The 55,898-nt window shown below is 71.4% G+C and carries 54 protein-coding genes (1 of these 54 running past the window's edge); 26 read left to right on the top strand and 28 right to left on the bottom strand.

The window, feature by feature from the left end; translation table 11 throughout:
- The first annotated feature begins 443 nt into the window (after window positions 1–443).
- The 7 genes from ABZ385_RS22895 (at window position 444) to ABZ385_RS22925 (ending at window position 8,231) form a co-directional block, all read left to right on the top strand.
- On the top strand, window positions 444–713 hold the full coding sequence (locus ABZ385_RS22895; RefSeq protein ID WP_358577814.1) for a hypothetical protein: 270 nt from the start codon (window positions 444–446) through the stop codon (window positions 711–713).
- 250 nt (window positions 714–963) lie between these two features.
- Window positions 964–1,497 carry a hypothetical protein gene (locus ABZ385_RS22900; protein WP_358577812.1) on the top strand — a complete coding sequence of 178 codons (534 nt, stop codon included), beginning with the start codon at window positions 964–966 and terminating at the stop codon, window positions 1,495–1,497.
- A complete protein-coding gene (locus tag ABZ385_RS22905; protein ID WP_358577810.1) occupies window positions 1,484–3,916 on the top strand; it encodes a phage/plasmid primase, P4 family in 2,433 nt (810 codons plus the stop codon). The genes ABZ385_RS22900 and ABZ385_RS22905 overlap by 14 nt, the downstream gene beginning before the upstream one ends.
- Window positions 3,917–3,985: 69 nt before the next feature.
- Window positions 3,986–5,839, top strand: coding sequence for a DNA polymerase (locus tag ABZ385_RS22910; protein WP_358912920.1), 1,854 nt, complete (start codon window positions 3,986–3,988; stop codon window positions 5,837–5,839).
- Between the two features lie 501 nt (window positions 5,840–6,340).
- Entirely contained in the window at window positions 6,341–7,150 is an 810-nt protein-coding gene (locus ABZ385_RS22915) for a sigma factor (protein WP_358577805.1), read from the top strand.
- Between the two features lie 449 nt (window positions 7,151–7,599).
- Window positions 7,600–7,983, top strand: coding sequence for a hypothetical protein (locus ABZ385_RS22920; RefSeq protein ID WP_358912922.1), 384 nt, complete (start codon window positions 7,600–7,602; stop codon window positions 7,981–7,983).
- Window positions 7,980–8,231 carry a hypothetical protein gene (locus ABZ385_RS22925; protein WP_358912924.1) on the top strand — a complete coding sequence of 84 codons (252 nt, stop codon included), beginning with the start codon at window positions 7,980–7,982 and terminating at the stop codon, window positions 8,229–8,231. Before ABZ385_RS22920 ends, ABZ385_RS22925 begins: the two co-directional genes overlap by 4 nt.
- 67 nt (window positions 8,232–8,298) lie before the next feature.
- Here the strand turns inward: ABZ385_RS22925 and ABZ385_RS22930 are convergent, their stop codons facing one another.
- On the bottom strand, window positions 8,299–8,508 hold the full coding sequence (locus ABZ385_RS22930) for a DUF397 domain-containing protein (RefSeq protein ID WP_358577801.1): 210 nt from the start codon (window positions 8,506–8,508) through the stop codon (window positions 8,299–8,301).
- The gene (locus ABZ385_RS22935) at window positions 8,505–9,332 is read right to left on the bottom strand and encodes a DUF5753 domain-containing protein (RefSeq protein ID WP_358577799.1); all 828 of its coding nucleotides are present in this window, start codon (window positions 9,330–9,332) and stop codon (window positions 8,505–8,507) included. The genes ABZ385_RS22930 and ABZ385_RS22935 overlap by 4 nt, the downstream gene beginning before the upstream one ends.
- Before the next feature lie 126 nt (window positions 9,333–9,458).
- Between ABZ385_RS22935 and ABZ385_RS22940 the strand changes: the two genes are divergently transcribed.
- The 5 genes from ABZ385_RS22940 (at window position 9,459) to ABZ385_RS22960 (ending at window position 13,640) form a co-directional block, all read left to right on the top strand.
- On the top strand, window positions 9,459–9,779 hold the full coding sequence (locus ABZ385_RS22940) for a hypothetical protein (protein WP_358577797.1): 321 nt from the start codon (window positions 9,459–9,461) through the stop codon (window positions 9,777–9,779).
- Window positions 9,780–10,542: 763 nt separating this feature from the next.
- Window positions 10,543–10,677, top strand: coding sequence for an albusnodin family lasso peptide (locus tag ABZ385_RS22945; protein WP_358577794.1), 135 nt, complete (start codon window positions 10,543–10,545; stop codon window positions 10,675–10,677).
- 76 nt (window positions 10,678–10,753) lie between these two features.
- On the top strand, window positions 10,754–12,457 hold the full coding sequence (locus tag ABZ385_RS22950; RefSeq protein ID WP_358577791.1) for an albusnodin/ikarugamycin family macrolactam cyclase: 1,704 nt from the start codon (window positions 10,754–10,756) through the stop codon (window positions 12,455–12,457).
- A gap of 104 nt (window positions 12,458–12,561) precedes the next feature.
- Window positions 12,562–13,077, top strand: coding sequence for a lasso peptide biosynthesis B2 protein (locus ABZ385_RS22955; protein WP_358577963.1), 516 nt, complete (start codon window positions 12,562–12,564; stop codon window positions 13,075–13,077).
- Complete coding sequence (locus ABZ385_RS22960) at window positions 13,074–13,640, top strand: GNAT family protein (RefSeq protein WP_358577789.1); 567 nt, start codon at window positions 13,074–13,076, stop codon at window positions 13,638–13,640. Before ABZ385_RS22955 ends, ABZ385_RS22960 begins: the two co-directional genes overlap by 4 nt.
- Window positions 13,641–14,517: 877 nt before the next feature.
- Here the strand turns inward: ABZ385_RS22960 and ABZ385_RS22965 are convergent.
- A complete protein-coding gene (locus tag ABZ385_RS22965; protein WP_358912926.1) occupies window positions 14,518–14,796 on the bottom strand; it encodes a winged helix-turn-helix domain-containing protein in 279 nt (92 codons plus the stop codon).
- A gap of 836 nt (window positions 14,797–15,632) precedes the next feature.
- On the opposite strand from ABZ385_RS22965, the gene ABZ385_RS22970 reads away from it, so the two are divergent.
- Complete coding sequence (locus ABZ385_RS22970; protein WP_358912928.1) at window positions 15,633–16,076, top strand: DUF732 domain-containing protein; 444 nt, start codon at window positions 15,633–15,635, stop codon at window positions 16,074–16,076.
- 70 nt (window positions 16,077–16,146) lie between these two features.
- Here the strand turns inward: ABZ385_RS22970 and ABZ385_RS22975 are convergent, their stop codons facing one another.
- Window positions 16,147–16,875, bottom strand: a complete 729-nt coding sequence (locus ABZ385_RS22975; protein WP_358912930.1) for a VOC family protein — start codon at window positions 16,873–16,875, stop codon at window positions 16,147–16,149.
- A gap of 199 nt (window positions 16,876–17,074) precedes the next feature.
- On the opposite strand from ABZ385_RS22975, the gene rox reads away from it, so the two are divergent.
- Together rox and ABZ385_RS22985 are read left to right on the top strand one after the other, a co-directional pair.
- Window positions 17,075–18,529 (top strand): rifampin monooxygenase, encoded by a 1,455-nt coding sequence (rox, locus tag ABZ385_RS22980; protein ID WP_358912994.1) that lies wholly within the window; start codon window positions 17,075–17,077, stop codon window positions 18,527–18,529.
- 238 nt (window positions 18,530–18,767) lie between these two features.
- Window positions 18,768–19,937 carry an alanine--tRNA ligase-related protein gene (locus tag ABZ385_RS22985; RefSeq protein ID WP_358577773.1) on the top strand — a complete coding sequence of 390 codons (1,170 nt, stop codon included), beginning with the start codon at window positions 18,768–18,770 and terminating at the stop codon, window positions 19,935–19,937.
- 16 nt (window positions 19,938–19,953) lie between these two features.
- Here the strand turns inward: ABZ385_RS22985 and ABZ385_RS22990 are convergent, their stop codons facing one another.
- Window positions 19,954–20,373, bottom strand: a complete 420-nt coding sequence (locus tag ABZ385_RS22990; protein ID WP_358577770.1) for a DUF5997 family protein — start codon at window positions 20,371–20,373, stop codon at window positions 19,954–19,956.
- A gap of 57 nt (window positions 20,374–20,430) precedes the next feature.
- Between ABZ385_RS22990 and ABZ385_RS22995 the strand changes: the two genes are divergently transcribed.
- Window positions 20,431–21,201, top strand: coding sequence for a LysR substrate-binding domain-containing protein (locus ABZ385_RS22995; protein WP_358577767.1), 771 nt, complete (start codon window positions 20,431–20,433; stop codon window positions 21,199–21,201).
- Window positions 21,202–21,306: 105 nt separating this feature from the next.
- Here the strand turns inward: ABZ385_RS22995 and ABZ385_RS23000 are convergent, their stop codons facing one another.
- Window positions 21,307–23,526, bottom strand: coding sequence for an NADP-dependent isocitrate dehydrogenase (locus ABZ385_RS23000; RefSeq protein WP_358577764.1), 2,220 nt, complete (start codon window positions 23,524–23,526; stop codon window positions 21,307–21,309).
- A gap of 129 nt (window positions 23,527–23,655) precedes the next feature.
- Between ABZ385_RS23000 and ABZ385_RS23005 the strand changes: the two genes are divergently transcribed.
- Window positions 23,656–24,252 (top strand): TetR/AcrR family transcriptional regulator, encoded by a 597-nt coding sequence (locus ABZ385_RS23005; protein WP_358577761.1) that lies wholly within the window; start codon window positions 23,656–23,658, stop codon window positions 24,250–24,252.
- On the top strand, window positions 24,249–25,721 hold the full coding sequence (locus tag ABZ385_RS23010) for an MFS transporter (RefSeq protein ID WP_358577758.1): 1,473 nt from the start codon (window positions 24,249–24,251) through the stop codon (window positions 25,719–25,721). Before ABZ385_RS23005 ends, ABZ385_RS23010 begins: the two co-directional genes overlap by 4 nt.
- Window positions 25,722–25,900: 179 nt before the next feature.
- Here ABZ385_RS23010 and ABZ385_RS23015 read toward each other — a convergent pair whose 3' ends face one another.
- Both ABZ385_RS23015 and ABZ385_RS23020 read right to left on the bottom strand, forming a co-directional pair.
- A complete protein-coding gene (locus ABZ385_RS23015) occupies window positions 25,901–27,160 on the bottom strand; it encodes a serine hydrolase domain-containing protein (protein WP_358577756.1) in 1,260 nt (419 codons plus the stop codon).
- A complete protein-coding gene (locus ABZ385_RS23020; RefSeq protein ID WP_358577753.1) occupies window positions 27,157–27,387 on the bottom strand; it encodes a hypothetical protein in 231 nt (76 codons plus the stop codon). Before ABZ385_RS23020 ends, ABZ385_RS23015 begins: the two co-directional genes overlap by 4 nt.
- A 223-nt stretch (window positions 27,388–27,610) precedes the next feature.
- On the opposite strand from ABZ385_RS23020, the gene ABZ385_RS23025 reads away from it, so the two are divergent.
- Together ABZ385_RS23025 and ABZ385_RS23030 are read left to right on the top strand one after the other, a co-directional pair.
- Complete coding sequence (locus ABZ385_RS23025) at window positions 27,611–28,600, top strand: aldo/keto reductase (protein WP_358577750.1); 990 nt, start codon at window positions 27,611–27,613, stop codon at window positions 28,598–28,600.
- Window positions 28,601–28,616: 16 nt separating this feature from the next.
- Entirely contained in the window at window positions 28,617–29,144 is a 528-nt protein-coding gene (locus tag ABZ385_RS23030; protein WP_358577747.1) for a DUF6314 family protein, read from the top strand.
- Here ABZ385_RS23030 and ABZ385_RS23035 read toward each other — a convergent pair.
- Both ABZ385_RS23035 and ABZ385_RS23040 read right to left on the bottom strand, forming a co-directional pair.
- The gene (locus ABZ385_RS23035; RefSeq protein ID WP_358577744.1) at window positions 29,095–29,532 is read right to left on the bottom strand and encodes a GNAT family N-acetyltransferase; all 438 of its coding nucleotides are present in this window, start codon (window positions 29,530–29,532) and stop codon (window positions 29,095–29,097) included. The genes ABZ385_RS23030 and ABZ385_RS23035 overlap by 50 nt on opposite strands.
- Window positions 29,533–29,602: 70 nt before the next feature.
- Entirely contained in the window at window positions 29,603–31,039 is a 1,437-nt protein-coding gene (locus ABZ385_RS23040) for a PLP-dependent aminotransferase family protein (RefSeq protein ID WP_358577742.1), read from the bottom strand.
- Here ABZ385_RS23040 and ABZ385_RS23045 point away from each other — a divergent pair.
- Together ABZ385_RS23045 and ABZ385_RS23050 are read left to right on the top strand one after the other, a co-directional pair.
- On the top strand, window positions 31,038–32,003 hold the full coding sequence (locus ABZ385_RS23045; RefSeq protein ID WP_358577740.1) for a DMT family transporter: 966 nt from the start codon (window positions 31,038–31,040) through the stop codon (window positions 32,001–32,003). The two genes, ABZ385_RS23040 and ABZ385_RS23045, sit on opposite strands and share 2 nt — an antisense overlap.
- A gap of 96 nt (window positions 32,004–32,099) precedes the next feature.
- The gene (locus ABZ385_RS23050; RefSeq protein ID WP_358577738.1) at window positions 32,100–32,294 is read left to right on the top strand and encodes a DUF1918 domain-containing protein; all 195 of its coding nucleotides are present in this window, start codon (window positions 32,100–32,102) and stop codon (window positions 32,292–32,294) included.
- Between the two features lie 67 nt (window positions 32,295–32,361).
- Here ABZ385_RS23050 and ABZ385_RS23055 read toward each other — a convergent pair whose 3' ends face one another.
- The gene (locus ABZ385_RS23055) at window positions 32,362–33,597 is read right to left on the bottom strand and encodes a family 10 glycosylhydrolase (RefSeq protein ID WP_358577735.1); all 1,236 of its coding nucleotides are present in this window, start codon (window positions 33,595–33,597) and stop codon (window positions 32,362–32,364) included.
- Window positions 33,598–33,785: 188 nt separating this feature from the next.
- Here ABZ385_RS23055 and ABZ385_RS23060 point away from each other — a divergent pair, with 188 nt between their 5' ends.
- Window positions 33,786–34,646 carry a 3-hydroxybutyryl-CoA dehydrogenase gene (locus ABZ385_RS23060; protein ID WP_358577733.1) on the top strand — a complete coding sequence of 287 codons (861 nt, stop codon included), beginning with the start codon at window positions 33,786–33,788 and terminating at the stop codon, window positions 34,644–34,646.
- A 190-nt stretch (window positions 34,647–34,836) separates the two neighbouring features.
- Window positions 34,837–35,094 (top strand): hypothetical protein, encoded by a 258-nt coding sequence (locus tag ABZ385_RS23065; protein WP_358577731.1) that lies wholly within the window; start codon window positions 34,837–34,839, stop codon window positions 35,092–35,094.
- On the opposite strand, the gene ABZ385_RS23070 is transcribed toward ABZ385_RS23065, so the two are convergent.
- The 10 genes from ABZ385_RS23070 to infC all read right to left on the bottom strand — a co-directional run bounded on the left by ABZ385_RS23070 (window position 35,091) and on the right by infC (window position 46,257).
- Window positions 35,091–35,687 carry an NUDIX hydrolase gene (locus ABZ385_RS23070; protein WP_358698759.1) on the bottom strand — a complete coding sequence of 199 codons (597 nt, stop codon included), beginning with the start codon at window positions 35,685–35,687 and terminating at the stop codon, window positions 35,091–35,093. The genes ABZ385_RS23065 and ABZ385_RS23070 overlap by 4 nt on opposite strands.
- 85 nt (window positions 35,688–35,772) lie before the next feature.
- A complete protein-coding gene (locus ABZ385_RS23075) occupies window positions 35,773–37,125 on the bottom strand; it encodes a transcriptional regulator (protein WP_358577726.1) in 1,353 nt (450 codons plus the stop codon).
- A 248-nt stretch (window positions 37,126–37,373) separates the two neighbouring features.
- The gene (locus ABZ385_RS23080) at window positions 37,374–38,408 is read right to left on the bottom strand and encodes a SpoIIE family protein phosphatase (RefSeq protein WP_358912932.1); all 1,035 of its coding nucleotides are present in this window, start codon (window positions 38,406–38,408) and stop codon (window positions 37,374–37,376) included.
- Window positions 38,409–38,794: 386 nt separating this feature from the next.
- Window positions 38,795–41,305 carry a phenylalanine--tRNA ligase subunit beta gene (gene pheT, locus ABZ385_RS23085; protein WP_358912934.1) on the bottom strand — a complete coding sequence of 837 codons (2,511 nt, stop codon included), beginning with the start codon at window positions 41,303–41,305 and terminating at the stop codon, window positions 38,795–38,797.
- The gene (pheS, locus tag ABZ385_RS23090; protein ID WP_358577719.1) at window positions 41,305–42,435 is read right to left on the bottom strand and encodes a phenylalanine--tRNA ligase subunit alpha; all 1,131 of its coding nucleotides are present in this window, start codon (window positions 42,433–42,435) and stop codon (window positions 41,305–41,307) included. Before pheS ends, pheT begins: the two co-directional genes overlap by 1 nt.
- A 182-nt stretch (window positions 42,436–42,617) precedes the next feature.
- Entirely contained in the window at window positions 42,618–43,760 is a 1,143-nt protein-coding gene (locus ABZ385_RS23095) for an ATP-binding protein (protein WP_358577717.1), read from the bottom strand.
- Between the two features lie 38 nt (window positions 43,761–43,798).
- Window positions 43,799–44,641, bottom strand: a complete 843-nt coding sequence (locus ABZ385_RS23100) for an RNA methyltransferase (RefSeq protein ID WP_358577714.1) — start codon at window positions 44,639–44,641, stop codon at window positions 43,799–43,801.
- A gap of 169 nt (window positions 44,642–44,810) precedes the next feature.
- Window positions 44,811–45,194 carry a 50S ribosomal protein L20 gene (rplT, locus tag ABZ385_RS23105; protein ID WP_358577712.1) on the bottom strand — a complete coding sequence of 128 codons (384 nt, stop codon included), beginning with the start codon at window positions 45,192–45,194 and terminating at the stop codon, window positions 44,811–44,813.
- Window positions 45,195–45,289: 95 nt separating this feature from the next.
- Window positions 45,290–45,484 (bottom strand): 50S ribosomal protein L35, encoded by a 195-nt coding sequence (gene rpmI, locus ABZ385_RS23110; protein ID WP_007829094.1) that lies wholly within the window; start codon window positions 45,482–45,484, stop codon window positions 45,290–45,292.
- A gap of 107 nt (window positions 45,485–45,591) precedes the next feature.
- Window positions 45,592–46,257, bottom strand: coding sequence for a translation initiation factor IF-3 (gene infC / locus ABZ385_RS23115; RefSeq protein WP_358577958.1), 666 nt, complete (start codon window positions 46,255–46,257; stop codon window positions 45,592–45,594).
- A gap of 390 nt (window positions 46,258–46,647) precedes the next feature.
- Here infC and ABZ385_RS23120 point away from each other — a divergent pair, with 390 nt between their 5' ends.
- Window positions 46,648–47,025 carry a DUF1844 domain-containing protein gene (locus ABZ385_RS23120; protein ID WP_358699297.1) on the top strand — a complete coding sequence of 126 codons (378 nt, stop codon included), beginning with the start codon at window positions 46,648–46,650 and terminating at the stop codon, window positions 47,023–47,025.
- 4 nt (window positions 47,026–47,029) lie between these two features.
- Here ABZ385_RS23120 and ABZ385_RS23125 read toward each other — a convergent pair whose 3' ends face one another.
- The 3 genes from ABZ385_RS23125 to ABZ385_RS23135 form a co-directional block, all read right to left on the bottom strand.
- Entirely contained in the window at window positions 47,030–47,764 is a 735-nt protein-coding gene (locus ABZ385_RS23125) for an SseB family protein (protein WP_358577707.1), read from the bottom strand.
- Between the two features lie 77 nt (window positions 47,765–47,841).
- Window positions 47,842–49,077, bottom strand: a complete 1,236-nt coding sequence (mycP, locus tag ABZ385_RS23130; protein ID WP_358577704.1) for a type VII secretion-associated serine protease mycosin — start codon at window positions 49,075–49,077, stop codon at window positions 47,842–47,844.
- Entirely contained in the window at window positions 49,074–50,540 is a 1,467-nt protein-coding gene (locus ABZ385_RS23135) for a hypothetical protein (protein ID WP_358912936.1), read from the bottom strand. The genes mycP and ABZ385_RS23135 overlap by 4 nt, the downstream gene beginning before the upstream one ends.
- A 172-nt stretch (window positions 50,541–50,712) precedes the next feature.
- Here ABZ385_RS23135 and ABZ385_RS23140 point away from each other — a divergent pair, with 172 nt between their 5' ends.
- On the top strand, window positions 50,713–51,915 hold the full coding sequence (locus tag ABZ385_RS23140; RefSeq protein ID WP_358588519.1) for an amino acid deaminase/aldolase: 1,203 nt from the start codon (window positions 50,713–50,715) through the stop codon (window positions 51,913–51,915).
- Window positions 51,916–51,979: 64 nt separating this feature from the next.
- On the opposite strand, the gene ABZ385_RS23145 is transcribed toward ABZ385_RS23140, so the two are convergent.
- The 4 genes from ABZ385_RS23145 to ABZ385_RS23160 all read right to left on the bottom strand — a co-directional run.
- Window positions 51,980–52,945: a DUF2510 domain-containing protein gene (locus ABZ385_RS23145; protein ID WP_358588517.1), complete on the bottom strand. Its 966-nt coding sequence runs from the start codon at window positions 52,943–52,945 to the stop codon at window positions 51,980–51,982.
- Between the two features lie 28 nt (window positions 52,946–52,973).
- On the bottom strand, window positions 52,974–54,272 hold the full coding sequence (locus ABZ385_RS23150) for a haloacid dehalogenase-like hydrolase (protein ID WP_358912938.1): 1,299 nt from the start codon (window positions 54,270–54,272) through the stop codon (window positions 52,974–52,976).
- Window positions 54,273–54,288: 16 nt separating this feature from the next.
- The gene (locus tag ABZ385_RS23155; protein ID WP_358912940.1) at window positions 54,289–55,611 is read right to left on the bottom strand and encodes an HAD family hydrolase; all 1,323 of its coding nucleotides are present in this window, start codon (window positions 55,609–55,611) and stop codon (window positions 54,289–54,291) included.
- A gap of 91 nt (window positions 55,612–55,702) precedes the next feature.
- Window positions 55,703–55,898 carry the 3' end of a 3-oxoacyl-ACP reductase gene (locus ABZ385_RS23160; RefSeq protein ID WP_358588510.1) on the bottom strand. It continues 584 nt past the right edge of the window, so the window shows 196 of its 780 coding nt (coding positions 585–780); the start codon falls outside the window, past its right edge; the stop codon is at window positions 55,703–55,705.

The raw sequence follows: 55,898 nt of genomic DNA on the forward strand, positions 1-55,898 counted from the left end.
GGGGAATAGCTGCCGTCCTCACGCCGCCACCCTCGCCGATGAAGCCTGCTACCTACTGCCCTACTCCAACCGCCTCCGACTCGACGGGGGGTCCGGGGAATTCCCCAAAGCGGACGGGTGGGATGAATCTGCGGACGTTCGTCATTCTCCTTCCGCATGGTGGGGAGACTTCCTGCCCGCAATCCGCCGGTGGGAAGAACTGACCGGCTGTCCTGCGCCGGCTCCGACCGAAAAGGGCCCCCGGGGCGGGGTCCGAGTCACCGCGCAATTCGCCGAGTGGCTTATGGGCATCCCGGGTTGGGTCACAGCTGTCCCGGGGCTCAACCGCCGTGAACAGCTCCGCGCCATCGGTAACGGAGTTTGCCCGCCGCAGGCTTACGCGGCATTTCGGCACCTGCTGACACACCGCGACATCCCGAGGGGGACTCATGGGGAAAAGGGGCGTGGTCACGGACTACGCGGGCGAGGAACTGTATCCGGGGGATCTCGTCGCCTACGCGGCGAGGCAGGGCAATCGGGTGCGGCTCGCCGATGCTCTGGTGAGACGGGTAACGGCACGCATCGAAGGCGGACGGCTCCGGCCGATGCTGCTCGTACGGCCGACCGGGATTGAGTCCGGATTCACTAAGCGCCGCTCTCTGCGGTCCGAATGGATCTCCGCCGAACACGTGCGGCTGATCATCCCGGACGCCACGGGCGAGCGCGACCAGTAGTAAGACGCACAACACAGAAAGGGCCGACTGTACCCGCGGGGGTGTGGTCGGCCCTTTCGCATGGGGGGATTCATGGAAATCACTATTTCGAAGCACCAGGCACCACCGCTCGGTGACGTGCGGGCCCTCGGCGAGGGCGACACCTTGCACCTGAACCCTGACTACACCACGCGGCCCGATTGGATTCGCTATCTCGCTGCCGCTGCCCACGCCATGGGACGCGGAGCCCGTATTCAGCGGGTGGGCGACGATGGCTAACCCGAACAAGGTCAAGGGGACGCAGTGGGAGAGCGCGGTACGCGACTACCTAAACGCGGCCCTCGGCTTGGTGGACGCGCACGGCAAGTTTCTCGACCCGATGAACGGGGCGAACGTGCGCCGCGCCGCGCAGGAAGGCGCGCGGGACGTGGGCGATATCCACGCGGCCCCGTTCGTGCTGGAAGCGAAGAACACCAAGACCCCCGCCGTGCCCACCTGGATTCGACAGGCGGAGATCGAGGCGAGGCACGCGGGATTCCCGTACGGAATCGTCGTACGTAAGGTGCGCGGTCACTCCGTCGCCATGGGCCGAGTGCATGTGTCGGTGCGGACGTGGACCCGAATACGGCTCGCCCTCGGGATGCCCACGCAAGAATTCGCGGCACTCTACGGCTGGTCGGTCTCCCTGCGCGGACTCGACACGGGCCGGTGGTACCTGACCACCACCGTGCGGGACTTCACCCACTTGGTCGGCGACTACCGCCGCAACGTCCCCTCGGGGGTGAGCGCGCGTGCTGTTCGCTGATCTGCTCGGGCGGTTCGAGTCGGTGTCCAGCGAGGCCGACGGCGGTTACTCGGCTCTCTGTCCAGCGCACTCCGATTCGCGGCCCTCGCTGCGCATCTGGCGGGGCGAGGACTTCAAGATCAGGCTTACGTGTCGGGCAGGGTGTGACACGGCCGACGTGATCGCCGCGGTACGGCTCGGGTGGGCCGACCTGTTCGACGCGACCGGCCCCGGGGCCGTGGTGGCGGCCGGACGCCCGCAACTCGTCCCCGTCGCGCACACTGCGGCCCTCGCCGCGTACGCGGACCGGTGCTCGCTCGCTCTCGGCTCCGCCGACGAGTGGCCCGAGCGGGCCCGGGACTACCTCGCCGCACGGTTCGGGCTCGACCTGGAGACCGCCGCGGAACTCGGGCTCGGCGTGGACGACGGGCACCAGGCCGAGAACTTCCCCTACCTCTCCCGCGGCTACCGCGCATTCGCAAGGCTGACCGTCCCCCTACTGGGGTTCGACGGGACGACCCGCGGATTGCAGGGACGAGACCTGACCGGCGACTGCCCCGGGCGGTGGCTGTCCCTGGTCAACCCTCGCGGGCACAGGTGGGCTCCCTACGGCGTGATGCGGGGGCAGGGCGGTTACGGCACGGTCCTGGTCACCGAGGGCCCCGGGGACGGCCTCACGGCCGTTGCGGTGGGCTACGACGCCGTGGTGGTCCGCGGTGCGTCCCTCGCCGGCTCGCCCGAGCTGGTTGCCGAACTCGCCGAGGGCCTGCGCGGACAGCTCGTCATCATCTGCGGCGACAACGACCGCGCGGGCTCGGGGTTCTCGCAGCGTCTCGCCGAGGGCCTGACCGCCCACGGGGTCACCGCGCACGTGCTCGACATTCCCCACCAGGGCGATGACCTGACCGACTGGCGTGCACGCGATCCGAGCGGGTTCCCCGCCGAGCTACACCGTGCCGTTAAGTCGGCTCACCCCGTACGTCAAAGCGCTGACGTACAGGCCGACGAGCGGTCCGCCGAGTTGGCGACGCGGACGGGGGCCGACTCGGTGTCCCGGGACCAGGGCAGCGAGGCCGCGCGCATCCTGTCCGACCTGGTGGGCCAGTACGGCGAGAGCGACGCCATGAACGCTCACGCCCTGGTCGCGTTCAACAACGGCACGATCCGTTACGCGGCGGGTCTCGGTTTCTATACCTGGAACGGCCGGATTTGGGTCCGCTCGGATATGCGGGTGAGGCAGGAAATCCACCGCATGGGGGCCGCCCTGGTGCTCGCAGGTCAAAATCAGTTGGCCCGTGGTTTCACCATGACTTCACGCATTGACGCGCTGCTGACCGAGCTTTGTTCGGTCCCCAACGTGTCCATCGGCGCCACCGATTTTGACGACCGGCACGACCTGCTGAACTTCCGCAACGGCACGGTCGATCTCCGCACGGGTCGGCTCCGCCCGCACGACCAGGCCGACCTACTCACGTACGCGCTCGACATCGACTACGACCCGAACGCGACGTGTCCGCGATGGGAGGCATTCCTAGAGGAAATCTTTCCCGGGATGCCCGACATGCCCGCCTACATTCAACGCATGGTCGGATACGGCATCACAGGCCACACCACGGAACAGGCATTCTCGGTTCTCTGGGGCAAGGGCGCCAACGGCAAAAGCGTGCTCGTGGACACGCTTACATCCGTGTTCCGGGAAATCTCCCGGACGACGCCGTTCGACACGTTCGAGGAACGTAAGAGCGGTGGTATCCCCAACGATATCGCGGCATTGCGTGGCGCCCGGCTTGTCATGGCCTCCGAGGGCGAATCCGGTAAGCCCATGTCGGAATCTATTCTCAAGCGCGTGACCGGTAAAGACATGATCTCGGCGCGGTTCTTGCGTCAAGAATTCTTTGAGTTCCGGCCGTCCTTTCTGCTGCTGCTGGCCACGAACCACAAGCCAAAATTCAAGTCGCAGGACGATGGTCTGTGGCGCCGGGTTAAATTGATTCCATTCAAGCGGTGGTTTGCCCCCGCCGAACGTGACCCCGCGCTAGATAGGAAGCTGCTCGCCGAGGCCGAGGGCATCGCCGCATGGGCGGTCCGCGGGGCGGTGTCCTGGTACCGCAACGGGCTGCAAGACCCGCAGGTCATCACGGGTGCCTCGCAGGAGTACCGGGAGACCTCGGACCCGCTCGCGGGTTTCCTTCCGGGCGTTCTGGAGTGGGCCGATGACTCCGAGTCCATGAGCGGAAACGACGCTTTCAATCGCTATTTGGAATGGTGCGAGGACGAGAACCTACCTGGCCGCGAACGCTGGACCCGGCAGGCTTTCTATTCCGCCATGGAGGAACGCGGAGCGACCAAGAGACGCACCAAGAGGGGTATCTCCCTCGGCTGTCTGCGCCTCGCCGAGGTAATGCCCGAACAGACCGGCCCGGGGATTTTCGGCAAGTAGCACCACCGCAGCGGGGCCGTTCACCTTGACCAGGTGGGCGGCCCCCTTTTTTTGTTTTCGGGGGGAAGCATGATCGAACTACGGCACGACGTAGCCGGCGAGCCGGTGACTGTTCACGTGCCCGAGACGACGGAAGACCTCGGCGAGTTCTGGAAGTGGCTTTACCGGGCGCGCGAGCGGGGCCCTATCGCCATAGACACCGAGACCACGGGTTTGGAGGTATTCAGCGCATCGTTTCGGCTGCGCACAGTGCAATTCGGGGATGAGCGCGACGCGTGGGTGATCCTGTACGAGCGGGGCGGCTATCACGAGTCGTACGCCCGTGACGCGCTCTTGCGTTGCCGGGAAATCATGATTCACAACGCTGCCTATGACTGGCTAGTCCTCGGACAGTGCGCAGGAATCCCGTTGGAAGACCTCACGCCGCGGACAACGGATACGCGCATCCTCGCGGCGCTCTGCGATCCTCGTCAACCATCCGAGGGTGGAGCAGGAACCGCACTCAAGCCCCTTTCGGCGAAGTGGATTGACCCTGCGGCTCCGGACACTCAGGGCGGTCTTACAAAGGTCTTCAACTCGCTCGGGTTCACCAAAGAGACCGGATGGGCGGGAATCCCGCTGACGCACCCTACGTACTTGCTCTATGCAGGTCTCGACGTGATCTTTACGGCGCGGCTCGCCCCCGCGCTGCGTCGGGAACTCGGCCGGCTCGGCGTGCGCCCCGAGCTGGTGACGTACGAGCACGAACTAGCGAGACTCTGCGCCACGATGCAGCGCACAGGGCTGTTGGTGGACCAGGACTACGCGGCCCCGCTCGCCCGCCGGCTCGCCGAAGAAGCCGAGAAGTACGGGGCCATCGCCGCGCGGTACGGCGTGACCTCGGTCGGCAGCCCCGCGCAGGTGGCGGAAGCCCTTGGAGCCATGGGCGAGACGCTGACCGAGCGGACCGACTCGGGCGCGCTCAAGGTGGACAAGCAAGTCCTGTTGCCCCTCGCAGACCTTGACCGGGACTGGCAGCGCATCGGAGCCCGCGAGCCAAACCCCCTCGCTTACGCGGTACTTCGGGCCAAGAGGGCGAGCAAGTGGGGCACGTCGTACGCCGAGCGGTTCATGACCAAGCTCGATGCGGCGGGGCGCATCCACCCGACGATAGCGCCGCTCGCGGCACGGACAGGACGTATGTCTGTGACGGACGGGTTGCACCAGCTACCGAGTTCGGACCACGTGATCCGCCGCGCGATCCTCGCCGAGCCTGGACACGTGATGGTCAGCACCGACTTTCAGGCAATTGAAATGCGGGTCCTCGCAGCCCTCGCCAACGTCCGGCGCATGAAAGAGGGATTCCTTAGCGGCGGCGAGAAGTTCGACATTCACGCCTATACCGCGCGCCTCATCAAGGGCGATGCCGCAACACCGAAGGATCGAAAGGTCTTCAAGGGTGCCGGTTTCGGAAAGGTGTACGGGGGCGGCATCCGAACGATTTCGAGACAGACCGGGGCGACGGAAGCGGAGATTGCGCAAGCGGTAGCCGCATACGACCGCGCCTTTCCGGAGATCAAGCGTGCGTCCTCGCGGTGGCAGCGTGAGGCTTATCAAAACGGCATGGTCTTTGTCTCGGCGACGGGTCGCAGGCTTCCGCTCGACCGGGACCGCAGTTACGCCGTGGTCAACTATGCCTGCCAAAGCGTCGCCCGCGATGTTCTCGGGCAAGCCATGCTGAATGTTGAGTCCGCCGGTTTGCTCGAATACTGCCGCTTGCCAATTCACGATGAGCTGTTGGCGTCGGTCCCCGCGAAGGAGGCCGAGGAGATTGCCCGCGAGTTCAAGCGCTGCATGACGTGGACGCTCTACGGGGTGCCCATCGAGGCGGACGCAGAGATCGGCGGGCGGTCGTGGGGAAGCCTGTACGGCGCCGATTTCTAGTGACACACAGTCGGCGTTACCGACGGTATCCCACCACGTTCCGTAGTTGAAAGACGCCCTAGTAAGACCGGTGAACGGCCCCCGCGGTTGCGCTCGTTCGGATCACGGATACGTATCCGCCGGGGCCTCTGCCTCATCCCTGAGAAGTAGCCGCGCCCCGCTTGTCTCGTCCTCGGGGATGACTTAGGCCCAGTTTTGCTACCCCGCGTGACCAGCACATTACGACTCGGGGCATGAACTCCGGGGTTCATTACATTACGTCCTTATATGTCTGTAGTAACACCTTTGCCGTACCCCTGCATTAAGGCGAAACCTTGAATGCAGCAGTGAAGCGGCAATGCGCAAGCCCCGTCCTGCACCACCCGGGACGGGGCTTTTCTATGCCCTTATCCATGCGCATTGGTTAAACGAGTTCGAGTTCCGTCATGGGCCCGTCCTCGCCGTTCCGGGAAACCCTCGGTCCCTACAGGGGCCATCAAATCCCACCCGGAACGGTGCCCCTTGACTCAGCTCACGCATACCCAAATTGCCGACGCCAAGCGCAACGACCTGGATGCCGTGTCGTCGGTAATCAGCGAGACGGAAGAACTCGTGATGGCACGGGCCCGCCGGTTCGCCACCACCGCCGGTCACACGGATACGGACTTGGTGGAAGACCTCGCACAGGTGGGGCGAATAGCCGTTTGGGAAGCCCTCGGCGACTTTGGCGGAGACGACCCCGCCCAATTCATGGCGCACATTGAGCGCAGCATCACCCGGGCCATGGCGGACGCGCGCAGGGAAGCGACTCGCCCCGGGGTCAGCATCTACACCGCAAAGCGTTTCGAGGCGGCGCTGTGCCGGGCAGCCGGCGACCCGTACGAGGCCGAGAAGATCGCAGCGTCCGACGAAATGGGAAGCGACAAGCTGTCCCCCGACCTTGCCCGTGCCGCGCGCCTTTCCTGGCTCGGCCTTGACTCGCTTGACCGGCCGTTCAACCAGGGCCGCCACGGTGAGAGCTTCACACTCGGGGACGTGATCGCTCAGGAAATGGGCGTCCCCGCGGACCTGGTGGACTCCGCCGACATCGCGAGCCACCGCCGCCGCGTGGTCCGCGAACAAGTCCACCGCGCCCTTGGGCTGTTGAGTGAGCGTCAGCGCCATGTACTCAAGGCCGACCACGGCATTGCGCCGGTCGGGCACTACGGCGACCAGCCTGACGCAGTGCTGGCGGACGACATGGGCGCGACCCCTTACCAGGTCAGGCAAGCGCGGGTGAAGGGGAAGAATCGTTTCTCCGAGCTGTACCGAGCTGGTGCACGCGCATGGTGACCACGATCCCTACCCGAGACGGCGGGACCGTCCAGATTTCGCGTCGCGGACCCCTGGTGGATATTCACGTTCGGAACGCCGAGGGGCGCACGGTCGCGACCGTCGTACGTCGAGCCGGCGAGGCTGAACGGCTGCTCTCAGGTAAGCATGCGACCACCGAGCGTCAATCGCCTTGCGGCGTACGGGAGTTCACCGAACCGCGGGAGTGAACCCCCGGTCAGTAACGCAACGTAACGGCCCTCCGCTTCGGCGGGGGGCCCTTCGTCATGCCGTTTAGCAAAACTGTTGAATCTTACAGATTTCGAGATCGTGCCCGACTTGTGCAACTAAGTGGCCGGTCGCGGCGTCGTACCCCCTGATAGTTGCGCTCTGGATCAGGCCAGACGGCGACGCGCACCACGCCGAAATATGCCCTTCCGCAAACCGAACGTGTGTACTAACGTCATCGCATGGTCACGCACCGCAAGGAGTTTCGGGTACAGACGAGAGTGATCGTGCCTTCGCACGAGCTGAACAACGGGGGTAACGAGGGTGTGTGGGGCGAGTGCCCCGAGCTGCCCGCAGTGCTGGGGGAAGTCCGGATTAGGTCGTGCGACGACCTGTCCGTTGCGCTTGACGCACACGGGGGTACGGTCGCGCGGCTGCTGCGCGCCGTGGCTCAACACAAATGGTTCCGGCTGCTCGCCCGAGACAGGGCCACGGAAGGACTCGCCGGCTCGGTCGAGTGGATCCGGAGCCCCGAGACGGGTCTATGGGTCCAGTGGGACGAGCCATGGACCGCGTGCGCCTACGGGCAGCACGAGCCCGCCGCAACCATGTTGCTGGCCGCGTGATGCGCGTGATGGCGGCCCGGACGTTCGTTCTCGGGCGCGATGACAGAGGCGACGCATGGGCGGAGACGCAACGGCTCGCGGCGGTGCTCGTCCGTCACCGGATCACCGAGCGGTACGGGGTCAGCGTGCACAAGGTGCCCGGACGCCACGGAAAGTGGGGGGTCTATCTGACCGACCGCACACCCGAGCTGGGGCCGCCCCCGCTGCTCGTGATCCGTGCGTTCCGTAGCTTCGGACTCGCCGCGTAGCACACACGCCAGCCCCGCCGCTCCCGGATGGAGGGGCGGGGCTGGCAGGGCTCGACCCGGGCGAGGGTCAGCCGCGGGACTTGGCAAAGGCGACCAAGCCCGCGAAGCCCTCGCGGGTCAACTTGAGCTGTGGTCCGTTGGGGTCCTTGCTGTCTCGGACCAGAAAGTCCCCGGTATCGTGTGCGTGCTCGGGAGCCCACTCGATGCACTGCCCACCGTCGCCGCTGCTGTAACTGGACTTGACCCAACGTACGGTCCGGCCCGCTGTGTTGCTCATCGTGCGTACTCCTTGATCGCGTCGCGTATTGCACGGAGAGTCTTCTCCGGGGACAGTGCATCGGCTTGCAGACGCTCATACCGCTCAGTACCGGTCGCCACGACGCCCGCCGAGTCGATGACGCGCCCCAACCCCTGTGCCTCTGAGTACAGCACTGGGCTTTGGTCGTCGTCCTCACCGAACGTGAGAAGCGTAAACGGTTCCGCGGCTGCTGGTGCACCCGAGTCGAAGGGGAGCACTTGAACCGTGACATCTGGCGTTTGCGCCACGGTTAACAAGTGCTCCATCTGCCCGCACATCACCGAGCGGTCCCCCACTTCCCGACGTAGGCACGATTCGTCAAGGATCACCCACAAGAGGGGCGGGGACGGGCGCTCTATCACTCCACGACGCTGGAGACGCAGGCCGACCTTCTCTTTGATCATGTCGTCCGTGTCCCGCGGGTGTGCTGCGCGGAACAGTGCCTCGGCGTATGCCGGAGTCTGGAATATGCCCATGATCAGGTACGCCGAGAAGTCGAGCACCCGGGCCGCTCGCTCCTCTAGCCGCAGGTAGGGCACGAACCACTCAGGGTGTCCGTACGACGCGATGCGGGCGAGTGTCCGCACGAAGTACCCCGAGGTGTTGAAGAACCGGTCACAGCCTTCGGCGAACTCGGGCGCCGCCAACGCTTGGCCGTTCTTGACCTTGCTCACGTACGGGGGCTTGTATCCGGTGAACGCGGCGAGTTCGGCCCCCTTCTTGCCCGAGTGCCTGAGAGCTTCCTCAAGCTCGTTGCCGAACCACTCCAACCCGTTGGCGGGTCCTGCTGGTCGCTCGGTCATTTGTTCAACTCCCACCATTTCCAACTGCTTTGGAAACACGTCAGACCTGTTGAGCGTACTGCCGGGGCGTCACTCTAGGTGTTGTACCGCTTGCAACTCCGAACCCTCCGGAACCGAGGTACCCCCATGCCCGCAGGCTTGTCCAACGCCGGGACGACCGGCAAACCCGCGCTTGAGCCGGTCCCGCGCGACGGCTGCCGCATCTGCACCGCCGCTACCCGTGGTCGCTCGGCAGCGCGCATCAATGGGAACTCGGGCGGGGTGAAGCAGTACAGCGCGATTATCGAGGCGCACCCCCACCGCGGGGACCAGGCCGAGGACGAGCGCCAGGGCGACGACGACCAGACCGACACGGGCGAGGAGTCCCCGTTGATGGCCACGCTTCGGGAGCGCGTCACCGAGGAAAACGGTCTGCGCCGAGAGTTCCGGGCCCGGGTCGGCCCGTGAGCCTCACCCTGCCGTCCGGCATCCTGCACCCCGACGTGACGGGCGTCCCCGAGCCGGCGAGCACCGATGACGGGAACGGCTGGACGTGGGGCCCGTGTTGGGGCTGGTGCGACCAGGTGCGAGCACGGGTGCTGTGGCTCGGTCCCGCGCAGACGACCGGACACGTTGTCGCCGATCTCTACTACTGCGGACCGTGCATCGCTCGTCTTCACGACCGCATCGTTGCCCACGCCCGTGGAGCCGTACCCGCTCGGACCGTCACGGCCGAGGTGCTGCCGCAGCGAAGGGCGGGCCCCCGGCACAAGGCCCCCCGAGCGGGACTGTTCCGGTAGCCCCACGAAACCCCCGCCCTGGTCGCGTTTCGGTTCCCCCCCGCCGACCAGGGCGGGCCCCAACGCTAACGATTTAGAGCACTGGAGTAACCCAAATGCACAAGCGTTCCCGCGCCGAACTCGCGGAGACCCGAGCACAGTTCGTAGCCGCTCGCGCCGAAGTGACCGAGCGCTACCAAGGCGGAGAGTCCGCCGCGTCCCTGTCTCGTTTCTTCGGGAACGTGGGGGAAAGGTGGCTCGCCGAACGGCTCGATGAGTGGGAGATTCCCCGCCGGGACCGGAGCGTTCCGGCGGTCACGCGTGGCCCCGAGGTGCCTCCGCTGCCGCAGGACGCGAGGCACTGACCAGACTCCCCCCTGTCCCGCAGAGTGGGCGTCCCTACTCGGCAGGGGGAACCGTGCACCCGTCTCATGTGGAGAGGAGGAACGCATATGGACCAGGAAGTCACCCCCGGCACGTCCGAGGAGAGCGACGTTCCGACGGTCGTCGTACTCGGCGACGCTGCCGCGCTGACGCGTGGTAACTCGTCGTCGTCGGTCGAAGGGAAACAGACGCCGTATAGCTAGTCCGACACCAGGGCGGCCCCCGCGGGAGAGATCCCAACGGGGCCGTTCCCAGTCAAGCGGTGGGAGAGGTGACGAGATGGAAGACCGCAAAGCGCGGTGGTACGGCGGACGTGCACCAGGAAACCGACCCGCCGCAACACCAACAGGCGCACGGCTGCTCTGGCACGACCCCGCGTTGTGGGTCTGCGGAGACTGGCAGCCCGAACACGTCCGGAGCGTGGAACTCGGTTCCGCACGAATCGCCGTGCTTGGCCCGTGCTCGGCCACCGACTACGACATTGCCCGCGCTCTCGCGGCCCCGGACCTTGCGACGGTCGCGCGGTCGTGGGCGGGCTCACATACCGTTGTCCGCCTGACCGAACGGGGACGCGTGGAAGTCCTTGCCGACGCGGGGGCAGCCTCGCCCCTCTACACGGTCAGCACGCCGGACGGGCCGGTCTGGGGATCAAGTTCCCTCGCCCTGTCCCCCCTCGCCGGCGGGCGCATCGATACCGGGTGGCTCGCCGCGTACCTGCGGGACAAACACAGCCCCGCCGCGGACCGTAGCGCGTGGGCGGGCGTGGCCCCTGTCCCCGCGGGGCATCTGCTAACGCTCGACGCCGAGGGCGGTCCGTCGTGCATGCGCTGGTGGTCGCCGAGAAGGCGCACACCGCGGGGTGCGTCGGAAGCACTACGGCAAGCGCTAAGCGAGGGGGTCCGGGTACGGGTCGAGGGAGTGACAGCGACCAGCGATCTGGCGGGCATGGACTCAACGACCGTGACGTTGCTCGCTGCGCAGTACGGATCGATTACGGGTGTGACCGCGCATCCTGCGGGCGTCACCAGCGGCGGGGACATGCGATACGCGCAAGCCCTGAACGTCCCTGGCCTGACCCGGGCCCCGTTCCCGCTCAGTGCTCGGCATCTGCCGTTCACGACCGCCGACGTGCCGTTGCCCGCCACGGACGAGCCGGCTCCGTCAACGGCGGTTTGGGCGCTGCTCTCGGACCAGTTCGCCGCCATGGCTGCCGTGGGCTCCGTCTGCCACCTGACCGGAGACGGCGGGGACAACCTGTTCCTGTCCACCCCCGCGCACCTTGCAAGCCTCGCCCGTAGCGGGCAATGGGTGCGCATGTTCGGGGACGCGCGGGACTGGGCTCGGCTGCGTCGCCAAAGTCCCCGCCCTTTGATCGCCGCCGCATTGCGAGGCAACGCGTACTGGATCGGTCGAGCGGATTTCGGGCGTCCGCAGTGGCTCACCGCGCCGGTACCGAGGGTGACCACCACCACGGGCCCCAACGCAAACACGGCGCTGGTCGCCGAGCTGCGCACGGTGGCACGCTCGGCGTACTCGGAACTCCAACTCGCGGACTCGCTCGGCCTCGCACTGGGCAACCCCTACTTTGACGGCGCGGTCCTGGACGCCGTGGTCTCGGCACCCGTCGAACAGCGGTACTCGGCTCGGCGGTACAAGCCGATGCTTGCCGACACGTTCGCTGATCTACTGCCCGATGACCACCGCACCAGGGCCGCCAAGGGGCTCATGGTTGGCGACTTCCACCTAGGGCTACGCAGGAACAGGGCTCGCGTGCTCGGCCTTGCGGACGGTCGTCTGGCGGCCCTCGGACTCATCAAGCCCGAACCACTGCGGACTACGGTTCACGCGGCTGCCCTCGGCGCGGAAACCATCTGGCCCCCGCTGCTGTCCGCCCTCGCGGCCGAAGCGTGGTTAGAGGCAGTCGAGCGCTCGCCCGACACCGAGTGGACGCACGCCGCACCGACCCCGGCCGGTGCACTGTGAGTCGAGCCAACACCGTGGTCGTCCGTGCCTCTCACGCGTCCGTCGTGCTCGACTACGACACGGGCAGCACCGAGCTACGCCCCACGTCCGACGCGGTAACCGCGATGGGTGCGCACGTCGTTGCTGTTCCGGACACCGTGCTGACGTGGGGGACCGTCGAACAGTCGGCAACCCTGCCCGAGCCGGCTCCGGTCCCGCTGCGGTGGCGGGTCCGTGCCGTGCCGGTCGTCCTCGCCACCGCCGCAGTGCGGGCCGCCGGTCGTCGTCGGAACCGATTCTCGCGGCTCGTCCGCCTCGCGTGCTTGGGGCGCGATTTGCCCCCGGCCACGGTGATACAGGCTCGCTACGCTGTCCGCGCCGTTCGCTGGGCCGCACAGCTCTTGCCGATGCGCTGGGCGTGCCTGGAGGACGCGACGGCTGCCGCACTCATGCTGACGGTCGCTCGACGCCGCGCCGAGTGGCGACACGGGGTAGCGATTGACCCCGTACGGCTGCACGCGTGGATAGCAGGCCCGGACGGGTCTCCGGTCGAGGAGCCGGCGGACACCGCTCTCTACACCCCCACCTACACACCAGATGGGCCCGGATCGGCTCGGGCCACCAGGAAGGTACGACCGTGAGTGAACCGCACATCCTGTTGACCGGCGAAACCCTCGCCCTCGCCATGCCCCGCGCGGACATGCTGCCCGAGTACCACAAGTGGGAGAACGACCCCGCGACCATCACGGGGTACGGAAACCAGTGGGCGCAGGCGTGGGAGGTTCGCGCTGCCGGGTACGAGCGGCAGCGCGGGAACGAGCGCTTCCAACAGTTCGAGGTGGTCCGGGTGGACGACGGGTCGCCCGTCGGAATGACGATTCTGGAAGTCAACACCTACGTGCGAACTGCTGAGTTCGTGATGGTCCTCGCCCCCGAGGAACGCGGGAAGGGCCACGCCACGGCAGCGACCCGCCTAACGCTGGACTGGGCGTTCCACCTTGCCCACCTACGCGCGGTGTGGCTCAAGGTGCTTGAGCCCAACTCGGCTGGAGCCAAGGCATACGCAAAGGCAGGCTTTCGGCCCGCTGGTCGGCTCCGCCGCTCAGGGTTCTGGCTCGGCAAGCCCGTGGACGAGCTGATCATGGACGCCGTCCCCGAGGACTTCCCCGGACCGTCCGCCGTGGCTGCCGCTCTCGGTAGCTGACTCCCTGCCCCCTCGCGGCCCCGCTCGTCCATCTGCGGGCGGGGCCCCCATTCCTCTGCCAAGGAACACCCCGACGTGTTGCAGTGCACCGCTTACACCGAGATACCCGAGATAGACGCATTCGTTGCACTGACCGCCATGGAAGGAGGCCCCGACTACCCCCCGGATGTCCTCGCCGTTGGCGAATTCCTGTTGTGCGAACTCGGCGAGCACGATGACCACACCGAGCACGCCGCACAGCTCTGGACTGCTGACACACCCGCTATACGAGATCTCTGGCTGTTCTGGAGTGGGGCGGGAGCCCTACGGAGATGCGGGTTCGCCGGGCTGCCTCCGTGCCCCGCGAGCACCTGCCCCAAGTCCGTGAGGCACGGGCAGATGTGCATGTTCTACGTCGGGCATCCCGCGCCCCATTCGTGGGAGGTGACGGACCCGCTCGGGAGCATGTTGGACCAGCTAGCCCGCAGCGCAGTACGACAGAAGCTCTGGGACGACCAGGACGACGGCGCATGAGCCGAACGACCGTGACCCGATGCGCTGCCGTTGCCCCGCTGGTGATCGAGAATCGCTATGGGGAGCTTGGCAGCTGTGACAGCCCCGACGATTCCCGCTGTGAACTCAGCGAGGCGCACCAAGACGACCACGCACGCTTGCTCTGGTACCACGACCCGCACGGGGCGGTATGGCTCCGGTGGAACGAGAACGGCGGACTGCTGTCGCCGCGATTGTCCTGGTGTTCAGAGCACCAGCCCGGGGCCGACGACAACGCGTGCGTACTGTTCGCCGGGCACCCCGCCCCGCACTCGTGGGACGTAGTGGACCCGCTCATGCACGCCCGAGCGGCCAAGGTAGCGGCACAGCTCGGGTTGCCGTTCGACTAGTCGCCCTGGTGCTCGCCCTCGGTCGCCTCGCCGGCTACGTACGTTCCCCGCTGCGGGACGACGAACAGCACCCCATCGGCGACCAGGGCCGCAATGGAACGGCGGACGGTCGGGCGTGACAGCTCGTATTCCTCGCCCAACCGTGTCTCGGACGGGAGGGGGCGGCGGGGCTTCCAGTCACCCCGACCGATGCGCGCCCGCAAGATGCCCGCGAGCTGTTCAAACGGGGGCTCGGGAGCGTCGCGAACGATCTTCGCATCGGGGCTGTAATCCATGGGAGGAACGCTAGCGGGTGCCGCACGACAGCACACTTACAGCCACGTACATGCACGTGCCTTTACGTACCTTTACGTCTCTTGACGTATGGGGCTAAGGTCGAAAACGAAAGCGCCCCGACAGACCGCTTAGGACCGGTCCGCCGGGGCTAGCCGAGACAGCTAGCAGAGAGCTGAAACGACCATGCGCGAGCTTATCGCCCGCACCCTCGCTTGGGTGCTCTCCGTCCTCGCCCCTCGCCGGCCGGGACGCCACACTGCGGAATACCTCTCCGCGAGCAAGCCCGCACCCGCCCCCGTCTCGCCCTGGTCCCGCCCGTGGACCGCCCCGTCCTCACAGGAAGTGCGAGCGATCTTCAAAAACCAGCACACACAAGAGCTGCCCGCCGTGAAACGCGAACGGGTGTGGGCTGCCGAGTTCGCCGCACTCGGTGTGGACTACGACTTCCCAACCGTGGCGCTCGGCAGCCTTGTGCGGCGAGAGCGGGTGTCGGCATGACCCGCGAAGGACTCACCAGCGGGCCCATAGAACCCGTCCGATGCATCTGCGGGTGCATCACGCTCGCCCCCATCATCGTGGGACACGTCCAGAGCGTCAGCGGTGGAACCGGGTACACCCACTACGTGTGCCCGGACCACGTCCACAACTACCCGCAGCGCAACCAATGGGATGAACTACCCGCATACCGCTGGGACCCCCCGCGACGCTGACCAGCTCTGAACCTGCCCCGTCCGGCCACGTGCCGGGCGGGGCTTTCCCATGTCCGAAGCACGCACCCGCCGTGGGCGACCCGTGATAGGCATTAGCGATCTTGCATGTGATCCGGGGAGGGGTCTTGAAAGCGAAAACACGCAACTGGCTGGTGGGGGGCGCAGCGGTGCTCGCCCTCGGTGGGGTGCTGAGTCTGTTCGAGGACGACAAGAGCGGCGAGGCGGAAGCCAAGCCCCGCCCGTCCGCCACGGAGTCCACCAAGACCGACAAGGTGCCCGACGAGAAGCCGTCCAAGCCCGCGGCGAGCAGTGGCATCCCCTCGCCGGACCCTGCGCAGACCGCACGGCTGATACGCGCGCTCCGGGCCGTAGAGCCGGGACTGGTCGTCAAGGAGAGTCGCGCCGTAGACCGTGCGCGGAACGTCTGCTCAGACCTCAAGAGCGGTAAGGACGCGGCGACGGTCCAGAAGAACGCCAAACTCCGCTATGAGGGGGGCACGGTGCCGAGCCTCACGGACGGCCAGGCCGCGGACATCGTCACGGCCGTGAAGTCGTCGTTCTGCGACTGACCGCAGCAAAACGCCCCGTGCGGCCCAAGTGCCGTGCGGGGCTTCTGTGTTCTGGGACGTGCACGTATGCTCAGAACTGGTAGTTACGTGTGTTGGGGTCGGTGAGGCACGTCCACGGGACATCGCCCTGGCCGAGATCGAGGTCGGTGGCGCCGAGGGCCCGCAGCCGGGCCACCTCCGCCGCCTTGTCGTCGCCGGGGTAGGGCAGCAGGTCGAGGTGGACGCGGTCCGGCACCGTCCCGGCGCCGGGCGTGCGCAGGAACTCCAGGTACGGGCCGCTCCCCTTGGCGGAGCGCAACACCGCCTGGTCGTCGCCCACTTCGAGCACGGTCCAGTCCATGGCCTCGCCCCAGAACCGCGCCATGGCCCGCGGATCGGCGCAGTCGACCACGATCGCGGCGATCGGCCCGGTGTCCCGGTACACCTCCCGGGGTTCCAGTACGCACAATTCGTTGCCCTCGGGGTCGGCGAGGACCGCCCACGGCACATCGCCCTGCCCCACGTCCACGGGTGTGGCGCCGAGGGCACACAGGCGGGCGACCAACTCCGCCTGGTGGTCCGGGGAGGTGGTGGCGAGGTCGAGGTGCAGGCGGTTCTTGGCCGCCGTCTTCGGTTCCGGGACGGGCACGACGTCGACGCAGACGGCATCGGGGTCCGGCCAGACCAGGCCGCCGGCGGGCCCGACATAGGTGGTCACGCCGGGGCTGTAGGCCTGCCAGCCGAGCGCCCGCGCCCAGAACCGGCCGACGGCCAAGGCGTCGAGGGCCTTGATGTTCACCTGTACGGGTCGCAGTGCCATGCGGGCGATCCTATGCGCGGCCCGAGGGGCCGGAAAAAGAAGAAGGGCGGGAAGCTTGCACGCTTCTCGCCACTGTCAACTTATAGCGCGCCAGGGGGCTTGCCGCAAGGCCCCGTTCGTCCCGCAGAATGCTCCCTCAAGCTCATGACCTGCGGAAAAGACGGGCTCGCGCAGCCTCGTCGGATGGATGTCATTGATGATGGACGCGATGGACGTGATCGTGGTGGGCGGCGGGCCGACCGGTCTGATGCTGGCCGCCGAGCTGCGGTTGCACGGGGTGCGCGTGGTCGTGCTGGAGCGACTGACCGAGCCGACCAAGGAGTCCCGGGGGCAGGGCCTGCACGTCCGCAGCGTCGAGGTGATGGACCAGCGCGGCCTGCTCGACCGGTTTCTCGCCACCAGCCAGAAGTTCCAGGCCGGCGGGTTGTTCGGCGGCATGATGAAGCCGTGGCCGGAGCAGCTGGACACGGCGCACCCCTACGGCATCGCCGCCCCGCAACCGGTCACCGAGCGGCTGCTCCACGAGCGCGCACGCGAACTGGGCACGGACCTACGGCGCGGCTGCGAGGTCGTCGGGCTGAGCCAGGACGCGGACGGGGTGAGCGTCGAGCTGGCGGACGGCACCCGGCTGCGCTCCCGCTATGTCGTCGGCTGCGACGGCGGGCGCAGCGTGGTGCGCAAGCTGATCGGGGTCGACTTCCCCGGCGAGCCCGCCACCGTCGAGACGATGCTCGGCGACATGGAGATGACCGAGGACCCGGCGAAGGTCGCCGCCGTCGTCGCGGAGGTCCGCAAGACCCAGCTGCGGTTCGGTGTCGCGCCCGGTGAGGACGGCGTGTGCCGCGTCGTCGTGCCCGCCGACGGGGTGAGCGAGGACCGGGCGGCGCCGACCCTGGAGGAGTTCAAGCGGCAGCTGCGGGCGACGGCGGGCACCGACTTCGGTGTGCACTCGCCGCGCTGGCTCTCCCGGTTCGGCGACGCCACCCGGCAGGCCGAGCGCTACCGCGTCGGCCGGGTGCTGCTGGCCGGCGACGCCGCGCACATCCACCCGCCGACCGGTGGACAGGGCCTCAACCTCGGGGTGCAGGACGCGTTCAACCTCGGCTGGAAGCTGGCCGCCGCGGTCGCCGGCTGGGCCCCGGAGGGGCTGCTCGACACCTACCACGCCGAACGGCACCCGGTGGGCGCCGCCGTGCTGGCCAACACGCGGGCCCAGATCACGCTGCTCGGCACCTCCCCCGGCGCGACCGCGCTGCGGGAGCTGTTCGGGAAGCTGCTCGACTTCGAGGAGGTGAACCGGTACGTCACCGGGCTCATCACCGCGGTCGACATCCGCTACGACTTCGGCGGGCCGGCGGCGGATCACGACCTGGTCGGCCGGCGGATGCGGGACGTGCACCTGAAGGAGGGCCGCCTCTACGAACTGATGCGCGGCGGCCGCGGTCTGCTGCTCGACCGGACCGGCCGGCTGTCGGTGGAGGGCTGGGCGGACCGGGTCGACCACGTCGTGGACGCGTGCGAGGAAGTGGACACGTGGGGGGAAGGGGACGTGCCCGCGCTGCTGCTGCGGCCCGACGGCCACGTGGCGTGGGTCGGCGGGGAGCAGGAGGAGCTGCTGCGCCACCTGCCCAGGTGGTTCGGCGCCGCCCGGTAAATCGTGTGCCCCGGCACACCTCGGCGCGTTATCTTCGGCGGCATGAACGTCACCGGCACCAGCCGCACCGCGACCGCGCGAGCGACCAGCTCGCCGGTTGCCGCCGCCTGACGTACTCCTCTCCCACCGGCGACCGGAAACGGCCCGCCGGTGTCCCGTGGTCCTCCCGTCCCGGTTCCGGTGCAGCAGCGGGCCGTCGCCCGGCGCCTCTCCGCAGCGACGCGAAGGAACCACCGCCATGGACACCGAACGAATCGTCCGTACGTTCGTCGAGTACTACGAGGAGCGCGGGCACCGCCGGATCACCGGCTCGACCCTGCTGCCACCGCCCGGGGACCCCGTCCTGTTCACCACCTCGGGCATGCATCCGCTGATCCCGTATCTGGAGGGACGCCCGCATCCGCTGGGCCGCCGGCTGGTCGACGTACAGCGGTGTCTGCGCACCACGGACCTGGAGGAGGTCGGCGATCCCACGCATCTGACCGTCTTCGAGATGCTCGGCACCTGGTCCCTCGGGGACTACGACGGCCGGCAGAGCCTCGAATGGGGGTACGGGCTGCTCACCGAGGGGTTCGGGGTCGACCCGGGGCTGCTGCACGCCACCGCCTTCGGCGGGGACGAGCGGAGCGGGCCCGACACCGACTCACTGGAGCTGTGGCACTCGCGCGGGGTGCCGGTGGAGCTGACCGTCGAGGACAACTGGTGGCCCGGCGACTCACCCGGCCCGTGCGGGCCCGACTCGGAGATCTTCCTGTGGACCGGCGACGGCCCGCCCGAGTCGACGCCCACGCGCGACGCCCGCTGGGTCGAGGTGTGGAACCACGTGATGATGAGCCACCGCCGGCTGCCCGACGGCTCCCTCGTGCCGCTGCGCCGGCGCAACGTGGACACCGGCCTCGGCCTGGAGCGGCTGGCCGCCCTGCTCCAGGGCCGGACGTCGGTCTTCGAGTGCGACGTCTTCGAGCCGTGGCGGCGGCTCGTGCCGGGCCTGTGGCCGGTGGACGAGCCGTCGCTGCGGGTGGTCTGCGACCATCTGCGCTCGGCCGTGGTGGTGATCGGCGACGGGGTGCGCCCGGCCGCCACCGGACGCGGCTACGTGCTGCGCCGGCTGGTGCGGCGGGTGCTGACCGTGCTGTGGCGGGACGATCCCTCGCGCGGTCTCGGCGATCTGCCCGACGAGCTGGTCCGGCACACCCTGGACCGGTTCCGGCAGGAGGCCGGTCCGGGCGAGGTGCGCCGGGTGCTCCTGGACGAGGAGCGCCGCTTTGGGCGGCTCCTGGAGCGCGGGCGGCAGGTGCTGGCCCGGCCGCGGTTCCGGGGCCCGCTGGACGAGGAGGACTTCCGCTGCCTCCACGACACCCATGGGCTGCCCCGCGATCTGGTGACGGCCCTGCGGCCGACCGGTTGAGGGCCTGGCGACGGGACTAGGAGCGGGCGTCCTCGTCGGCGCGTGCGGCGCGCTTGGCCGCCTGCTCCTCCCGCTTCTCCTTGATCCGCACCGCTTCCTTGCGGACCTCGGCCTGCGTGGCGCGCTCCTCGCGCAGCCAGCCGGGCATCTCGTCCTTCAGCGCGTCGATCTGCTCGGTGGTGAGGGGCTCGGTGATCCCGCCGCGGGCGAGGCCCGCGATGGAGACGCCGAGCTTGGCGGCGACCACGGGTCGGGGGTGCGGGCCGGTGCGCCGCAGTTCCTGGAGCCACTCGGGCGGGTCGGCCTGCAGCGCGTTCAGCTCGCTGCGCGAGACGACACCCTCCTGGAACTCGGCGGGCGTGGCCTGGAGGTACACACCCAGCTTCTTCGCCGCGGTCGCGGGCTTCATGGTCTGGGTGGTCTGGTGCGACGTCATGGGTCAAGGGTATCGAGCATGTGCGCTACTCCCGACCACGCCGGGTAGCCTGGCGAGGTGACAGGCTCGGAAGTAACCCCTTCGTTCCGGCTCGCCTACGTCCCGGGGGTGACACCCGCCAAGTGGGTGCGTATCTGGAACGAGCGGCTGCCCGACGTCCCGCTGACCCTTCTCCAGGTCTCCGCCGCCGAAGCACCTGACGTGCTGCGCACGGGCGGCGCCGACGCCGGATTCGTCCGGCTGCCGATCGACCGTACGGATCTCAGCGCCATCCCCCTCTACACCGAGACGACGGTCGTCGTGGTCCCCAAGGACCACGTGGTGACGGCCGTGGAAGAGGTGTCCCGCGAGGATCTGGCCGGGGAGGTCGTGCTGCACCCGCTCGACGAGACGCTGGAGTGGGAGCGGCGCCCGGGGCTGCCCGCCCTGGAGCGCCCGGCCACCACCGAGGACGCGATCGAGCTGGTCGCCGCGGGCATCGGCGTCCTCCTGGTGCCCCAGTCCCTGGCCCGGCTGCACCACCGCAAGGACCTCACCTACCGGCCCGTGACGGACGCCCCCGAGTCCCGCGTCGCCCTGTCGTGGCCGGAGGCGGAGACGACGGACCTGGTGGAGGACTTCATCGGGATCGTCCGCGGCCGCACGGTGAACAGTTCGCGGGGCCGCACGCAGACCTCCGCCAAGGACAAGCCGCAGGCCAAGGCCGCGCCCATGGCCGGCGCGGCCAAGGCGAAGGCGGGCGACAAGGGCCGCCGCGGGGCGCCCGCCCGGCCGTCGAAGGGCGCCAAGCCGGCCGCCAAGCGCGGCAAGCCCCGCCGCCGATCGTAGTCGGCGGCGGTCGTAGTCGGCGGCGGGCACGGGAAAGACGGCGAGCACGCGAAAAGGGCCTCCCGCCACTGGGCGGGAGGCCCTTTCACGACTGCGTGCCGGGCGTCAGCCCAGGATCGCCAGCGCCTGGTTGAGCGTCTCGGACGGGCGCATGACCGCGGCGGCCTTGGCGGCGTCCGGCTGGTAGTAGCCGCCGATGTCGGCCGGCGAGCCCTGCACCGCGATCAGCTCGTCGACGATGGTCCGCTCCTGCTCGGCCAGCGTCTTGGCCAGCGCCGCGAACGCCTCGGCGAGCTGCGCGTCCTCGGTCTGCTTGGCCAGCTCCTGCGCCCAGTACAGGGCGAGGTAGAAGTGGCTGCCGCGGTTGTCGATGCCACCGAGGCGGCGGCTCGGCGACTTGTCGTTCTCCAGGAACGTGGCCGTGGCGCGGTCCAGGGTGTCGGCGAGGATCTGCGCGCGGGCGTTGCCCGTGGTGGTGGCCAGGTGCTCGAAGCTGACCGCGAGGGCGAGGAACTCGCCCAGGCTGTCCCAGCGCAGGTAGTTCTCCTTGACGAGCTGCTGGACGTGCTTGGGGGCGGAGCCGCCGGCGCCGGTCTCGAAGAGGCCGCCGCCGTTCATCAGCGGGACGACCGAGAGCATCTTGGCGCTGGTGCCCAGCTCCAGGATCGGGAACAGGTCGGTGAGGTAGTCGCGCAGGACGTTGCCGGTGACGGAGATGGTGTCCTCGCCGCGGCGGATGCGCTCCAGGGAGAACGCGGTGGCCTCGACCGGCGACATGATCCGGATGTCCAGGCCCGCGGTGTCGTGGTCGGCGAGGTACTGGCGGACCTTGCCGATGAGCACGGCGTCGTGGGCGCGGGTCTCGTCCAGCCAGAACACGGCGGGGCTGCCGGTGGCGCGGGCGCGGGTGACGGCGAGCTTGACCCAGTCCTGGATCGGGGCGTCCTTGGTCTGGCACATGCGGAAGATGTCGCCGGCGGAGACGGCCTGCTCCAGGACGACCTTGCCGGCGCCGTCGAGGACGCGCACGGTGCCGGTGGTCTGCACCTCGAACGTCTTGTCGTGGCTGCCGTACTCCTCGGCCTTCTGCGCCATCAGACCGACGTTCGGGACGGAGCCCATGGTCGCGGGGTCGAAGGCGCCGTTGGCGCGGCAGTCGTCGATGACGACCTGGTAGATGCCGGCGTAGCTGCTGTCGGGCAGCACGGCGAGGGTGTCCTGCTCCTCGCCGTCCGGGCCCCACATGTGGCCGGAGGTGCGGATCATCGCCGGCATGGAGGCGTCGACGATGACGTCGCTCGGGACGTGCAGGTTGGTGATGCCCTTGTCGGAGTCGACCATGGCCAGCTCCGGGCCCTCGGCCAGCTCGGCCTCGAAGGACGCCTTGATCTTGTCGCCCTCGGGGAGGGACTCCAGGCCCTTGAAGATGCCGCCCAGGCCGTCGTTCGGGGTCAGACCGGCGGCGGCCAGGGTCTCGCCGTACGCGGCGAAGGTCTTCGGGAAGAAGGCGCGGACCACGTGGCCGAAGACGATCGGGTCGGAGACCTTCATCATCGTCGCCTTGAGGTGCACGGAGAACAGGACGCCCTGGGACTTGGCGCGGGCGACCTGCTGCTTGAGGAACTCGCGCAGCGCGGCGACGCGCATGACGGAGGCGTCGACGACCTCGCCCGGCAGGACCGGTACGGACTCGCGCAGGACGGTGGTGGAGCCGTCGTCGCCGGTCAGCTCGATGCGCAGCGCGCCGGCCTCGGTGATCACCGCGGACTTCTCGGTGGAGCGGAAGTCGTTCTCGCCCATGGTGGCGACGTTCGTCTTCGACTCGGACGACCAGGCGCCCATGCGGTGCGGGTGGGCCTTGGCGTAGTTCTTGACCGACGCGGGGGCGCGGCGGTCGGAGTTGCCCTCGCGCAGGACCGGGTTGACGGCGCTGCCCTTGACCTTGTCGTAACGGGCGCGGATGTCGCGCTCCTCGTCGGTCTTCGGGTCGTCCGGGTAGTCGGGGAGCGCGTAGCCCTGGCCCTGCAGCTCGGCGATCGCGGCCTTCAGCTGCGGGATCGAGGCCGAGATGTTGGGCAGCTTGATGATGTTCGCCCCGGGCGTCTTGGCGAGCTCGCCGAGCTCGGCAAGGGCGTCGTTGATGCGCTGGCCCTCCTCCAGACGCTCGGGGAAGCTCGCGATGATCCGGCCCGCGAGCGAGATGTCGCGGGTCTCCACGCTGACGCCCGCGGTCGAGGCGTAGGCCTGGACGACCGGCAAGAAGGAATGGGTCGCCAGGGCCGGGGCCTCGTCAGTGTGGGTGTAGATGATGGTCGAGTCAGTCACCGGGTGCTCCGCTCCGCGTCTGCAACATTTCTCGACATCAAGATACCTCGTACCTCCCCCGCGAAGGACAGGGCCCTGGGCATCCCGCAACACGTAGACAGTGTCTACGGAATGTAGTAGACACTGTCTATGAGCGAGAGAGCGCCTACGGGCGAGCAGGACGCCGGGCTGCGCGCCCGGCTGGTGGACGCCGGCGTCGGACTTCTGGCGGCGGAGGGGGTGCAGGCGCTGACCCTGCGGGAGATCGCCCGCAGGGCGGGGGTCTCGCACGGCGCTCCCCGGCGCCACTTCCCCACGCATGTGGCGCTGCTGTCCGCCATCGCGCGGCGGGGCTACGCCGAGCTGGCCGAGCGCGTGGCCGGAGCCGCCGCCGAGGGGGGCGCCCGTACGCGGCTGACGGCGTTGAGCCGCGCCTACCTCGGCTTCGCGGCGGAGCACCCCGGCATGTTCGAGCTGATGTTCCGCCACGACCTGCTGGAGAGCGATGGGCTCGGGCTGCGCGAGACCAGCCTGCCGCTCTTCGACGTGCTGGTCGGACTGGTCGCCGAGGCCGGTCCGGCGTCCGGCGCGGGGGCCCGGGTCGTCGCGGGCGCGCTGTGGGCGAACCTGCACGGCATCGCGCAGCTGTGGGGATGGGGCAGCCTGCGGCTCGCCACGGGGGCGGCGGACGTGGAGCCCCTGATCGCGGCCGCGCTCGACGCGCACCTCGGTCCGGGGCCGGCATGAGCGCGGGCCCCGGGGTGCAGCGGAACCTGACCCTCGCGTGCAGTGTGCTCGGCGCGATGCTCGTCGCCCTGGACGGCACGGTGCTGACCGTCGTCCAGCCCGCCCTCCAGCGCGATCTGGGCGCCTCCTTCGCCCAGGTGCAGTGGACGAGCACCGGGTATCTGATCGCCGTCGCGAGTCTGCTGGTCTTCGCGGGGCGCCTCGGCGACCGGTACGGGCACCGGCGGGTCTTCGCCGTCGGGACCCTCGGCTTCGCGCTCGCGTCGGCGGGGATCGGCCTCGCGTCCGGCGTCGGCTGGGTGATCGGGCTGCGTGTGGCCCAGGGCGTCTGCGGCGCGCTGCTCCAGCCCGCCACGCTCGGGATGCTGCGGGCGGCGTACCCGCCGGAGCGGCTCGGGATGCCGATCGCGGTGCGCACGAGCGCCATCGGGTTCGCGGCGGCGGCCGGACCGGTGCTGGGCGGGGCGCTGGCCACGCGGCTGGGCTGGCGCTCGGTGTTCTTCCTCGGCGTCGTGCCGGCGCTGGTCATCGGCGTACTGGCCTGGGCGGTACGGGTGCCCGCGCCGCCCCGCGAGGGGCCCGCACCGCGCCTCGACGTGCCCGGCGCCGCGCTGCTCGCGGTGACGCTGGCCTGCCTCGTGCACACGCTGGTCGGCGTCCCGGGGACCGGCTGGACGACGGCGACCGCGCTGGGCTGCGGCGGGGCGGCGGTCACCGGGGCCGCGTTCCTGCGGCACGAGCGCCGGGCAGCGAGCCCGCTGGTGCCGCCCCGCCTTGTCGCGTCGGCCGCGGTCGGGCCCGCCCTGGGGATTCTGGTGGCGGCCTCGGCGGCGATGTTCGGGGCGCTGTTCGTGGCGACGTACTTCCTTCAGGACGTGCTGGCGCTGACTCCGCTGCACAGCGCGCTGCGGGCGCTGCCGCTCGCGCTGATGATGGTGGTGAGCGCGCCGCTCGCGGCGGTACTGCTGCGGCGGTACGGGCCGCGGCGCACGATCACGGCCGCGATGGCGCTGCTCGCCCTCGGTGTCCTCGCCCTGTCCCGCCTGGACCAGGCGTCGGGCCCGCCGGCGACCGGTGGCGCCTTCCTGCTGGTCGGCGCGGGGTTCGGCACGGTGATGGTCGCCGCGACGGCCGTCGTCGTACGGCACGCCCCGGTCGCCGAGGCGGGGGTGGCGGGCGGTCTCCAGCAGACCGCGATGAACATCGGCCCCACGCTGGGCATCGCCGCGGCGACCACGCTGATGACCGCCCTCGCCGCCCCGACCGCGCACCCCGCGGGCAGGGGGCCGCACTGGACGGACGGCGCCTTCCTCTCCGCGATGGGCCCGACCCTGACGGTCCTCGCGGCCGTCGCGGCGCTCGGCGCGGTGGCGGCGACGAGGCTGCCGCGGCGGGCCGCCCCACGGGCCGGTGTCTCCCCGGAGGCAGCCCCACTCCCCCGGCCGACGGCGGACGCCCCCTCGCGGTGACGGCGGCCACTGCCTGTGTCCGGCCACTGCCTCGGTCTGCGGCGCCGAAGGACCTGGAGGTGACACCCTCTCGCGGGGCGCGGCCACTCCCGGCCGGGTGCCGGTCAAGCCGACGCGTCTCGGCAGGCGGGCCGGCGCGTACGGGCCGCGCTGTGGGGCGAACCGGCACCGGCCCCTCCTCATCGGCCCGCGTTCGTCGCGTCCCGCAGCGCCGCGTCCACCATGCGCAATGTCGCCTTTGCCTGCGTCTGGTGGCTCTCCTCGCTGTCCAGCCGCAGCGTGAAGGCGGCGCTGGTGACGGCCGTGGCGCCGTCCGGGGTCACGCCGCCCTCGGAGACGCAGCCCAGGCTGGTCCCGCCGTGGAACCAGATGCCGTCCCGCAGGCCGGCCACCGGCCGCCAGGCCACGCCGAGGCCGTAGCGGACGCCGTCGGCCGGTATCCAGTCCCGCACGGGCACCGTCCGCTTCATCGCCGCGAGCTGCGCGGGTCGCAGCAGCCGCCCGCCGAACAGGGCGCGCAGGAACGTTCCGTGGTCGCGGACCGTGGAGATGAGGCAGCCGTCCGCCCCGCCGCCGAAGCCGAGGGTGGTGTCGATCGGTCCGGTGCCGTGGGGGAAGTACGTGTAGCCGGTGGCCGTCGGGCCGGGCACGTACGGCGAGGTCCCGGGGGCGAGGGTGTGGCGCAGGCCCAGCGGTTCGATGATCCGCTCGTGGATCTCCTGGGCCCAGGGGTGTCCGGTGACGGCCTCGATGAGCAGTCCGGCGACGACGTAGTTCGTGTTGGAGTACCCCCAGCGCCGCTCCCCCGCCGGGTCGTCGGCGTCGGGAAGCCAGCGCGGCGGCTCGCCGAGGGCCGCCGTCACCTGCTCCTCGGGGGTCTGCGAGTGGAAGCGGTGGGCGCGGTAGGCCTCCGGGGTGAGGTCGCCCGGGTCGGCCCCGAGGGCGATGTAGTCGTTCAGGCCGCTGGTCTGGCGCAGCAGGTTGGTGACGGTGATGCGGCGCCCGTCGTTGCCGTGGCCGCGGATCAACCCGGGCAGCCGGTGCTCGACGGTGTCGGTGAGCTTGAGCCGTCCCTCGCCGACGAGTTGCAGGACGACGGCGGCCGTGTACGTCTTGGTGTCGCTGCCGATGCGGTAGTACGCGTTCCAGGGCACGGGGTCCTTCGCCGCGAGGTCGGCGACGCCCGCGCGGGCGGCCGTGCGGCCGTGGGGGCCCCGTACCTCGGCGAGGACACCGCTCACGCCGGTGGCGAGGACGGCGTCGACGCCGCGCTGGAGGTCGTGCCCGCGCCGGGGCGCGGCGGTGGATGCGGAGGCGGCCGGGGCCACCGCCCCCGTGAGCAGTGCTGCCGCGGCGGCCGTGAGTCCGGTGCGCCGGCTGATACGCGTTCCGGTGTGCCTGCTGAGCTCAGTTTCGGTGTGCCTGCTGATCTCGGTCATGAGCGTGTCTCCGGCTTCGGGCAGGTGAGGTCCGCGGCGGGCGGCTTCCCGTCGCGCAGGTAGGTGTTGACGGTCCGGTCGGCGCAGGGGACGGGCGTGAGGCCGTCGTCCCAACTCGGCGTGTCGCGGACCTTCTCGGGTGGTGACGGGGTGGCGGTTGCGGCCACTGCGCTCGCGAGGAGACCGGCGAGGCCCAGGCCCGCGGTGGCTGCTGACGCGAGGCGCATCGTGCTCCTTGGTTCGGTGTCCGTCGCTGCGGACGGGGGCCGGAGGGGTGATCACCACGGTAGAAATCCCAGCGCCGCCCCACCATCGGGCCAGCAGGACGATCTTTCCTGGGGCCAGCACCAGGACGGGCCGGTGGTTCTCCCGACACCGCCGCTTGACCTGGAGTCCGCTCCAACTCCTAAGGTCGAGCCGACCACCGAGCACCAGCCAGGAGGTACCACCATGACCGGCCTTCCCACCCGCCGCCTCGGCGCGCTGACCGTCTCGGCCCAGGGACTGGGGTGCATGGGGATGAGCCACGCCTACGGCGCCGCGGACGACACCCAGTCGATCGCGACGATCCACCGCGCCCTCGACCTCGGCGTCACCCTGCTCGACACCTCCGACTTCTACGGCAGCGGCCACAACGAGGAGCTGATCGGCCGCGCCCTCGCCGGCCCGCGCCGCGAACAGGCCGTCCTCGCCACGAAGTTCGGCTTCGCCAACCGCCTCGGCGACCCGCTGCGGATACGGGGCGACGCCGCCTACGTGCGCGAGGCCTGTGACGCCTCGCTGCGCCGCCTCGGCGTCGACCACATCGACCTGTACTACGTGCACCGGGTGGACAAGACCGTGCCGATCGAGGAGACCGTCGGCGCGCTCGCCGAGCTGGTCGAGGCGGGCAAGGTGCGCCACATCGGGCTCTCCGAGGCCGGCGCGCGCACGATCCGCCGGGCGCACGCCGTGCATCCGATCGCCGCGCTGCAGAGCGAGTGGTCGCTGTGGACCCGGGACCTGGAGGCGGAGATCGCACCGGTCTGCCGGGAGCTGGGCATCGGCCTCGTGCCGTTCTCCCCGCTCGGCCGCGGCTTCCTCACCGGCCGCTACACCTCGCTCGACGCGCTCCCCGAGGACGATCTGCGGCGCAGCCAGCCCCGCTTCGCCGACGGCAACCTGGAGCGGAACCTGGCCATCGTCGACGCCCTGAACGCGCTCGCCGCCGAGAAGGGCGTCACCGCCGGGCAGCTCGCGCTCGCCTGGGTGCAGCACCGCGGCGACGACGTGGTGCCGATCCCGGGCACGCGGCGCGAGAAGTACCTGGAGGAGAACGTCGCGGCCGCCACGATCGAGCTGTCCGCCGAGGACCTCGCGGCGATCGACGCGGCGGTGCCCGAGGGCAGGGTCGCGGGCACCCGGTACGACGAGCGCAGCATGTCGGTCGTCGACAAGTAGCGGCTAACCTGCCGGTATGGCCCTCCACCACCCCGTCCCCGAGGCGCTGGCCCATCTCGCGGGCGAGTGGCGGGTGACCCGCGCGGTCCGTGATCTCGCCGCCGGGTCCGAGGGCCGCTTCACCGGTACGACGCGCTTCACGCCGCTGCCCGCCCCGGACGGCGGCGGGCTGCTGCACCACGAGTCGGGCGTCTTCACCTGGCGCGGCACCGCGCGCCCCGCCGAGCGCACCCTGCGCTTCCTGCCCGGCGAGGTCCCGGGCACGGCCCGGGTGGAGTTCGCCGACGGGCGCTTCTTCCACGACCTGGACCTGCGCTCGGGCCACCACATCGCGGACCATCCGTGCGCCGCGGATCTCTACCGCGGCGTGTTCGAGGTGTACGACGCGGACCACTGGCGCACCCGGTGGTGGGTGGGCGGCCCCGCCAAGGACCTGCTGCTCGTCACGGACTACGTACGCGTCCGGGCGGGCGCCGAGGCGGATCCGCGCCGGATCACTGCTCGCCCAGCGCCATCCACTTCCGGGGAGTCTCCAGCGCCTTGAAGCCCACCTTCTCGTAGACCCCGTGCGCGTCGGCCGTGGCGAGGAGCACCCGGCGCAGGCCGAAGGGCTCCAGGTGCGCACGGACCGCGTCGACGAGCGCGGTGCCGAGGCCCTTGCCGCGCGCGGCCGGGGAGACGTACACGTCGCAGAGCCAGGCGAAGGTGGCCCGGTCGGTCACCACCCGGGCGTACGCGGCCTGCTCGCCGGTGACCGCGTCGTACGCACCGAAGTTCAGCGACCCCGCCATCGCCGCGTCCTGCTTGGCGCGGGTGCGGCCGAGGGCCCAGTACGCGTCCGTGGACAGCCACGCGTGGACGCGGGCCGCGTCGACGCGGGCGGGATCGGCCGAGATCTCGTACTCCCCGTGGAGCGTGACACTGTCGTTCATCCCCCGACCCTGACAGCAGCGCCCGCGCGCAGTCGAGCGTGTTTCGCCTGGTGGGACGGGGGGTGCCCGGTCAGCCCCACACTTCGTCGCAGGCCTCGCGGAGCCGGCGCACCCCCTCGCCGATATCCCCCACCCCCGCGACCGCCGCGAAGCTCAGCCGGACGTACGCCGCCGGGGGCTCCGCCGCGAAGTACGGGCGGCCGGGGGCCACGGCGACGCCCGCGCGCAGGGCGGCGGCGGCCAGCGCCGCCTCGTCCGTGCCGTCGGGCAGCCGCACCCACAGGTTGTAGCCGCCCGCGGGGATGTGCGGCATGGCGACCTCGGGCAGCCGCAGCCGCAGCGCCGCGGCCAGCGCGTCCCTGCGCACCTTCAACTCGCCCGAGACGGCCCGCAGATGGCGCGGCCAGGCCGGGGAGCCGACCAGTTCGAGCGCGGCCTCCTGGAGCGGCCTCGGCACGAAGAAGTGGTCGACGACCTGGATGGCGCGGAGCCGTTCGAGGACCGGTCCGCGCGCCGCGAGGGCGCTCACGCGAAAGCTCGGCGAGGTGGCCTTGGTGAGCGAGCAGACGTGGACGACCACGCCGTCCTGGTCGTCGGCGCACAGCGGGCGCGGCAGCGGCCCGGCGTCCTCGTGGACGAGGCGGCGCACGAAGTCGTCCTCGATGACGAAGGCCCCCGCCTCGCGGGCTATCCGCAGCACCTCGGGGCGGCGCTCGGCGGACAGCACCGCTCCGGTGGGGTTCTGGAACAGCGGCTGGCAGACGAAGACCCGGGCGCCCGTGGCGCGGAACGCCGCCTGGAGGAGCTGGGGGCGCACCCCGTCCGTGTCGACGGGGACGGGCACGGGCCGCATGCCCGCGGCGCGGGCGATGGCCAGCATGCCGGGGTAGGTGGGCGACTCGACGAGCACCGGCGCCCCCGGCGGGGCGAGCGCCCGCAGCGCCGTCGTCAGCGCGCTCTGCCCGCCGGCCGTGATCAGCACCTCGGCGGCCGTCAGCGCCCCGCCCAGTCCGCGCGCGAACCACTCCCGCAGTTCCGGCAGGCCGTCGACCGGGGGCCGCCCCCACGCGCCGGGGCGGCGCCCCGCCCGGGCGAGCGCCGCCGCCATCGCGCGTTCGGGCTGCAGCGCGGGGTCGAGGTAGCCGCCGTTGAACTCGATAACGCCCGGCGGCGGCGCGGCGAGCGTGGCGAGGACGCCGGACGCGTCGACCGCGCGCGGCACCGGTTCGGCCGCCGCGTCGGCGCTCAGGGACACCTCCTGCCACGAGGTGTCCCCGGCGGGCGCGGCGGGCACCGGGAGCTCGGCGCGGAAGACGCCGGCGCCGGGGCGGGTGACGACGAGCCCTTCGGCGGCCAGCTGCGCCAGGGCGCGCGACACGGTCACCGGGCTGACCCGGAACCGCTCGATGAGCGCCCGGCTCGACGGCAGCTTTCCTCCTGGTGAGTAGCGGTCAAGCTCGCCCCGCAGCTGTTTCGCCAATTCGCCGACACTGCTACCGTCATGCATGACAGCACAGGATAGCGCTACTCGCCCGAGGCGGATAGCGGTCGCCGAAAGCCCCACGGCCCCAGCGACCCCCACGACGACAGGCACTCCGCACGGCGCCCACGGCTCCCGCCGCCTCGGTACCGTGCTGGCCGCCCTCGGCGTCACCGCCTTCTCGCTCACCTTCCCCGCCACCGCCTGGGGCCTGGAGGGCTTCGGCCCCTGGAGCCTGGTGACGCTGCGCGGCGCGCTCAGCGCCCTCATCGCGGGCGGCTGCCTGCTCGCGCTGCGCGTACCGGTGCCGCACCGCCGGCACTGGGCGGGGCTCGCGGTGGTCGGCGCCGGTGTCGTCGTCGGCTTCCCGTTGCTGACCACGCTCGCCCTGCAGACCTCCACCACCGCGCACGCGGCCGTGGTCGTCGGCCTGCTCCCGCTGACCACCGCCGTCCTGTCGGCGCTGCGCACCGGGGCGCGCCCCTCGCGCGCGTTCTGGACGGCGGCGCTCGCCGGGGCCGCCGCGGTCATCGCGTTCACCGTGCAGCAGAGCGGCGGCGCGCTGTCCGCCGCCGACCTCTACCTCTTCGGCGCGCTGCTGATCTGCGCGGCCGGCTACACCGAGGGCGGCCGGCTGGCCCGCGAGATGCCGGGCTGGCAGGTCATCGGCTGGGGTCTGGTGCTGTGCCTGCCGCTCAACGCCGTGGGCGCGGCGGTCGCCCTCCAGCACGAGTCGTTCCAGCTCACCGGGCACAGCACGGCGGGCCTGCTCTACTCCGCGATCGGCTCGCAGTTCCTCGGTCTGGTCGTCTGGTACCGGGGGATGGCGGCCATCGGCGTCCCCAAGGCGAGCCAGCTCCAGCTCGCCCAGCCGCTGCTGACCCTGGTCTGGTCGGTGTTCCTGCTCGGCGAGCACCTGCCCGTCGCCGCCCCGCTGACCGCGGCGGCGGTGCTCGTGTGCATCGCGGTCACCCAACGGGCGCGCGGCTGATCCCCGGCCCGCCCGCCCCGGCGCCATCGGCGGCCACGCGTCGTAGACTGACGGCCACGGAACGCGACCGTCGAGAGGGACGAGGGAGCACTCCAGATGCGCGCAACCGCAGGTGACAAGCTGGTGCTGCACGGCAGGGTCGTCGGGCAGAACGACCGGATCGCGGAGGTCGTCGAGGTCCTGGGCGCGGACGGCGGCCCGCCGTACCGGGTCCGGTTCGAGGACGGGCACGAGACGCTGGTCTCGCCGGGCCCCGACACCGTCGTACGGCACCAGGACCCGTCGAGCTAGGGCCTCTCTTTCGGATCAGGCCGCGAGCCCGGCAAGATCCGGAAGAGAGGCCCTACCGGTACGGGTCTCAGCGCGGTGGCTTCGCCGGCTCCTGGTAGTGGTCGGCGACCACCCGGGCCATCGCGCCGATCCGGTCGGCGCCGACCTCCTTCGCCGAGAAGTAGACGTGCCCGCGCACCTCGTCGAAGCCCTCGGCGTACGTGAGGTGGCGGGACAGCTCCGCGGGGTCCTGCCAGGCCGCGGGCTGCGCCGGGTCGCCCGCCTTGTAGAGGGCCTCGCCGATGTACAGGCGTACGCCCGTGCCGCGGACCACGTCGTTCCACCACGGGACCAGTTTGGCGTAGTCCGCCGCGGGGAAGCCGATGTTCCAGTACACCTGCGGCACGATGTAGTCGAGCCAGCCCTTCTTCACCCAGCCGCGGGTGTCCGCGTACAGATCGTCGTACGTCTGGACGCCCGCCCGGGTGTCCGAGCCGGTCGGGTCGGTCGCGAGGTTGCGCCAGACGGCGAACGGGCTGACCCCGAACTGGGTGCGCCCCCGGGTCTTCTTGATCCGGCCGGACATCTCCCGCACCAGCCGGTCGATGTTGTCGCGCCGCCAGGAGGCGCGGTCGGGGAAGCCGCCGCCGTGGCGGGCGAAGGCCGCGTCGTCGTCGAAGGTCTGGCCCGCGACGGGGTACGGGTAGAAGTAGTCGTCCCAGTGCACCGCGTCCAGCGGATAGCGGCGCACGGCGTCGAGCATCGCGTCCTGCACGAAGCGCCGCACCTCGGGCAGGCCCGGGTTGTAGTAGAGCTTCCCGCCGTAGGGCACCACCCAGTCGGGGTGCACGCGCGCGGGGTGCGAGGCGATGAGGCGCGAGGGGTCGGTGTGGTTGGCGATCCGGAACGGGTTGAACCACGCGTGCAGCTCCAGGCCCCGCTGGTGCGCCTCCCGCACCGCGGTGCCCAGCGGGTCCCAGCCCGGGTCCTTGCCCTGCGTGCCGGTGAGGTACTCCGACCACGGCTCGTACGGCGAGGGCCACAGCGCGTCGGCGGTGGGCCGCACCTGGAAGACCACCGCGTTCAGTCTGCGGTTCACCGCGGTGTCGAGGTGGGCCAGCAGCTCGGCGCGCTGCTGCTGCGCGGGCAGGCCCGGCTTGGAGGGCCAGTCGCGGTTGACCACGGTCGCCAGCCACATCGCCCGCAGCTCGCGCTCCTTCTTGCGGCGCCGGCCGGGGGCCGCAGCCGCCTGTCCGGCCGTCGCCAGGCCCGCGATCGCCGCCGCGGCCGCCACCGAGAAACCCCGGCGTGACATACGCCTCATCTGTACGCCCCTCAGCTCGCTGTGTCCGGCCCCTTTCGCCGGGTTGCGGACAGCATGCCCGACCCGGCACGCCATGGACCCCTCATCGCGGAGTAACGTTCACGGCCGAGGCAGGCACCGCATCCATATGGGGGACGGGGGACCTGCCGGCCCCGTTGATCAGCGAAAGGCACGAGGTGACCGACTCCATGACCGATATCGCACGCGTCGGAGTGGTGGGCTGTGGCCAGATGGGCGCCGGAATCGCAGAGGTCTGCGCCCGCTCCGGACTGGATGTGAAGGTCGCGGAGACCACCGGCGAGGCCCTGGAGATCGGCCGTACCCGGCTGTACAACTCACTCTCCAAGGCGGCCGAGCGCGGCAAGATCTCCGACGAGGAGCGCGACGCGGCGCTGGAGCGCCTAAGCTTCACCACGGACCTCGGCGAGTTCGCCGACCGTGACCTCGTCATCGAGGCCGTGGTGGAGAACGAGCAGGTCAAGACCGAGATCTTCCAGGTGCTGGACCAGGTGGTGACCCGGCAGGACGCGATCCTCGCCTCCAACACCTCCTCCATCCCGCTGGTGAAGCTGGCCGTCGCGACCTCGCGGCCGGACCAGGTCATCGGCATCCACTTCTTCAACCCGGCGCCGGTGCAGCAGCTCGTGGAGCTGATCCCGGCGCTGACCACGTCCGAGGGCACCATCAGCCGGGCCCAGGTCATGGTCGAGAAGGTCCTCGGCAAGCACGCGATCCGCGCCCAGGACCGCTCGGGCTTCGTGGTGAACGCGCTGCTCATCCCGTATCTGCTCTCCGCGATCCGGATGTTCGAGTCGGGCATCGCGAGCCGCGAGGACATCGACAACGGCATGGAGATGGGCTGCGCCCACCCGATGGGCCCGCTCAAGCTCAGCGACCTGATCGGCCTGGACACGGTCGCCTCGGTCGCCGACTCGATGTACATGGAGTACAAGGAACCGCTGTACGCCGCTCCCCCGCTGCTCCAGCGGATGGTCGACGCGGGCCGCCTCGGCCGGAAGACCGGCTCGGGCTTCTACACCTACGGCTGACACCCGGTGTGAATTCCCGCGCGCCGACGGGCCCGGCACTCCTTCGAGTGCCGGGCCCGCGGCGTTCACACACCGTGTGCGCGGTGGGCTCGCATATGCCCGTCGCACACGCTCCCGCCCGCTCCACCAGGCGAGTTGACTGCCCGTGCGGATGAAGGGGGGACGCGCCACTACAGAGAGGAGTGCCCTCGTGACCATCGACGGCGAGAGTGCCGTGGTCCCGGAAGAACTCGCCGAGCTGCGCCGCAGCCTGGACGTGGGCCTGGCCCGCGTCGACGGACGGCTGGCGTTGCTCACTCAGCACGACGAGCAGACCGCCAAGAACGTGGCGGCCCTGGAGGCCAGGGTCACCGCACTGGAGCACACGCGCTGGCCGCTGCCCACGATCGTCGCCCTCGCGTCGGTCGCGGCGTTCGCCGTCGCGTTCTGGCAGGCCATGGGCCGCTAGCCGGGGCCCTGGCCGGCGTGCGTGTCCTGGCCGAGGCGCGTGTCCTGGCCGGCGTGCGTGTCCTGGCCGAGACGCAGATGGTGCAGGAGGAGCAGCGCCGCGGCCATGTTGGCGGCCGGGACCTCGCCGCGGGCCACCATGTCGGGGACGAGCTTGAGAGGGACCCACTCACGGCGGTCCGACTCGAAGTCGTCCTCGGGATGGCCTACGTAGGTCCCCTCGTCGGACCAGTAGATGTGGTGCCGGGCGTCGGTGAGCCCGTTGGAGGGCTCGACGCTCATGAGGTGCCGCAGCGGGCCCGGCCGCCAGCCGGTCTCCTCCTCCATCTCTCGTGCCGCCGCGTACGCGATGTCCTCGCCGTCCTCGACGACGCCTGCCGCGAGCTCCCAGCCCCAGCTGTCGGTGATGAAGCGGTGCCGCCACAGGAGCAGCACCTCGTTGGCGTCGTTGACGACGGTGGCCACGGCCACGGGCCGCATCCGGATGAGGAAGTGGTCCAGGTGCCGGCCGTCGGGCAGCTCCACGTCTGCCAGATTGACCGTGAACCATCGATTTCCATACACAGTTTGTTCGCTCTGCTTCGTCCACTGCACGGTTCTGCCACCTTCCGCCGAGTAGATGGCAATATCGCAGCAGGGGAAGACCACGGAGCAGGGTGCGCGGCGGAGCGTCAGGGGGTCACAGCGGCACGCGCAGCGCCCCGTCGATGAGGGCGGCCGCCTCGGCGGTGCCGGCGCAGTCGCTGCGGACGAGGTGCTCGCGCACGGCGCGCAGCCGGTCGCGCAGCCGCTGCGACTCCATGCCGCGCGCCTGCTCCGCCATCTGCACGGCGGTGGCCACCGCCTCGTCGGTGTTCCCCTGCCGCAGCTCGATCTGGCTGAGCATGGCCAGCCGGTGGACCCTGCCCCGGTCGTGCGCCGGCGTGTCCACGGCGGCCGCGGCGTGTTCATGGGCGCCGGCCAGGTCGCCGAGGCTCAGCAGGGCCTCCGCCACTTGTACGTTGACCAGTCCGGGCTGGACATAACCGGTCTCGTCCGGCTCGCGGCCCCGCAGGATGCGGTCGGCGGCGGCCTCCGCACGCCGGATGCACGACAGCGCGCTCCTGCCGTCGCCCAGGTGTGCGTACGCCTTGGCCTGCATCGCGTACAGGTCGGAGGCGAGGGCCGGGGTCAGGTCGCGGCCCGCGGCCCGCAGCGCCGCCTCGGCGAACGCCACGGCCTGGCGGTACTCGCGCATGAACAGCGACTGGTTGACCAGCAGCGCGATGACGTACGCCCCAAGTCCCCGGTCGCCGCTGGCCTTTGCCAGCCGCAGGGCCTGGTGGAAGTAGCGCTGGGCGAGGCCGTGGGCGTCGGAGTCGTAGGCGCAGATGCCCGCTATGGCCACCAACCCGCCCGTCGAGCGGTGCAGTTGGCGTCCCAACTCGTCGGTGTAGCTGCCGCGCAGGAGGGGCGCCGCCTCCGCGTTCAGGAAGCCGACGATACGGGTGCGGGTCGCGATGCCGCCGGTCTTGCGGTACATCTGCTCGTAGTGGGCGCGGGCGGCGCGCATCATGTCGATGTCGGCGGTGCTGACGGGGTGGTGCCCGCCCCGCGACACGTCGACGTCCTCGGGCGGGTTCTCCCACTCCCAGACCGGCATCACCGCGGGGGTGCCGGTGACCGCGGGCGCGCCGAGCAGGTGGGGCCGCTGCTGTTCGTCCGAGCGCCACAGGGCGGTGGCCCGCTCCACGAAGCCGGAGAGCGTGGAGGACGGCGTGCCGGTGCGGGCGGTGGCGGGTGTGCCGGGCAGGCCGAGGCCGATGTCGTCGAGGGTGACGGGCCGCCGCAACCGGGCGGCGAGCACCTCGCAGATCAGGTCAGGGACCTGGCCGCGTGGGCGCTGGCCCTTCAACCACCGGGAGACGGCGGTGTGTTCGTAGCGCAGCGCGAGTCCTCTGGACTTCCCGGCCTGGTTCACATGTGCGGCGAGTCCCGCGTGCGAGATGCCGGCTTCGTCGAGGATCGCGTCGAGCAGGGTGTTGGGCTGCATGAATGCCCTCCGGTGGCTCGGTGCTTCACAGCGTAGTGGAGGTGCCTTCACACGGGGTGTGAACGGAGTGCCCGGGTCCGGGGGGTGTGCGCTCTGCCGCGCGCCGTGTGGGCTCGCTTGACTTGGCGTGCCTCGTTCAGGAGAAGAGGCCGGTGGGCCGCCGGCTCCCCCCTCACGCAGTGCGGCGGCCCGCCCCGGCGCCGCCCGTCCCCGCCGTCTGCCCGACACCATGGCGGGACGGGCGGCGTTCAGCTCATCGTGCGGGCCCGGCACTCCGGCTCCGGGTGCGGGGCGCGGGCCCGGGTGCGGTCGTTGCGTACGACCAGCAGGGTCGCGTCGTCGGAGGGCAACCGCCCGGTGTGCCGCAGCAGTTCGGCCTGGACCGAGTGGATGAGGCACTGCGGGGAGAGGGCGGGGGCGCGGGCGGCCTCGGTGAGCGCGGCCTGGAGCGGGAAGAACTCCCCGGCCGCGTCGCGGGCGTCCTCCATGCCGTCCGTGTACAGGACGAGGGCCTCGCCCGGCAGCAGCCGGCCGCAGGACCGCATGGGCAGGTCGGCGGGGAGCGGGAAGGGGCCGAGCGGGGGCAGCGGGTCGGCGGCGGTGAGCGGCCGGGCGTGACCGCTCAGCAGAAAGGGCCAGGGGTGGCCGCAGTTGAGCGCGGAGACCTCCCCGTCCGCGCCGATCTCCAGGAGCAGGACGGTGACGAACTCCTCGGCCGGCGGGGCGTCCGGCACGACGCCGCCGACGGGGTACTCGGCAGAGGCCCGCTCGTGCAGGTGCCGTGCCAGGGTCCGCTCCAACCGGCGCAGGACAAGCGGCAGTTCGGGCTCGTCGTGGGCCGCCTCGCGGAAGCTGCCGAGAAGGGCGGCGACGGTCGCCATGGCGCCGATGCCGTGCCCCCGGACGTCGCCCATGACGACGCGTACGCCGTGTTCGCCGGCGACCACCTCGTACAGGTCGCCCCCGACGGAGGCGCCCCGTGCGGCCGAGAACCGTCCGGCGGCCAGGGCGAGGCCTTCGAGGCGGGGTGGCAGGGGGCGCAGCAGGGCGTTCTGCGCGGCCCCGGCGACCTCGCGGACCTGCCGCAACTCCCGCAGCAGCGCCCGGCGGACGTGCACGACCAGCCCGGACCCGACGGCGAAGAAGACCGCGCTGCTGACGATCCGCGCCCCCATGCCGTTCTGCTGGGCGAGCGGGCAGAGCAGCTTGTACGTGACGGCGACGGCGCCCCAGACGGTCGGCAGCCCCAGCGTGAGAGGGCGGCGGAACCGCCTGCGCCCCACCCGGGGAGGCAGCCGGGACGCGGCCCGGGGTCTGCCGATGCGCAGGACCGCGCTCCGGTCGCGGTCCCGGGGGCCTCGGCGTCCCGCGCCCGCCCTCGTCCTCACCCCGGACCTCGCCCCGGTCCTCACCCTGGTCCTCGCCCAGGACATCGAACGGCGGGGAGCCCCAGCCCTGATACGGATCATCATCATGCCGTCGGTCCCCCTAAGGCCCCGTCCAGCGCGCAGGCCGACCCCTACGGCCGCACTGATTCTGTCGACCGAGTGACCCGATCAGGCCAGGGTGAAGCCTGTTGTCACTCCAACGAGTGAGGGTCTCATCCGATGATCCGGATGAGACCCTCTGTGCGCCTCAGGGTGCGCCTGTCGGCAGGGACAGAACGCGGTTACGCTCCGCGCAGCACCGCGCCCGTGCGCTCGGCCGCCAGGGCGACGGCCGCGTCACGGGCCGCCGACGCCTCGTCGACGGTCAGCGTGCGGTCGGCCGCGCGGAAGCGCAGCGCGTACGCCAGGGACTTCTTGCCCTCGCCGATCTGTGACCCAACAAATACATCGAACAGCCGAATGGACTCCAGGAGTTCACCCGCGCCGCCGGTCAGGTAGTACTCGACCACGGCGGCCGGCACCTCCTTGTCGACGATCAGCGCGACGTCCTGCGTGGCCACCGGGAAGGTAGAGATCCGCGGTGCGCGCGGGGTGCCCTCGCCGGCCTGCGCCAGGCGGTCCAGGTCCAGCTCCATCGCGCAGGTGCGCACGGGCAGGTGCAGCGCCTTGACGACCCGCGGGTGCAGCTCGCCGGCGTGGCCGACGGTGACGATGTCGCCGTCGACGACGACCTTCAGCTCCGCGCAGCGGCCCGGGTGCCAGGGGCCGTACTGCCCCTGGTCGACGATGAGTTCGGCACCGGCCTCGCGGGCCAGGGTGCGCGCCGCCTCGACGGCGTCCGCCCAGTCGGCCGGGCGGCCCTTGCCCCACCAGCCGGCCTGCTCACGGGCGCCCGCGAGGACGACGGCGGCGTGCCGGGGCTGGACGGGCAGCGCCTCGGTGAGGGAGGCGATCTCCTCGTCGGTGGGCCGCCGGTCGACGGGCAGCCGCACCGCGACCTTCAGCTCGTCCTGCGGGTGGAAGACCAGGCCCGTCTCGAAGAGCGCCAGGTCGTGGCTGCCGCGTCCGTCGTTGCGGCGGAGCGCCGCGAGCAGCCCCGGCAGCAGCGTCGTGCGGAGGGCGGGCTCCTCGTCGGAGAGCGGGTTGACGAGCTTGACCACGCGGCGATTCGGGTCGTCCGCCGCCAGGCCGAGCTGGTCGAAGACGCTCTCCCCGATGAAGGGGTAGCTCAGCGCCTCCACGAACCCGGCGCCGGCCAGGGCGCGCCCGACCCGGCGGTGCAGGCGCTGGCGCTCGGTCAGGCCCCGGCCCGCGGGGGGCTTGGGCAGGGTCGAGGGGAGGTTCTCGTACCCCTCCAGGCGGATGACCTCTTCGGCGAGGTCGTTCGGCTCCGCGAGGTCGGGGCGCCAGGACGGCACGGTGACCGTCAGGTCGTCCTGGCCGTACACGTCGCAGCCGACCTGCTGGAGGCGGCGTACGACGGTCTCACGGCCGTAGGTCACACCGGCGACCCTGTCGGGGTGGTCGGCGGGCATGGTGATCGTGCGCGGCGCGGTGGGCGCGATGACCTCCGTGACGCCGGCCTCGGCGGTGCCGCCCGCGAGCAGCACCAGCAGGTCGACGGTCCGCTGGGCGGCGGCCGAGGCGGCCTGCGGGTCGACGCCGCGCTCGAAGCGCTTGGCGGCCTCGGAGCCCAGCTTGTGGCGGCGCGCGGTGCGGGCGATGGAGAGCGCGTCGAAGTGCGCGGCCTCGATGACGACATCGGTGGTGCCGCTCTCGGCAGCGTGGTCGGCGATCTCCGTGTTGGCGCCGCCCATGACGCCCGCGAGGCCGATGGGCCCGCGGTCGTCGGTGATGACCAGGTCCTCGGCGTCGAGGACACGCTGGGCGCCGTCGAGCGTGGTGAACTTCTCGCCCTGCTCGGCCCGGCGCACGCCGATCGTCCCCTGGATGCGGGAGCGGTCGTAGGCGTGCAGGGGCTGGCCCAGCTCCAGCATCACGTAGTTCGTGACGTCGACGGCGAGCGAGATGGGGCGCATCCCGGCCTTCTGCAGGCGCCGCTTGAGCCAGAGCGGCGAGCGGGCCTCGGGCTGCAGGCCGGTGACGGTGCGGGCGGTGAAGCGGTCGCAGCCGAGCGGGTCGCTGATCTTGACGGGGTGGCCGAAGGAGTTCGGCGCGGGCACGTCGAGCAGCGCCGGGTCGCGCAGCGGCAGGCCGTAGGCGATGGCGGTCTCGCGGGCGACGCCGCGCATCGACAGGGCGTAGCCGCGGTCGGGCGTGACGGCGATGTCCAGGACCTCGTCGACCAGTTCGAGCAGCTCGATGGCGTCGGTGCCGACCTCGTGCTCGGGCGGCAGCACGATGATGCCCCCGGAGCCGTCGTCGCCCATGCCCAGCTCGTCGCCGGAGCAGATCATGCCGTGCGAGGTCCTGCCGTACGTCTTGCGGGCGGCGATGGCGAAGTCGCCGGGCAGGACGGCGCCGGGCAGCACCACGACGACCTTGTCGCCGACGGCGAAGTTCCGGGCGCCGCAGACGATCTCCTGCGGTTCACCGGTGCCGTTGGCGGTGCCGACGTCGACGGTGCAGAAACGGATGGGCTTCTTGAAGCCCTCCAGCTCCTCGATGGTGAGGACCTTGCCCACGACGAGCGGGCCCTTGAGGCCGCCGCCGAGCTGCTCGACGGTCTCGACCTCCAGGCCGACCTCGATGAGCTTGGCCTGCACGTCACGGCCGGTCTCGGTGGCGGGGAGGTCGACGTACTCCCGCAGCCAGGAAAGCGGGACCCGCATCAGATCTCCATCCCGAACGGCCGGGTGAACCGGATGTCACCCTCGACCATGTCTCGCATGTCTTCGACGTTGTGGCGGAACATCAGCATCCGTTCGATGCCGAACCCGAAGGCGAATCCGCTGTACTTCCGGGGGTCGACGCCGCAGGCGGTCAGCACCTTGGGGTTGACCATGCCGCAGCCGCCCAGCTCGATCCAGCCCTCGCTGCCGCAGGTGCGGCAGGGGCGGTCGGGGTTGCCGACGGACTCGCCGCGGCAGACGTAGCACACCATGTCCATCTCGGCGGACGGCTCGGTGAACGGGAAGTAGTTCGGCCGCAGCCGCGTCTTCATGTCCGGGCCGAAGAGCGCCTGGACCATGTGGTCGAGGGTGCCCTTGAGGTCGGCCATGGTCAGGCCCTCGTCGACGGCGAGCAGCTCGATCTGGTGGAAGACCGGGGTGTGCGTCGCGTCCAGCTCGTCCGTGCGGTACACGCGGCCGGGGCAGACGATGTAGACGGGCGGCTCGCGCCGTTCGAGCAGGGCGCGGGCCTGCACCGGGGAGGTGTGCGTCCGCAGCACGACACCGGACTCGTCGCCGGAGGCGCCCTTGGGGCCCTGCACGAAGAACGTGTCCTGCATCTGCCGGGCCGGGTGGTCGGGCGTGAAGTTGAGGGCGTCGAAGTTGAACCACTCCGCCTCGACCTCGGGGCCCTCGGCGACCTCGTAGCCCATGGCGACGAAGACGTCCGAGACGCGCTCCATGAACGTGGTCAGCGGGTGCCGGGCGCCGGCGGCCGTGCGGTCGTAGGGCAGCGTGACGTCCACCGCCTCCTCGACCAGGACGCGGGCGTCCCGCTCGGCCTCCAGCTCGGCCTGGCGGGCGGCCAGCGCCTTGCTCACGGCGCCGCGTGCCATGCCGACGCGCTTGCCGGCCTCGGCCTTGGCCTGCGGGGGCAGCGCTCCGATCTCGCGGTTGGCGAGGGCCAGCGGTGAGGTGCCGCCGGTGTGCGCGACCTTGGCCTCCTGGAGCGCGTCGAGGCTGTCCGCGGCCGCGAAGGCGGCGAGCGCCTCGTCCCGCATGCGCTCGATCTCTTCAGGTTTCAGTGCCTCGACCTCAACAGGGTCGTACGACTTGTTCGGTGCCGACATCTCTTCCCGTGCTTCCGGTTGGCTGGCGGATGGTCCCCGTCGACGAATCGGAGACGGAGTGTCCCAAGGATTGGGGACGCACAGTGCCAACGACCGAGTCTACCGGGGGTGCGGTGATCGAATGCGCCCGCGGGCTGCTCAGGACGTCCTCGCCGTCAGTCGCCGACGGGCCGGTCGGCGACTCACAGGAGGTACGCGGGAGCCCCCACGGGCAACGTAAATCGGAACTGCGCGCCGCCGCCCGGGGCGCGGCCGACGGTGATCGTCCCGCCGTGCGCCTCCACGATGCCCTTCACGATGTACAGCCCCAGTCCCGTCCCGCCGCGCTTGCTGCCCCGCCAGAAGCGGGTGAAGACGCGGCCCATCGACTCCTCCGGAATGCCGGGGCCCTCGTCGCTGACGGTCACGGCGGTCTCGGCGCCGCCCCGCTCGCGCGTGGAGGAGGAGGGCGCCACATCGATGGTGACCGTTCCCTCGCCGTGCCGCACCGCATTTTCCAGGAGGTTGCTCAGCACCTGGTCGATCTTGTCGGGGTCCGCCCACAGGTCGGGCAGCGGCCGCTGGAGCCGTACGAGGAAGCGGGCGGCGTCCTGGCCGGAGGCGACGTAGGCCTGGATGTGGCGGCCCACGGCGGCGCCCACGTCGACGGGCTGGCGGCGCAGTTCGAGGCGGCCGGAGTCGATGCGGGAGATGTCGAGCAGCTCCGCGATCAGCCGGGTGACGCGGTTGGCGTCGGCGTCGACGGTCTCCAGCATCAGTTTCTTCTGGTCGTCCGTGAACCGCTCCCACTTGGCGAGCAGGGTCGCCGTGAAGCCCTTGACCGACGTGAGGGGCGAGCGCAGCTCGTGGGCGACGGTGGCGATCAGCTCGGCGTGGCTGCGCTCGGTGCGGCGGCGGGCCTCGGTGTCGCGCAGACAGACGACGACGCGGCGCACGGGCCCGGTGCGGGCGGTGCGCAGATAGCGGGCGGAGACCAGCACCTCGCGGCCGCCCGGCAGCAGCAGATTGCGCTCGGGCTGGCCGACCCGGATGGCGAGGCCGCCGTAGGGGTCGGTCAGCTGCCACCAGCGGCGGCCTTCCAGGTCCTCTAACGGCAGGGCGTGCTCCAGGGGCGCGCCGAGGGCGTCGGCGGCGGGGACGGCGGTGATCCGCGCGGCCGCCGCGTTGAAGCAGATGATCCGGCCCGTCTCGTCCGCCACGACGAGCCCGTCGGGCAGCTCGTCGGGGTCCAGTCCGAGGTCGCCGAGATCACCTGGAGCGCCGCGGTCCGTGCGGGCACGGACGAGGTCCTGTACTCCCGGTGCTCTTCTGGTGCCGACACTCATTCCCCGTACCCCACCTCTCGGACTGGCCCGTCACCCTACTAGCTCGATGTGACGGAGCGGCACCCTCCGGCGGCGCGCTGTGCACGGGCGGAGGCGTAGAGGCACACGGCGGCGGCCGTCGCGAGGTTGAGGCTCTCGGCCCTGCCGTGGATCGGAACGCGCACCACGGCGTCGGCGAGTGCGCGGGTCTCCTCCGGGAGCCCCCAGGCCTCGTTGCCGAAGACCCAGGCGGTGGGGGTGCCCATGGTGCCCTTGTCCAGTTCGGTGTCGAGGTCGTCCGTGCCCGCCCCGTCGGCGGCGAGGATGCGGACGCCCGCGTCCTTCAGCCCCTGGACGGCGCGCTCCACGGGCACGCCGACGGCGACCGGCAGGTGGAAGAGGGAGCCGACGGAGGCGCGCACCGACTTGGGGTTGTAGAGGTCCACGGAGGCGTCCGTGAGGATCACGGCCTCGGCGCCGGCGGCGTCGGCGCAGCGCAGCACGGTCCCGGCGTTGCCGGGGTCGCGCACGTGGGCGAGGACGGCGACGAGTTTCGGCCGCGCGGCGAGGATCTCCTCGAACGGGGTGTCGAGGAACCGGCAGATGCCGACGAGCCCCTGGGGGGTCACGGTCGTGGAGATGTCGGCGATGACGTCCTCGTCGGCGAGGTGCACCCGGGCCCCGGCGCCGCGGGCCTCCCCCACGATGTCGGCGTAGCGCTCGGCGGCCTCGACGGTGGCGAAAAGCTCGACGAGTGTGTCCGCGTGCCCGGCGGCCTCCCGCACGGCCTGCGGCCCCTCGGCGAGGAACAGCCGCTCCTTGCCCCGGAAATTCCGCTTGGCGAGCCGCCGGGCGGCGCTGACGCGCGGCGACTTGGAGGAGATCAATTCAGCGGCAACCATAAAACTCACCTCAGGGACAGCGCCCCGGAAGGGGGCGCGGGGAACTGCGCGGCCAGCCACACACGAACCCGCGGACGGCAGAAGCCGGCAGGGGGCGGGCGCGCCCCCGAACAGAAACGGACCCGCAGGCCACCAGGCCCACGGGTCCGAAACAACGCTCAGCGCAGCGTCACGCGGCCTTCGGCGCGTTGACGTCGCTCGGCAGCGCCTTCTGCGCGACCTCGACCAGCGCGGCGAACGCGTTCTGGTCGTTGACGGCCAGCTCCGCGAGGATCTTGCGGTCCACCTCGATGTTGGCGGCGTTCAGACCCTGGATGAGGCGGTTGTACGTCATGCCGTTGGCGCGGGCAGCGGCGTTGATGCGCTGGATCCACAGCCGACGGAAGTCGCCCTTGCGCTTCTTGCGGTCGTTGTAGTTGTAGACCAGGGAGTGGGTGACCTGCTCCTTGGCCTTGCGGTACAGGCGCGAGCGCTGGCCGCGGTAGCCGCTGGCCGCTTCGAGGATCGCCCGACGCTTCTTGTGGGCGTTGACTGCCCGCTTGACGCGTGCCACTTTTTACTCCTTGTAGCGGGGCCGTGGTTGGACTCACACGACCCGGTATCGATTGGGTCCCGGTCAGAGTTCGGACGCGCGGTGCGCGCCCGGACTCACTTGCCGAGAAGCTTCTTGATCTTCTTGGCGTCGCCCGGGGCCATCTCGGCGTTGCCGGTGAGACGACGCGTCAGACGGGACGACTTGTGCTCGAGCAGGTGGCGCTTGCCGGCACGCTCGCGGAGCACCTTGCCGGAGCCGGTGACCTTGAAGCGCTTGCTGGCACCGCTGTGCGACTTGTTCTTCGGCATAGCGCCGTTCTCTCCTCGTCAGTGGCACTCCGATGCCCGGTCGTGAAACCGGGCATCCGGGAGCCATATGTGTCAGTTGGCGATCGCCTGGACTCGCGTCCGGGAGATCAGGCCTCGGCGTTGGCCTCGGCCGGGGCCTCGGCGGGAGCCTCCTCGGAGAGCTCCTCCCCCTCGGCGGAGTTCTGCGAGCGGCCGGGGTTGGCCTTCGCGTCCGCCTTGCGGGCCGCCTGGGCCTCACGGGCCTCGGCCATCGCCTCGGTCTTCTTCTTGTGCGGACCGAGAACCATGATCATGTTTCGGCCGTCCTGCTTCGGGCTGGACTCGATGAACCCAAGGTCCTCGACGTCCGAAGCGAGACGCTGCAGCAGCCGGAAGCCCAGCTCGGGGCGGGACTGCTCGCGACCACGGAACATGATCGTGATCTTGACCTTGTCGCCCTGCTTGAGGAACCGGACGACGTGACCCTTTTTGGTGTCATAGTCGTGCGGGTCGATCTTCGGCCGGAGCTTCATCTCCTTGATGACCGTGTGCGCCTGGTTCTTGCGCGCCTCACGGGCCTTCATGGCCGACTCGTACTTGAACTTCCCGTAGTCCATGAGCTTGCAGACCGGCGGACGCGCAGTGGCGGCCACCTCGACCAAGTCGAGGTCGTACTCCTGCGCAAGCTCCAGGGCCTTGGCAAGCGGAACAATCCCGACCTGCTCGCCGCTGGGACCGACAAGTCGCACCTCGGGAACGCGAATCCGGTCGTTGATGCGGGGCTCGGCGCTGATGGATCCTCCTCGGTAGCACCACGCGGCCGTCTGGCGGACAGCCGCGTTACGTCTGTTGACTGGACCAACCGAGCGGGGCCACAAAAAATGCCCCGACCGATCACAGAAGGGGCTCCACGTACTACCGGAGCACCTCCGCGGTGATCGCGGGGCGCACATCGGGCGACCCAAAGCCTTGAGGCTTCGGCCGCCTGACCGGTGACCCGCCGCTCAGGGAGCGGCCAGGTGGGAGATCGGAGCCTCCACTTGTGGGCCGGATCCTTGCGTTGGCACGCGGGTCTCCGGCCGGTCGTTACACAAGGTTAGCAGCTCCCCCGGGCGGGAGCGAACCGGTCCCTCCGCCCTCTCCCGGGGCGGGGCCGGCGCGGTGCGCGGCTTATCGTGTGGGACATGAGCGACGCGACCCCCACCCCCGAGTCCCCCGCCGGCGACTCCCCCGATTTCGACACCCTGACCCGTGACATCGCGGACGTCCCCGCGGTCGAGGTGATCACCACGGTGGCGGTCCACCTGATGAGCGCCGCCGCCGTGAACCTCGGACTCGCCGAGGGCGGCGAGGGCCACAAGGACCTCGACGAGGCCCGCAAGCTGATCCACTCGCTGGCCGGTCTGCTGGACGCGAGCGCCACCGAGATCAGCTCCTTCCACGCGGCGCCGCTGCGGGACGGCCTGAAGTCGTTGCAGCTGGCGTTCCGCGAGGCGTCGATCGTGGCGGACGAGCCGGGTCAGGGCCCGGGCGAGAAGTACACGGGGCCGGTCTTCGGCTGAGCCCTCACACCGTACGTACGTAGAGGGGCTCGCCCGGTGGCGTCGCCTCGGCCGGCAGGAGTGCCAGGTCGAGGCCGCGCACCAGGCGGGCCCTCAGTGTTTCGTCGGCGGTGATGCGGCGGGCCACGCGCCGGACCGTCTCGGCGGGGTCGGCGGCCGGGTCGACGACCAGGGCGAGGATGCCGTCAAAGCTGCCGGGGCCGAGGTGGGCGCGGAGCACGGCGGGCTCGGCGGCGACGGCCGCGCGCACGGCGCCGGTGACCGCGGGGTCGGCGAGCGGGTCGGCGCTGGCGCGGCCCTCGGCGAGGGCGAGCAGCGCGGTGCGGCCCAGTTCGTAGGGGACGGGGCCCGCGAGGTCGAGGACGATCGTGTCGGCCTGTTCGTGGGCGGCGGCCTGGAGCGCCTGGTGCAGGGGCACGGCGACGGGCCGGGCGGCCGGGTCCCACAGCGCGAGGGCCTCGGTGGAGGTGAAGGCGGGCAGCGCCTTGCGGTCGCCGGCCCGCAGGGTGGGGACGGCCATGTCGCTGGTCTTCTCGCGGCGCAGGCCGTTCTCGTCCTCCTCGACCTCGCCGAGGACGGCGACGACGGGGACGAGGAGCCGCGCCCCGGCGAGGGCTTCGAGGACGGGGCCGTGCGCCGTGCGGTCCTGCGACCAGGCGGTGAGCGCCGCGGCCAGCCGGGGGTCGGCGGTGCCGTCGTCGTCGGAGAAGCCGGGGTCGGGAATGTTCTTGTTCGCCACGCCCCGACCCTACAGAGGCGCCTTGCGGCGGCCTGTCCGGGTCTCCCCTGCGCGGCCTGGCGGTGGGCGCCGTCCCGTCAGTCGCGGGGCCGCGAGGTCGGCAGGGGGCCGAGGCGTCCGCGCCAGAGGCAGATGCCGGCCACGAGCAGGCCCACGCCGAGGACTCCCGCGAGGGGCCCGACCCAGGGGGCGGGGCCGCTGTCGGAGGCGGCCTCCTCGGGGCCCGGGCCGAAGTACTTGGCTCCGTACGCCGTCGTGCGGGGCTTGTCCTGCGCGAGCCGGCCCGCGCGGGCGAAGGCGGCCGCGGGGTCGATCAGGCCGAAGCCGCGGGAGTCGTCGCGGCCGCCGGGCGGGGCGTCGCGGGCGGTGTCCCGCAGGAGCTGCTTGAGCTGGGCGGGCGTGAGGTGCGGGTGGGCGGCGCGGAGCAGGGCGACGGTGCCGGAGACGAACGCGGAGGCGGCGCTGGTGCCCCAGCCCTCGTAGTACTTGCGGTCGGGGTCGGCGATGACGATGTCGTCGCCGGGCGCGGCGACGGTGGCGTACCAGCGGCGGGTGGAGAAGGCGGCGCGGGCGCCGTTCTCGTCGACGGCCGTCGCGGCGATCACGCCGGGGTAGGCGGCCGGGTAGGAGATGTGGTCGCCGCGCTCGCCGCCGTTGCCCGCGGAGGCGACGACGGCGACGCCCTTCTTCAGGGCGTACTGGACGGCGGCGTCCTCGGCGGGTTCGGGGTGGGCGGACTCGGAGTCGTCGCCGAGGGAGAGGTTGATGACGTCCGCGCCGTGGTCGGCGGCCCAGCGGATGCCCTCGGCCAGGGCGGTGCCCCGGGTGTCGCGGGCCTTTCCGCGGGCGGGGTCGCCGTCTTCGAGGATCACCCGGACCGGCAGGATCCTCGCTTCGGGCGCGATGCCCAGTACGCCGTCGCCGTTGCCCTCGCCGTGCCCGTGGCCCGCGATGATGCCGGCCATGGCGGTGCCGTGCCGGGCCCAGGGGCGGTCGCCGCGGCCGGCACCGAAGCCGATCAGGTCCTTGCCCGCCAGGACGTTGCCCGCGAGGTCGGGGTGCCGGTCGTCGACGCCGGTGTCCAGGACGGCGACGGTGATGCCGCCGCCCTTGGTGGTCTGCCATATCCGGTCGGTGTGCAGGGCGTCCAGGGCCCACTGCTGGGCGCGGATGCCGTCGTCGGCGTGGGCGGGGGCGGCGGGGGCGAGGGCCAGGGCGGCGGTGAGCGCGGCGGCGAGGAGCGGCCGGCGGGGGTGGTTTCGGCGATGGGGGCGGGTGCGGCGGTCCGGGCGGGTGCGGCGGGTGTTCCTCATGCCTCCTCCGCTCGGACGATGGTCTTGCGCAGGCCTCGTTCGACGCGGTCCGCGATGCCTTTCGCCTCGTGGCCGAGACCGGACTGGGCGGGCATCGAGGTGGCGGTGGCGCCCATCGCCTCGGTGGCGGGCTCGGGGTCCGTGACGACGCGGCCGTCCGCGAAGCCGGACACGGCGTACGCGACGACGGGTGCGTCCGGCAGCACCGACACCGTCCAGGACGCGCGCTGGGCGTCGCCGAAGCCCTCGGCGGCCGTGCCCTTCGCCGGGTACGTCCTCGGCATCAGGTCCGGGCGCCTGCCGAGGCCCTCCCGTGCGAAGCGGTTCCGCAGCGCCCGCATGGCGTCCGCGTCCGCCTTGGTGAACAGCAGGCCGACGGTGGTGACGTGGCTGCGGGTCGCGTCGGTGTACGTGGCGCGGAGCAGCCGCAGGCAGCCGACGGGGGCGAGCGCCCGCGCCAGCAGGGGGTCGAAGGCGGCCCCGCAGCCGCTGTCGGGGGCGACGGCGACCCGGGTCCAGGAGCGGTCCGCGCCGCCGGGGCCCGCGCCCTCGCCCTTGAGGTCGGGCGGGAAGAGCCGGTCGACGGGCGCGCTGTGCCACAGGTCGCCGGTGACCTTGTACGCGCTGCGCGGCGCACCGCCGTTGGCCACCGACTCGCCGGTCAGCCAACTCCCGGTCACCGCACCGCCGATGAGCCCCAGTCCCAGTACGACGCAGACGGCGGCGGCGACGGCACGGGGCCGCGCCCAGGCCCGGAGGGAGCGCGGCCGGGCGAAGGCGCCGTCGTCCAGGGCGGGCCGCGCGAGGAAGACGAGGGGGCGCCCGGAGCCGGCGCCGGAACCCGTCATCGGGCCGCCGACCGCCGGGCGGCCCGAGCCGAGGTGCTGGGTCGGGGCAGCCGCCTCCCCCGACGACGACCCGTCCGGCACCTGCCCGGCACGGGCCGACGACGCACGGGGCGTGGGCGGTTCGGCGGGCGGCACTTCGCCGGTGCGCGCCGGCGCGGACGGCGGGGCGGGCGTCGACGGCTCTACGCGGGGTCGGCTCGGCAAGTCACCGGCGGGCGGGGGCGCGGCCTGCGCATCAGCGTCTCGTACGCCCGCCACGCCGTCGGTCCCCGTGGCTGTCGTCTTCTTCGCGGCGGCGGCCGTTGGGGGCGTCGCTTCGGCGGCAGGGGGCGTGCTGGGGCGGGGTGCCGGGATGTGGCGGGGAAGCGTGCGGGGCCTGCTGCGGGCCGCCTCGGTGAAGGGGGCCAGGAGGTCCGCCACCCGGGACGCGTGGTCGGGGTCCTCGGAGGGGGGCGTGGGGCGCAGGGCGTCGAGGAGCCAGTCCTCGTCGACCCGGGGGCGCACGTCGGGGAAGCGGGCGGACGGCGCGGGGGGCGGCTCGTCCGGCGGGGCCGTGGGGCGGGGCGGCGCGGTGGGGCGCGGGGGAATCGGGGTCGCTCCCGCCTCCGTGCTCATGCCCGCCCGTCTCCTCGCGCTCCGGCTGCCGGAACGCTCGGCCCGGCGAGGCTCCGTGCGCGTCACTCTACGGGCCCGGGAGGGCCGTTCGGGAACCCCCCTCCCGGGCCCCGGGCGATCTGCCCGGATCATCCCCCTACCCTCGGGTAATCGTCTCTGGCAGGCTTCCGCCATGACTGGCCTCGCCGCAGACCGAGCCCGCTACGACCGGGCCACCGCACATCTCGACGCCCCCCTCGCGATCGTGGATCTGGACGCGTTCGACGCCAACGCCGACGACCTCGTGCGCCGCGCGGGCGGCAAGCCGATCCGCGTCGCGAGCAAGTCCGTGCGCTGCCGGGCCCTGCTCGAACGCGTCCTGGCCCGCGACGGCTTCGCCGGGATCATGTCGTTCACGCTCGCGGAGTCGATATGGCTCGCGCGTTCCGGCTTCGAGGACGTGCTGCTCGCCTATCCCTCGGCGGACCGCGCCGGTTTCGCCGAGCTGAGCGCCGACCCGAAGCTGGCGGCCGCCGTGACCGTGATGGTCGACGACCCGGCGCAGCTGCGGCTGATCGACGAGGCCAGGAACGGCGGCACGGAACAAGTGCGGGTCTGCCTGGAGTTGGACACCTCCTTCCGGACACTGGGCGGCCGCGTGCGGATCGGCGCGCTCCGCTCCCCGCTGCACGCGCCCGCGCAGGTCGCCGCGCTGGCCCGGGCCATCACCCGCCGGCCCGGTTTCCGGCTCGTGGGCGTCATGGCGTACGAGGGCCATGTCGCGGGCGTGGGCGACGCGGTGGAGGGGCGTCCGGCGCGCTCGCGGACGATCAGGATGATGCAGGCCGCGGCGCGCCGGGAGCTGGCGGAGCGGCGGGCGCGGACCATCGGTGCCGTGCGGGCGGTGGTGCCGGACCTGGAGTTCGTGAACGGCGGCGGTACCGGCAGCGTGCAGCACACGGCGGCGGAGCGCGCGGTGACGGAGATCGCCGCCGGGTCGGGGCTCTTCGTGCCGCGGCTGTTCGACAACTACACGTCGTTCAGCGGCCGTCCGGCCGCGCTCTTCGCGCAGCCGGTGGTGCGCAGGCCGGGCCCGGGCACGGTGACGGTGCTCGGCGGCGGCTATCCGGCGTCGGGGGTCGCGGGCGCGGACCGCTCCCCGGTGCCCTATCTCCCCGAGGGCCTGCGGTACGACCCTCAGGAGGGCGCCGGCGAGGTGCAGACGCCGCTGCACGGGCCGGCGACGGACGATCTGCTGATCGGCGACAAGGTGTGGTTCCGGCACGCCAAGGCCGGGGAGCTGTGCGAGCGGTTCGCCGCGCTGCACCTGGTGGCGGGCGACGAGGTGACGGGGAGCGTGCCGACGTACCGGGGCGAGGGCCGCACCTTCCTGTGACCGGGCGCGGGCCCGCGGCGCCCCGGAGCCTGCCGCGGCACCCTTCGGAGCCCCGCGGGACGCCTCAGGGCGTCGCCCCCACGTCCTCGCCGACCCCGCCGCCCGTCGCGCTGTCGTCGACCGAGCGGATGCCCTTGACGACGCGGTCCATGTCGGACAGCGGCGGCGCGCCCTTGGCGACGTCGATGGAGAGGCGGACGATGACCATCGGTTCGGCGCCGATGCTCGACTTGAACGCCACCGACTGCACGTACCCTCCGGAGCCCTTGCCGGTCCGCACCTTCCAGCGCACGTAGTAGCCGCTGCGGCCGGCGACGGCGACCGTCCCCTCCGCGACCTTCTCGTGCCCGGTGATGCCGTCGTAGGGGTTGTTGCCGAGGACGTCCTCGCCGTAGACACTCTTGGCGGCGTCGTTGATGTCGCCCCTGGCCAGCGCCTTCGGGGAGGTCTCGTCGGTGGCGGTCACGGGGTGCGAGGTGATCTCGCCGTGGCGGCAGACGCCCGAGTCGCCGGGGCAGTCGTAGGTGTCCGGGGTCTGGAGGGTCGGCTCCCTGTTGACGGTGCTCTCGGCCTTCTCCCAGCCGTCGATGACGGGGAGCGTGAGCCCGTTGAGGTCGTCGACGAGGACGTCGGGGTTCGGGTCGGACGTCTTCGTCGGTGTCGGTGTCGGGGAGGGGCTCTCGCTCCCCTGCGTCGCGGTCGGGGCGCCGGACGGGGCGTCGCCGCCCCGCGCTTCGCCGTCGTCCTTGGTGAGGGCGACGACGCCCGTGACGATAGCGGCGACGAGGACCGCTCCGGCGGCGGCCAGCGCGATGGTCTTCGCGCGGCCGCCGCCGGAGCGGGTCCCCGGAGTGCTCACCGGCGTCGCGGCCAGGTCGGGCGCCGGGCCGAAGCCCTGCGCCGCCGGGGCCGCCGCCTGCGCGTTGCCGGGGGCGCGGCGGTGCTCGGTCCACGCGGCCCCGTCCCACCAGCGCTCGACGGAAGGCTGGTTCGGGTCCGGGTACCAGCCGGGCGGAGGTGTCATGCTCATTCCGGCACTCTAGGACGTGATCGGAAGGTCAGTACACCGAATCCCGCTGGTCGGGCACCACCGAGCCGTCGTCGCGCAGCACGGGGCCCTTGCTGCCGTCGTGCTCGTTGTACGCAGCGGTCGAGCACGGGTAGGTGCCGGTCTTGCGCGGCATCGGCTCGATGAACATCGGGTTCACCACCCAGCGGCCGTCGGCGTTGTCGTACGCGCGGCACATGAACTCGCTCTTGTTGCGGTTCAGCACGAGGTGCGCGCCGGTGGCGTCGCCGACGAAGGTGACATCCGTGTCGGCGTCGCCGCCGCCGAGCGCGATGCGCCGCGCCCGGTCCTGCTTCTGCCAGGCCGCCTTGCCCTTGACCCGGTAGATCTCCTGGTTGATGAAGCAGCGCTTGCCGTCGATGTAGGGGATGGCCTCGCCCTTGTTGACGGGCACATCGCCGCAGCCCTGGTTCCAGGTGGTGATGCGGCCCTCGCGGTCCAGGACGGAGCGGATGGCGATGGTGTGCGCGCGGTCGACGCCGACGCTCCTGGACCACACCTCGGCGACCGGTTCGGAGCCCGCCGAGACGATGTAGACGTCGAAGCCGGCCTTCTTGAGGGTGCGGATCAGGTCGCGCTGCTGGTCGTAGTAGCGGACGTAGCCGGGGATCTCATGGGTGCCGACGGTCTGCGTGGCGCCGACCGGGGCGGCGAGCGCCTCCTCGCGGGCCTTCGCGGCGTACGACTCCAGCTGAGGGACGGTGTGCCCGGCGAAGAGCTGCGGCACCCAGGCGTACTGCGGGACGGTGTGCCGGTGGTCCCACCGGCCCGCGAAGGCGGCGGCGCCGCTCATCGTCCTGCCGTCCTCGCGGATCTCGAAGATCTCGTCCGCGCAGGCGGTGTTCCTGGAGGTCGGCAGGGGCTTGCCGACGGGCACGTCGGTGCCGCAGGCCTCGGTGAGGGCGCGGTGCGCCTCGTCGGTCAGCCACTTGCTGGTGGCCTTCCAGCTCTTGGGGCGCAGGATCTTGTCGTGCCGCAGGGACCAGGCGATGGTCGCGTCGGTGACGTCGTTCTTGACGACCGTGTTGTCCCAGTCGAAGGCGGCGACCGGGCGCTTGTGCCCGTGGCCCAGGTGGGGGTTCGCGCAGCGGCCGCGCTCGTCGATCACCCGCTGGAGCCGGGCGCGGTTGTCGCCGTACCAGCTGAGCTTCTTCGAGAGCTGCGGGCAACGGACCTCTGCCGTGGCGGAGTTCGTGGGCGTGGCGGCGGCCGCGGGGAGCGCCGCGGGCACCGCCGCCAGCGCGGCGGCCGCCGCCAGGGTCAGCGCCGAAATGTTTCTGTTACGCATGCGAGTGGACCGTACATCAGTCCTGTGCGGCGGGCGACGGCGTCGACGTCCCGAACACCGTGTCCCGCTGATCGGAGATCACCGAGCCGTCCGTACGGCGCACCGGGCCCTGCCGGCCGTCCCGTTCGGTGTAGCCGGTGGTGGCGCAGGGGTAGGGGTCCGCCTTCTCGCCCTTGGGCTCGATGAACATGGGGTTGACCAGCCAGCGGCCGTCGCCGTTCTCGTAGGCGCGGCACATCAGTTCGTTCTTGTTGCGGTTCAAGGCGAGCCTGAGGCCGGTGGCGTCGCGCAGGAAGGAGATGTCCGTGTCCGAGTCGCCGGCCGCGAACACCTGCCGCCGCGCGGCGGGTTGGACCCGCTCGGCGGCGGCGCCGCGCACGCCGAGGATCTCCTTGTTGATCCAGCAGCGCTTGCCGTCGATGTACGTGATCATCGAGTCGTCGCCGTCCGCGACGGTGCCGCAGCCCTTGAGGTGGGCGGTCTGCCTGCCGTGGGCGAGGACGTTGCGGATGCCGAGGGTGTGCCGGGCGTCGACGCCGACGGCCGCGGCCCACACCTCGGCGACCGGCTCGGGCGACGCGGAGACGACGTACACGTCGAAACCGGCCTTCTTCAGGGTGCGGATCAGGTCGCGCTGCTGGTCGTAGTAGCGCACCCAGCCGGTGACCTGGTGGGTGCCGACCCGCTGCCGCGCCCCGACGGGCGCGGCGAGGTTCTCCTCGCGCGCGGCGGCCGCGAAGCCCTTGACCTGGCGGGTGGTCCAGCCCCGGGTGAGCTGGGCGAGCCAGGCGTACTGCGGTTCCATGCGCCGGTGGTCGAAGCCCGCGAAGGCCGGCGCGCGCGAGGTCGTGGCGCCCTCGCCGTAGACGGACAGGATCTCGTCGGCGCAGGCGGCGCCCCGGGCGGTGTTCCGGTGCGTGGGCAGGGTGGCCCGGGTGGCCGGGCAGGCCTTGGCCAGGGCCTTGGCCGCCGGGTCGGTCAGGTAGCGGCTCGTGGTGTGCCAGTCGCCGCCCGAGGGCGTGCGGATCCTGCCGTGGCGCAGCAGCCAGAACATGGTGGCGTCGCCGATGTCGTTCTTGACGACGGTGTTGTCCCAGTCGAAGGTGGCGAGGGGCTTGGCGCCGTGCCCGTCGCCGCATCGGCCGTAGCGGTCCACCATGTGCTGGAGTCTGGCCTTGTTGCTGCCGTACCAGCCCGCGGAGACGGTGAGCGCGGGGCACTTGTCGGCCCGCGGCGGGGCGTCCTGGGTCGCCTCGGCGGTGGCCTGGACGCCGAGGAAGCCGGTGGTGGCGACGGCGAGCACGGATGCGGCCGCGATGGCGCGGCGCTTGAGGTTCACGAACACACTCCCGTGTCTACGCGGGCCGGTCGGGCGTCGTGCGACGCCCGGCCGACGTGCGGGTGGCTGCCGGGTGAACGGCGCGCTGTGCCTACAGCGGGGTCACGTACGCGCCGGTGAGCCCGCCGTCGACGAGGAAGTCGGTGGCGTTGACGAACGAGGAGTCGTCGCTGGCGAGGAACGCCACGGCGGCGGCCATCTCCTCGGCCTCGGCGAAGCGGCCCACGGGGATGTGCACGAGGCGGCGCGCGGCGCGCTCGGGGTCCTTGGCGAACAGCTCCTGGAGC

The organism is Streptomyces sp. NPDC005898, from assembly GCF_040629635.1.
GTDB lineage: Bacteria > Actinomycetota > Actinomycetes > Streptomycetales > Streptomycetaceae > Streptomyces.

Bases quoted from the DNA above. Each gene is read 5' to 3' on its own strand.
- ABZ385_RS22900 (WP_358577812.1), top strand. From the start codon at position 964: ATGGCTAACCCGAACAAGGTCAAGGGGACGCAGTGGGAGAGCGCGGTA.
- ABZ385_RS22910 (WP_358912920.1), top strand. From the start codon at position 3,986: ATGATCGAACTACGGCACGACGTAGCCGGCGAGCCGGTGACTGTTCAC.
- ABZ385_RS22920 (WP_358912922.1), top strand. From the start codon at position 7,600: ATGGTCACGCACCGCAAGGAGTTTCGGGTACAGACGAGAGTGATCGTG.
- ABZ385_RS22930 (WP_358577801.1), bottom strand. From the start codon at position 8,508: ATGAGCAACACAGCGGGCCGGACCGTACGTTGGGTCAAGTCCAGTTAC.
- ABZ385_RS22935 (WP_358577799.1), bottom strand. From the start codon at position 9,332: ATGACCGAGCGACCAGCAGGACCCGCCAACGGGTTGGAGTGGTTCGGC.
- ABZ385_RS22940 (WP_358577797.1), top strand. From the start codon at position 9,459: ATGCCCGCAGGCTTGTCCAACGCCGGGACGACCGGCAAACCCGCGCTT.
- ABZ385_RS22945 (WP_358577794.1), top strand. From the start codon at position 10,543: ATGGACCAGGAAGTCACCCCCGGCACGTCCGAGGAGAGCGACGTTCCG.
- ABZ385_RS22950 (WP_358577791.1), top strand. From the start codon at position 10,754: ATGGAAGACCGCAAAGCGCGGTGGTACGGCGGACGTGCACCAGGAAAC.
- ABZ385_RS22955 (WP_358577963.1), top strand. From the start codon at position 12,562: ATGGGTGCGCACGTCGTTGCTGTTCCGGACACCGTGCTGACGTGGGGG.
- ABZ385_RS22965 (WP_358912926.1), bottom strand. From the start codon at position 14,796: ATGGATTACAGCCCCGATGCGAAGATCGTTCGCGACGCTCCCGAGCCC.
- ABZ385_RS22975 (WP_358912930.1), bottom strand. From the start codon at position 16,875: ATGGCACTGCGACCCGTACAGGTGAACATCAAGGCCCTCGACGCCTTG.
- rox (WP_358912994.1), top strand. From the start codon at position 17,075: ATGGACGCGATGGACGTGATCGTGGTGGGCGGCGGGCCGACCGGTCTG.
- ABZ385_RS22985 (WP_358577773.1), top strand. From the start codon at position 18,768: ATGGACACCGAACGAATCGTCCGTACGTTCGTCGAGTACTACGAGGAG.
- ABZ385_RS22990 (WP_358577770.1), bottom strand. From the start codon at position 20,373: ATGACGTCGCACCAGACCACCCAGACCATGAAGCCCGCGACCGCGGCG.
- ABZ385_RS23005 (WP_358577761.1), top strand. From the start codon at position 23,656: ATGAGCGAGAGAGCGCCTACGGGCGAGCAGGACGCCGGGCTGCGCGCC.
- ABZ385_RS23010 (WP_358577758.1), top strand. From the start codon at position 24,249: ATGAGCGCGGGCCCCGGGGTGCAGCGGAACCTGACCCTCGCGTGCAGT.
- ABZ385_RS23015 (WP_358577756.1), bottom strand. From the start codon at position 27,160: ATGACCGAGATCAGCAGGCACACCGAAACTGAGCTCAGCAGGCACACC.
- ABZ385_RS23020 (WP_358577753.1), bottom strand. From the start codon at position 27,387: ATGCGCCTCGCGTCAGCAGCCACCGCGGGCCTGGGCCTCGCCGGTCTC.
- ABZ385_RS23025 (WP_358577750.1), top strand. From the start codon at position 27,611: ATGACCGGCCTTCCCACCCGCCGCCTCGGCGCGCTGACCGTCTCGGCC.
- ABZ385_RS23030 (WP_358577747.1), top strand. From the start codon at position 28,617: ATGGCCCTCCACCACCCCGTCCCCGAGGCGCTGGCCCATCTCGCGGGC.
- ABZ385_RS23035 (WP_358577744.1), bottom strand. From the start codon at position 29,532: ATGAACGACAGTGTCACGCTCCACGGGGAGTACGAGATCTCGGCCGAT.
- ABZ385_RS23045 (WP_358577740.1), top strand. From the start codon at position 31,038: ATGACAGCACAGGATAGCGCTACTCGCCCGAGGCGGATAGCGGTCGCC.
- ABZ385_RS23040 (WP_358577742.1), bottom strand. From the start codon at position 31,039: ATGCATGACGGTAGCAGTGTCGGCGAATTGGCGAAACAGCTGCGGGGC.
- ABZ385_RS23050 (WP_358577738.1), top strand. From the start codon at position 32,100: ATGCGCGCAACCGCAGGTGACAAGCTGGTGCTGCACGGCAGGGTCGTC.
- ABZ385_RS23055 (WP_358577735.1), bottom strand. From the start codon at position 33,597: ATGAGGCGTATGTCACGCCGGGGTTTCTCGGTGGCGGCCGCGGCGGCG.
- ABZ385_RS23060 (WP_358577733.1), top strand. From the start codon at position 33,786: ATGACCGATATCGCACGCGTCGGAGTGGTGGGCTGTGGCCAGATGGGC.
- ABZ385_RS23075 (WP_358577726.1), bottom strand. From the start codon at position 37,125: ATGCAGCCCAACACCCTGCTCGACGCGATCCTCGACGAAGCCGGCATC.
- pheT (WP_358912934.1), bottom strand. From the start codon at position 41,305: ATGCGGGTCCCGCTTTCCTGGCTGCGGGAGTACGTCGACCTCCCCGCC.
- pheS (WP_358577719.1), bottom strand. From the start codon at position 42,435: ATGTCGGCACCGAACAAGTCGTACGACCCTGTTGAGGTCGAGGCACTG.
- ABZ385_RS23095 (WP_358577717.1), bottom strand. From the start codon at position 43,760: ATGAGTGTCGGCACCAGAAGAGCACCGGGAGTACAGGACCTCGTCCGT.
- ABZ385_RS23100 (WP_358577714.1), bottom strand. From the start codon at position 44,641: ATGGTTGCCGCTGAATTGATCTCCTCCAAGTCGCCGCGCGTCAGCGCC.
- rpmI (WP_007829094.1), bottom strand. From the start codon at position 45,484: ATGCCGAAGAACAAGTCGCACAGCGGTGCCAGCAAGCGCTTCAAGGTC.
- ABZ385_RS23120 (WP_358699297.1), top strand. From the start codon at position 46,648: ATGAGCGACGCGACCCCCACCCCCGAGTCCCCCGCCGGCGACTCCCCC.
- mycP (WP_358577704.1), bottom strand. From the start codon at position 49,077: ATGAGGAACACCCGCCGCACCCGCCCGGACCGCCGCACCCGCCCCCAT.
- ABZ385_RS23135 (WP_358912936.1), bottom strand. From the start codon at position 50,540: ATGAGCACGGAGGCGGGAGCGACCCCGATTCCCCCGCGCCCCACCGCG.
- ABZ385_RS23140 (WP_358588519.1), top strand. From the start codon at position 50,713: ATGACTGGCCTCGCCGCAGACCGAGCCCGCTACGACCGGGCCACCGCA.
- ABZ385_RS23145 (WP_358588517.1), bottom strand. From the start codon at position 52,945: ATGAGCATGACACCTCCGCCCGGCTGGTACCCGGACCCGAACCAGCCT.
- ABZ385_RS23150 (WP_358912938.1), bottom strand. From the start codon at position 54,272: ATGCGTAACAGAAACATTTCGGCGCTGACCCTGGCGGCGGCCGCCGCG.